54 protein-coding genes and 1 pseudogene (1 of these 55 only partly in view) are annotated in these 56,061 nt (G+C 71.9%); 29 read left to right on the top strand and 26 right to left on the bottom strand.

Annotated features, from left to right (window positions below; genetic code table 11):
- From OJ997_RS17805 to OJ997_RS17735, 15 genes are all read left to right on the top strand, one after another.
- On the top strand, positions 1-1,064 hold the 3' end of the coding sequence (locus OJ997_RS17805; RefSeq protein WP_270026534.1) for an FtsK/SpoIIIE family DNA translocase. 1,444 nt of this gene lie to the left of the window's left edge; only the last 1,064 of its 2,508 coding nucleotides appear in the window; its start codon lies beyond the left edge, outside the window; its stop codon occupies positions 1,062-1,064.
- A gap of 25 nt (positions 1,065-1,089) precedes the next feature.
- On the top strand, positions 1,090-1,881 hold the full coding sequence (locus tag OJ997_RS17800; protein WP_270026533.1) for a helix-turn-helix domain-containing protein: 792 nt from the start codon (positions 1,090-1,092) through the stop codon (positions 1,879-1,881).
- Positions 1,878-3,122, top strand: coding sequence for a competence/damage-inducible protein A (locus OJ997_RS17795; RefSeq protein WP_270026532.1), 1,245 nt, complete (start codon positions 1,878-1,880; stop codon positions 3,120-3,122). Before OJ997_RS17800 ends, OJ997_RS17795 begins: the two co-directional genes overlap by 4 nt.
- Positions 3,119-3,649, top strand: a complete 531-nt coding sequence (gene thpR, locus OJ997_RS17790) for an RNA 2',3'-cyclic phosphodiesterase (protein WP_270026531.1) — start codon at positions 3,119-3,121, stop codon at positions 3,647-3,649. Before OJ997_RS17795 ends, thpR begins: the two co-directional genes overlap by 4 nt.
- A gap of 8 nt (positions 3,650-3,657) precedes the next feature.
- Positions 3,658-5,511, top strand: coding sequence for an alpha/beta fold hydrolase (locus OJ997_RS17785; RefSeq protein ID WP_270026530.1), 1,854 nt, complete (start codon positions 3,658-3,660; stop codon positions 5,509-5,511).
- A gap of 57 nt (positions 5,512-5,568) precedes the next feature.
- Positions 5,569-6,258, top strand: coding sequence for a CheR family methyltransferase (locus tag OJ997_RS17780; RefSeq protein ID WP_270026529.1), 690 nt, complete (start codon positions 5,569-5,571; stop codon positions 6,256-6,258).
- Complete coding sequence (locus tag OJ997_RS17775) at positions 6,255-8,684, top strand: ATP-binding protein (RefSeq protein WP_270026528.1); 2,430 nt, start codon at positions 6,255-6,257, stop codon at positions 8,682-8,684. Before OJ997_RS17780 ends, OJ997_RS17775 begins: the two co-directional genes overlap by 4 nt.
- A gap of 78 nt (positions 8,685-8,762) precedes the next feature.
- On the top strand, positions 8,763-9,830 hold the full coding sequence (recA, locus tag OJ997_RS17770) for a recombinase RecA (protein WP_270026527.1): 1,068 nt from the start codon (positions 8,763-8,765) through the stop codon (positions 9,828-9,830).
- 15 nt (positions 9,831-9,845) lie between these two features.
- Complete coding sequence (locus tag OJ997_RS17765; protein WP_270026526.1) at positions 9,846-10,724, top strand: regulatory protein RecX; 879 nt, start codon at positions 9,846-9,848, stop codon at positions 10,722-10,724.
- Positions 10,725-11,182: 458 nt separating this feature from the next.
- Entirely contained in the window at positions 11,183-12,646 is a 1,464-nt protein-coding gene (gene rny, locus OJ997_RS17760) for a ribonuclease Y (RefSeq protein WP_270026525.1), read from the top strand.
- 5 nt (positions 12,647-12,651) lie between these two features.
- Positions 12,652-13,971 (top strand): tRNA (N6-isopentenyl adenosine(37)-C2)-methylthiotransferase MiaB, encoded by a 1,320-nt coding sequence (gene miaB / locus OJ997_RS17755; RefSeq protein WP_270026524.1) that lies wholly within the window; start codon positions 12,652-12,654, stop codon positions 13,969-13,971.
- A gap of 11 nt (positions 13,972-13,982) precedes the next feature.
- On the top strand, positions 13,983-14,513 hold the full coding sequence (locus tag OJ997_RS17750) for a GNAT family N-acetyltransferase (RefSeq protein WP_270026523.1): 531 nt from the start codon (positions 13,983-13,985) through the stop codon (positions 14,511-14,513).
- 47 nt (positions 14,514-14,560) lie between these two features.
- Positions 14,561-16,528 (top strand): hypothetical protein, encoded by a 1,968-nt coding sequence (locus OJ997_RS17745; protein WP_270026522.1) that lies wholly within the window; start codon positions 14,561-14,563, stop codon positions 16,526-16,528.
- Between the two features lie 98 nt (positions 16,529-16,626).
- Positions 16,627-16,851, top strand: a complete 225-nt coding sequence (locus OJ997_RS17740) for a hypothetical protein (protein ID WP_270026521.1) — start codon at positions 16,627-16,629, stop codon at positions 16,849-16,851.
- A gap of 658 nt (positions 16,852-17,509) precedes the next feature.
- A complete protein-coding gene (locus tag OJ997_RS17735; protein WP_270026520.1) occupies positions 17,510-18,106 on the top strand; it encodes a hypothetical protein in 597 nt (198 codons plus the stop codon).
- Here the strand turns inward: OJ997_RS17735 and OJ997_RS17730 are convergent.
- Entirely contained in the window at positions 18,061-19,863 is a 1,803-nt protein-coding gene (locus OJ997_RS17730; protein ID WP_270026519.1) for an alkaline phosphatase, read from the bottom strand. The genes OJ997_RS17735 and OJ997_RS17730 overlap by 46 nt on opposite strands.
- Before the next feature lie 130 nt (positions 19,864-19,993).
- On the opposite strand from OJ997_RS17730, the gene OJ997_RS17725 reads away from it, so the two are divergent.
- Together OJ997_RS17725 and OJ997_RS17720 are read left to right on the top strand one after the other, a co-directional pair.
- The gene (locus tag OJ997_RS17725; protein WP_270026518.1) at positions 19,994-20,185 is read left to right on the top strand and encodes a hypothetical protein; all 192 of its coding nucleotides are present in this window, start codon (positions 19,994-19,996) and stop codon (positions 20,183-20,185) included.
- A gap of 24 nt (positions 20,186-20,209) precedes the next feature.
- Positions 20,210-20,695: a mechanosensitive ion channel domain-containing protein gene (locus OJ997_RS17720; RefSeq protein ID WP_372517909.1), complete on the top strand. Its 486-nt coding sequence runs from the start codon at positions 20,210-20,212 to the stop codon at positions 20,693-20,695.
- Here the strand turns inward: OJ997_RS17720 and OJ997_RS17715 are convergent.
- Together OJ997_RS17715 and OJ997_RS17710 are read right to left on the bottom strand one after the other, a co-directional pair.
- A complete protein-coding gene (locus OJ997_RS17715) occupies positions 20,692-21,483 on the bottom strand; it encodes an SDR family NAD(P)-dependent oxidoreductase (RefSeq protein WP_270026517.1) in 792 nt (263 codons plus the stop codon). The two genes, OJ997_RS17720 and OJ997_RS17715, sit on opposite strands and share 4 nt — an antisense overlap.
- Positions 21,480-22,646 carry an FIST signal transduction protein gene (locus OJ997_RS17710; protein ID WP_270026516.1) on the bottom strand — a complete coding sequence of 389 codons (1,167 nt, stop codon included), beginning with the start codon at positions 22,644-22,646 and terminating at the stop codon, positions 21,480-21,482. The genes OJ997_RS17715 and OJ997_RS17710 overlap by 4 nt, the downstream gene beginning before the upstream one ends.
- 25 nt (positions 22,647-22,671) lie before the next feature.
- Here OJ997_RS17710 and miaA point away from each other — a divergent pair, with 25 nt between their 5' ends.
- Genes miaA through dapD form a run of 4 tightly spaced genes read left to right on the top strand, consistent with a single transcriptional unit; the run spans position 22,672 to position 26,160 of the window.
- Positions 22,672-23,529, top strand: a complete 858-nt coding sequence (miaA, locus tag OJ997_RS17705; protein ID WP_270026515.1) for a tRNA (adenosine(37)-N6)-dimethylallyltransferase MiaA — start codon at positions 22,672-22,674, stop codon at positions 23,527-23,529.
- A gap of 4 nt (positions 23,530-23,533) precedes the next feature.
- Positions 23,534-24,346, top strand: a complete 813-nt coding sequence (dapF, locus tag OJ997_RS17700) for a diaminopimelate epimerase (RefSeq protein ID WP_270026513.1) — start codon at positions 23,534-23,536, stop codon at positions 24,344-24,346.
- Positions 24,347-25,207 carry an SDR family oxidoreductase gene (locus OJ997_RS17695; RefSeq protein ID WP_270026512.1) on the top strand — a complete coding sequence of 287 codons (861 nt, stop codon included), beginning with the start codon at positions 24,347-24,349 and terminating at the stop codon, positions 25,205-25,207.
- On the top strand, positions 25,204-26,160 hold the full coding sequence (dapD, locus tag OJ997_RS17690; RefSeq protein WP_270026510.1) for a 2,3,4,5-tetrahydropyridine-2,6-dicarboxylate N-succinyltransferase: 957 nt from the start codon (positions 25,204-25,206) through the stop codon (positions 26,158-26,160). Before OJ997_RS17695 ends, dapD begins: the two co-directional genes overlap by 4 nt.
- Here dapD and OJ997_RS17685 read toward each other — a convergent pair.
- Both OJ997_RS17685 and dapE read right to left on the bottom strand, forming a co-directional pair.
- Positions 26,132-27,250, bottom strand: coding sequence for a pyridoxal phosphate-dependent aminotransferase (locus OJ997_RS17685; protein WP_270026509.1), 1,119 nt, complete (start codon positions 27,248-27,250; stop codon positions 26,132-26,134). The genes dapD and OJ997_RS17685 overlap by 29 nt on opposite strands.
- On the bottom strand, positions 27,247-28,305 hold the full coding sequence (gene dapE, locus OJ997_RS17680; RefSeq protein WP_270026508.1) for a succinyl-diaminopimelate desuccinylase: 1,059 nt from the start codon (positions 28,303-28,305) through the stop codon (positions 27,247-27,249). The genes OJ997_RS17685 and dapE overlap by 4 nt, the downstream gene beginning before the upstream one ends.
- 26 nt (positions 28,306-28,331) lie before the next feature.
- On the opposite strand from dapE, the gene hflX reads away from it, so the two are divergent.
- A complete protein-coding gene (gene hflX / locus OJ997_RS17675) occupies positions 28,332-29,651 on the top strand; it encodes a GTPase HflX (RefSeq protein ID WP_270026507.1) in 1,320 nt (439 codons plus the stop codon).
- Here the strand turns inward: hflX and OJ997_RS17670 are convergent.
- The 4 genes from OJ997_RS17670 to trhA are packed head-to-tail and all read right to left on the bottom strand — an operon-like array spanning position 29,636 to position 32,285.
- Positions 29,636-30,430: a hypothetical protein gene (locus tag OJ997_RS17670; RefSeq protein ID WP_270026506.1), complete on the bottom strand. Its 795-nt coding sequence runs from the start codon at positions 30,428-30,430 to the stop codon at positions 29,636-29,638. The genes hflX and OJ997_RS17670 overlap by 16 nt on opposite strands.
- Positions 30,418-31,182, bottom strand: coding sequence for a hypothetical protein (locus tag OJ997_RS17665; protein ID WP_270026505.1), 765 nt, complete (start codon positions 31,180-31,182; stop codon positions 30,418-30,420). Before OJ997_RS17665 ends, OJ997_RS17670 begins: the two co-directional genes overlap by 13 nt.
- A gap of 17 nt (positions 31,183-31,199) precedes the next feature.
- Positions 31,200-31,631 (bottom strand): dUTP diphosphatase, encoded by a 432-nt coding sequence (dut, locus tag OJ997_RS17660; RefSeq protein WP_372517908.1) that lies wholly within the window; start codon positions 31,629-31,631, stop codon positions 31,200-31,202.
- Positions 31,632-32,285 carry a PAQR family membrane homeostasis protein TrhA gene (gene trhA, locus OJ997_RS17655; protein WP_270026504.1) on the bottom strand — a complete coding sequence of 218 codons (654 nt, stop codon included), beginning with the start codon at positions 32,283-32,285 and terminating at the stop codon, positions 31,632-31,634. It abuts the gene before it with no gap.
- On the opposite strand from trhA, the gene OJ997_RS17650 reads away from it, so the two are divergent.
- Positions 32,269-34,404: a putative bifunctional diguanylate cyclase/phosphodiesterase gene (locus OJ997_RS17650; protein WP_308213576.1), complete on the top strand. Its 2,136-nt coding sequence runs from the start codon at positions 32,269-32,271 to the stop codon at positions 34,402-34,404. The two genes, trhA and OJ997_RS17650, sit on opposite strands and share 17 nt — an antisense overlap.
- On the opposite strand, the gene OJ997_RS17645 is transcribed toward OJ997_RS17650, so the two are convergent.
- Genes OJ997_RS17645 through OJ997_RS17610 form a run of 8 tightly spaced genes read right to left on the bottom strand, consistent with a single transcriptional unit; the run spans position 34,397 to position 41,562 of the window.
- Positions 34,397-35,383, bottom strand: coding sequence for an ABC transporter substrate-binding protein (locus OJ997_RS17645; RefSeq protein ID WP_270026501.1), 987 nt, complete (start codon positions 35,381-35,383; stop codon positions 34,397-34,399). The two genes, OJ997_RS17650 and OJ997_RS17645, sit on opposite strands and share 8 nt — an antisense overlap.
- Entirely contained in the window at positions 35,380-36,150 is a 771-nt protein-coding gene (locus OJ997_RS17640; RefSeq protein WP_270026500.1) for an ABC transporter permease, read from the bottom strand. The genes OJ997_RS17645 and OJ997_RS17640 overlap by 4 nt, the downstream gene beginning before the upstream one ends.
- On the bottom strand, positions 36,147-36,857 hold the full coding sequence (locus tag OJ997_RS17635) for an ABC transporter permease (RefSeq protein ID WP_270026499.1): 711 nt from the start codon (positions 36,855-36,857) through the stop codon (positions 36,147-36,149). Before OJ997_RS17635 ends, OJ997_RS17640 begins: the two co-directional genes overlap by 4 nt.
- Positions 36,854-37,855, bottom strand: a complete 1,002-nt coding sequence (locus tag OJ997_RS17630; protein WP_270026498.1) for an ABC transporter ATP-binding protein — start codon at positions 37,853-37,855, stop codon at positions 36,854-36,856. The genes OJ997_RS17635 and OJ997_RS17630 overlap by 4 nt, the downstream gene beginning before the upstream one ends.
- A gap of 45 nt (positions 37,856-37,900) precedes the next feature.
- Complete coding sequence (locus OJ997_RS17625) at positions 37,901-38,641, bottom strand: type 1 glutamine amidotransferase (RefSeq protein ID WP_270026497.1); 741 nt, start codon at positions 38,639-38,641, stop codon at positions 37,901-37,903.
- The gene (locus OJ997_RS17620) at positions 38,634-39,338 is read right to left on the bottom strand and encodes a class I SAM-dependent methyltransferase (protein WP_270026496.1); all 705 of its coding nucleotides are present in this window, start codon (positions 39,336-39,338) and stop codon (positions 38,634-38,636) included. The genes OJ997_RS17625 and OJ997_RS17620 overlap by 8 nt, the downstream gene beginning before the upstream one ends.
- The gene (locus OJ997_RS17615; RefSeq protein WP_270026495.1) at positions 39,335-40,687 is read right to left on the bottom strand and encodes a Mur ligase family protein; all 1,353 of its coding nucleotides are present in this window, start codon (positions 40,685-40,687) and stop codon (positions 39,335-39,337) included. Before OJ997_RS17615 ends, OJ997_RS17620 begins: the two co-directional genes overlap by 4 nt.
- A complete protein-coding gene (locus OJ997_RS17610; protein WP_270026494.1) occupies positions 40,684-41,562 on the bottom strand; it encodes a diacylglycerol/lipid kinase family protein in 879 nt (292 codons plus the stop codon). Before OJ997_RS17610 ends, OJ997_RS17615 begins: the two co-directional genes overlap by 4 nt.
- A 61-nt stretch (positions 41,563-41,623) precedes the next feature.
- On the opposite strand from OJ997_RS17610, the gene OJ997_RS17605 reads away from it, so the two are divergent.
- Positions 41,624-42,892 carry a collagen-like domain-containing protein gene (locus tag OJ997_RS17605; protein ID WP_270026493.1) on the top strand — a complete coding sequence of 423 codons (1,269 nt, stop codon included), beginning with the start codon at positions 41,624-41,626 and terminating at the stop codon, positions 42,890-42,892.
- Here OJ997_RS17605 and OJ997_RS17600 read toward each other — a convergent pair.
- Positions 42,885-43,751, bottom strand: a complete 867-nt coding sequence (locus OJ997_RS17600; RefSeq protein ID WP_270026492.1) for a LysR family transcriptional regulator — start codon at positions 43,749-43,751, stop codon at positions 42,885-42,887. The genes OJ997_RS17605 and OJ997_RS17600 overlap by 8 nt on opposite strands.
- A gap of 69 nt (positions 43,752-43,820) precedes the next feature.
- On the opposite strand from OJ997_RS17600, the gene OJ997_RS17595 reads away from it, so the two are divergent.
- The gene (locus OJ997_RS17595; protein ID WP_270026491.1) at positions 43,821-44,780 is read left to right on the top strand and encodes an aldo/keto reductase; all 960 of its coding nucleotides are present in this window, start codon (positions 43,821-43,823) and stop codon (positions 44,778-44,780) included.
- Here OJ997_RS17595 and OJ997_RS17590 read toward each other — a convergent pair.
- Positions 44,766-45,569 carry an HAD-IIA family hydrolase gene (locus tag OJ997_RS17590; protein WP_270026490.1) on the bottom strand — a complete coding sequence of 268 codons (804 nt, stop codon included), beginning with the start codon at positions 45,567-45,569 and terminating at the stop codon, positions 44,766-44,768. The two genes, OJ997_RS17595 and OJ997_RS17590, sit on opposite strands and share 15 nt — an antisense overlap.
- Positions 45,570-45,592: 23 nt before the next feature.
- Here OJ997_RS17590 and OJ997_RS37645 point away from each other — a divergent pair, with 23 nt between their 5' ends.
- Positions 45,593-46,312, top strand: a complete 720-nt coding sequence (locus OJ997_RS37645; RefSeq protein ID WP_270026489.1) for a peptidylprolyl isomerase — start codon at positions 45,593-45,595, stop codon at positions 46,310-46,312.
- Between the two features lie 72 nt (positions 46,313-46,384).
- On the opposite strand, the gene OJ997_RS17580 is transcribed toward OJ997_RS37645, so the two are convergent.
- From OJ997_RS17580 to OJ997_RS17565, 4 genes are read right to left on the bottom strand one after another with little or no spacing between them, the layout of a single operon-like run.
- The gene (locus tag OJ997_RS17580; protein WP_270026488.1) at positions 46,385-46,951 is read right to left on the bottom strand and encodes a methylated-DNA--[protein]-cysteine S-methyltransferase; all 567 of its coding nucleotides are present in this window, start codon (positions 46,949-46,951) and stop codon (positions 46,385-46,387) included.
- Complete coding sequence (locus OJ997_RS17575; protein WP_270026487.1) at positions 46,948-47,394, bottom strand: RNA polymerase sigma factor; 447 nt, start codon at positions 47,392-47,394, stop codon at positions 46,948-46,950. The genes OJ997_RS17580 and OJ997_RS17575 overlap by 4 nt, the downstream gene beginning before the upstream one ends.
- 35 nt (positions 47,395-47,429) lie before the next feature.
- Positions 47,430-48,062: a hypothetical protein gene (locus tag OJ997_RS17570; RefSeq protein ID WP_270026486.1), complete on the bottom strand. Its 633-nt coding sequence runs from the start codon at positions 48,060-48,062 to the stop codon at positions 47,430-47,432.
- A 41-nt stretch (positions 48,063-48,103) separates the two neighbouring features.
- The gene (locus OJ997_RS17565) at positions 48,104-49,180 is read right to left on the bottom strand and encodes an enolase-like domain-containing protein (RefSeq protein WP_270026485.1); all 1,077 of its coding nucleotides are present in this window, start codon (positions 49,178-49,180) and stop codon (positions 48,104-48,106) included.
- A 29-nt stretch (positions 49,181-49,209) separates the two neighbouring features.
- Between OJ997_RS17565 and OJ997_RS17560 the strand changes: the two genes are divergently transcribed.
- Positions 49,210-51,414 (top strand): DUF2298 domain-containing protein, encoded by a 2,205-nt coding sequence (locus OJ997_RS17560; RefSeq protein WP_270026484.1) that lies wholly within the window; start codon positions 49,210-49,212, stop codon positions 51,412-51,414.
- Here OJ997_RS17560 and OJ997_RS17555 read toward each other — a convergent pair.
- From OJ997_RS17555 to OJ997_RS17545, 3 genes are all read right to left on the bottom strand, one after another.
- On the bottom strand, positions 51,404-53,032 hold the full coding sequence (locus OJ997_RS17555; RefSeq protein WP_270026483.1) for a flippase activity-associated protein Agl23: 1,629 nt from the start codon (positions 53,030-53,032) through the stop codon (positions 51,404-51,406). The two genes, OJ997_RS17560 and OJ997_RS17555, sit on opposite strands and share 11 nt — an antisense overlap.
- A gap of 7 nt (positions 53,033-53,039) precedes the next feature.
- Positions 53,040-54,029 carry a lysylphosphatidylglycerol synthase transmembrane domain-containing protein gene (locus tag OJ997_RS17550; protein WP_270026482.1) on the bottom strand — a complete coding sequence of 330 codons (990 nt, stop codon included), beginning with the start codon at positions 54,027-54,029 and terminating at the stop codon, positions 53,040-53,042.
- Positions 54,030-54,108: 79 nt separating this feature from the next.
- The gene (locus OJ997_RS17545; protein WP_270026481.1) at positions 54,109-54,858 is read right to left on the bottom strand and encodes an MBL fold metallo-hydrolase; all 750 of its coding nucleotides are present in this window, start codon (positions 54,856-54,858) and stop codon (positions 54,109-54,111) included.
- Positions 54,859-54,942: 84 nt separating this feature from the next.
- Here OJ997_RS17545 and OJ997_RS17540 point away from each other — a divergent pair, with 84 nt between their 5' ends.
- Both OJ997_RS17540 and OJ997_RS17535 read left to right on the top strand, forming a co-directional pair.
- Entirely contained in the window at positions 54,943-55,071 is a 129-nt protein-coding gene (locus OJ997_RS17540; RefSeq protein ID WP_270026480.1) for a hypothetical protein, read from the top strand.
- A gap of 51 nt (positions 55,072-55,122) precedes the next feature.
- A pseudogene (locus OJ997_RS17535) lies at positions 55,123-56,061 on the top strand (hypothetical protein); the annotation flags it as partial.

The raw sequence follows: 56,061 nt of genomic DNA, 5'->3' as shown, positions 1-56,061 counted from the left end.
GCGCCGACCTGGCGAAGATGCCGCACCTGCTCGTCGCCGGCACCACCGGCGCGGGCAAGTCCGCGTGCGTGAACGCGATGCTCTCGTCGATCCTGCTGCGCGCAACCCCGCACGAGGTGCGGATGGTGCTCGTGGACCCCAAGCAGGTCGAGCTCACGCACTACGACTCGATCCCGCACCTGCTGACGCCGGTGATCACCTCGCCACGCCAGGCCGCGACCGCGCTGCAGAACCTCGTGCGCGAGATGGAGCAGCGCTACGGCGCGATGGCGCTGGCCCGGACGCGCACGCTGAAGGACCTCAACAAGGTCCGCGCGACCCGCGACCAGCCGCCGCTCCCGTACATCCTGTGCGTGATCGACGAGCTCGCGGACCTGATGATGGTCGCGCCCGCCGACGTCGAGGACTCGATCATCCGCATCGCCCAGAAGGCGCGCGCGGTCGGCATCCACCTCGTGCTGGCCACTCAGTCGCCGCGCGTGGACGTCATCACGGGCATGATCAAGGCCAACGTGCCGTCGCGGATCGCGTTCGCGGTCTCCTCGCAGACGGACTCGCGCGTGATCCTCGACCAGAACGGCGCCGAGGCGCTGCTCGGCATGGGCGACATGCTCTTCTCGCCGGTCGGTTCCTCGCGCCTGCAGCGCATCCAGGGCGCGTTCATCGACGAGCCCCAGATCGAGGCCATCACGGACGCCTGGCGCGACCAGGGCGAGCCGGAGCTGCGCGACGACCTGCTCGAGGAGGTCGCGGAGGAACCGGTCGAGGCCGAGAGCGCTCCGGACGAGTTCGACCCGGACGAGGACCCGCTGCTGGAGGACGCGATCCGACTCGTCGCCGAGATGCAGACCGCCTCGACGTCGATGTTGCAACGTCGCTTGCGTCTCGGGTACACCCGAGCCGGGAGACTGATCGACATGCTCGAGCGGCGTGGTGTGATCTCCGGATATGAAGGTTCTAAGCCACGCCAGGTGCTTGTGACCGAAGCTGACGTGCCCCGCGTGCTCGAGGCGCTCGCCGGAACGCCGGCGAAAGTGCCCGATGACGACGGCTCGCCCGAGTAGGGCGCTTGTAGCCTCGTAGAAGCTGATGCCGGAGATCGGTGAGACGCTTCGCGAGACACGGATGCGCCGCCGCATCGACATGACCGAGGTCGAGGCGGCGACGAAGATCCGTGCCAAATACCTGCGCGCCCTCGAGAACGAGGAGTGGGACCTGCTGCCCGGGCCCACCTTCGTCAAGACGTTCCTGCGCACGTACGCGGAGTACCTGGAACTCGACCCACGCTTGCTCGTGGAGGAATACCGGCAGCGTTTCGAGCGCCCGACGACGCAGGACCTGACGCCGTTCCGGCCCAACCGGGGCGGCGGTCGCCAGCGTCAGCGCCCGCGGCGGCCGATCGGGCCGTTCATCGTCGTCGGGCTGGGGATCCTGATCGTCTGCGCGGCGCTCTACCTGCTCGGGCGTACCGGCGACGACCCCGAGACCGACCTCACCGGGAACGGCACGCCGACGCCCACCGCGACGGCCACGAGCGAGCCGCCCAAGGCCACGGCGACGCCGGCCAAGCGCAAGAAGAAGGCCGCGCCCACCCGCGTGTCCCTGAAGCTGACCGCGACCGACCGCGTGTACGTGTGCCTGGTCGACGCGACGGGCAAGGCGGTCGTCAATGGCGAGTACCTCGAGAAGGGCGCGAGCACCAAGACGTTCCGGTCGAAGTCCTTCCGCGTCAACCTGGGCAACAGCTCGGTGCGCATGACCTACGGCGGCAAGCGCTACCCCGCGGCCAACATCGGCCAGCCGATCGGGTACGAGCTGCGGCCGGGCAAGAAGCCCAAGCGGCTCAAGGAGTCGGTGCGGACGGGGCTCTGCGCCACTTGAGCGTCCGCGCGGGGATCATCGTGACCGGCACCGAGGTGCTCTCGGGCCTCATCCGGGACGCCAATGGGCCGTGGCTGTCCGAGCAGCTGCGCGCGCACGGCGTCTCCTTGCGGGAGATCGTCGTGGTCGGCGACCGTCCCGAGGACCTGCGGCGGGCGCTGGACTTCTTCTCCGACGTCGACCTGGTGCTGACGAGCGGCGGCCTCGGCCCGACCGCCGACGATCTCACGGCCGAGGTGGTCGCCGGGTGGGCGGGGACGCGGATGGAGCTCGACCCGGCGCTCGAGGAGCGGATCTGGGCGATCGTCAACACGCTGCGGCGCCGGATCGGGGGCGAAGAGGCGCCGATGCGGGCGGGGGCGCGCAAGCAGGCGCACGTGCCCGTCGGCGCGGTGGTGCTCGAGCCGCGCGGGACCGCACCCGGCTTCCTGATCGGCTCCGCGCCGCTCGTGGCCGTGCTCCCGGGGCCGCCGCGCGAGCTGCAGGCGATGTGGGGCGACGCGGTGTCGACGGAGCCGCTGCGCTCGTTGCTCGCCTCCGCCGGGTCCTTGGAGCAGCGGATCCTGCGCTTCTTCCCGCTGTCGGAGCCGCAGATCGCCGCGACGCTGCGCGAGCTCGACGCCGACTCGCGCCCGCTGGAGATCACCACTTGCCTGCGGCGCGGCGAGCTCGAGCTGGCGACGGTCTACGAGGAGCCGGCTGCGGCCGCGTACGCGGACTTCGAGGCCGAGATCCGGGCGCGGCACGGCGACGCGCTCTTCTCGGACAGCGGCGCGACCATCGACGAGGTGATCGCGCAGCTGCTCTCGGGTTTGACGATCGCGACGGCGGAGTCGTGCACGGGCGGGCTGATGGCGGGGCGGCTGACCGACCTCGCCGGCTCCTCCGCCTACGTCCTCGGTGGCGTCGTCGTGTACTCGAACGAGGCCAAGACGGCGTTGGCGGGCGTCGACGCGGGCCTGATCGCCGCCCACGGAGCCGTCTCCCCGGAGGTGGCGTCCGCGTTGTCGGCGGGCGCGCGGGAGCGCTTCGGCGCGGACCTGGGCATCGGCATCACGGGCATCGCCGGCCCGGGCGGCGGCACGCCTGAGAAGCCCGTCGGCACGGTCTGCCTGAGCATCGCCGCACCGTGGGGCGTGGAGGAGCGCACCGTGCGCCTCCCGGGCTCCCGCACCGACGTGCGCGACCGCACGACCACCGTCGCGCTGCACATGCTCCGCGCGCTGATCCTGCGGCGATGAGGCTCTTCGTCGCGCTCGACCTCCCGGAGGACGTGCGCGACGCCCTCACCGCGGCGGGCCAGGCGGCGGATCCCGAGGTCTGGCGGCCGGTGAAGCCGGAGTCCCTCCACATCACGCTGGCCTTCCTCGGCGAGCGCCCGGAGGAGGACGTGGAAGCGATCGCGCCGGTCGTGCTGGCGGAGTCGGTCGCCCCGCGGCTGGAGCTCGGCGACGTGCTCCTGCTCCCGCCGCGCCGCGCGCGGGTGCTCACGGTCGAGATCCACGGGCCGCTCGGCGACCTGCAGGCGCGCGTCTCCGCCGGACTGGAGGCCGCCGGCGTCTACACGCCCGAGACGCGTCCGTTCCGCGCCCACGTGACGATCGCCCGGCTGCGACCGCGGGTGCGCCCGCCGCGTGAGGCGCCGCTGGCGCTCGCCCCGATCGCCTTCGCGGGGCCGTCCGTGACGCTCTACGTCTCCCGCCTGCATCAACACGGCGCCACCTATCAACCACTTGTGAAAGCGCCTCTAGCGCAGCGGGTAGCCTGAGGCCTCATATGCGGAGGTTCATGATCGGGGCGCTGCTCGCCCTTGCGGCGCTCGCGGTCCTTCCGAGCGCGTCTCACGCCGCCCTGCAGTGGCGGTCCTGCGTCGACTTCGCCGGCATCCGCTGCGCGACGCTCGACGTGCCCCTCGACCGGGCGAACACGATGCCGGGGACGATCCCGCTGCGGATCGCCCGGATCGGAAAGACCTCCGGCAAGACGATGATGTACCTGTCCGGCGGCCCGGGCGGTGCGGGCGTGAGCGAGATGCTCAGCGTGGTCGGCAGCGCGCTTCCCGAGCTCGCCGAGGACTTCCAGCTGATCGGCTACGACCAGCGCGGCACCGGGCGTTCCGGCCTGCTGCGCTGCCCGCGCCTGGAGAAGGATCCGCACCTGCGCGACACCGGCGCGGCCGAGGAGTGCGCGAACCGGATCGGCCCGGCGCGGCGCTTCTACACCACCCCGGACTCCGTGCAGGACATGGAGGCGATCCGCCAGCAGCTCGGCGTCGAGAAGCTGACGCTGTTCGGCATCTCCTACGGCACCGAGCTCGCCGTCGCCTACGCGCGGGCGTTCCCGGCGCACGTCGAGCGGCTCATCCTGGACTCCGTCGTCGACTACGACGACCCCGATCCGTTCGCGGGCGTGACGTTCCGCGCGATGAGCCCGTCGCTGAAGTCGTTGTGCCCGGCGCGCTGCCGCGAGATCTCGCTGGACCCCGGCGCCGACCTCACCGCGCTCGTCGCCCAGCTGCGCGCCAAGCCGCTCCAGGCCTTCGCCTACGACTCGCTCGGCCGCTCGCAGCGCGTGAACATCACGCCGACGAAGCTGTTCGACCTCATGCTGCTCACGGACTACCTGCCGCCGCTGCGGGCCGCGATCCCGGCCGGCGTGCAGGCCGCGCTCAAGGGCGACGGGGCGCTGCTGGCCCGCCTCATCCGCGAGTCGCGGCGGCTCGAGGGCCTCGGTTCGCCGCGTGATTTCTCCGTCGCGCGCTACTCCACGGTGTGCGAGACGACGCCGCTGCCGTGGCCCGCGGGCACGCCGGTCGAGCAGCGCGCGGGGTGGTCGCAGTCGCTCGTCGCCACGCTCCCGCCGAACGCGTTCGCGCCGTTCGACGCGGCGATGGTCGTCGAGGACGAGATCAACCTGTGCCTGCGCTGGCCGGACGTCCCGCGCGCGCCGACGACGGTCGCGCCGACGCCGTACCCGACCGTGCCGACGCTGATCCTGCAGGGCGGCGAGGATCTGCGCACCGCGCCGGAGTGGTCCGCCAACGTCGCGGCGCGGATCCCGGGCGCGCACCGGATCGTGATCCCCGGCGTCGGCCACTCCACACTCAGCGAGCCGCGTTCCTGTGCGGCTCGCGCGGTCAGCCGCTTCCTGGACGGCAAGACGCCGCCCAAGACCTGCAAGCGCGTGCCGACGGGCGTGCCGGGCGGGCCGTCCGCGCCGAAGTCGTTCGACAAGCTCGCGTCGTACCCCGACTACTCGGGTAAGGTCGGGCGGACGCTGTTCGGGGTCTTCGAGACGCTCAACGACCTCGATGTCGTGTTCTCGACCGCTCTGGCGACAGGCGGAGGCGGACTGCGTGGCGGCTCCTGGCGCATCAGCGGCCGCCGCCTCGTCCTGCATGACTACCAGGCTGTGACCGGCCTGACCGTGAGCGGCGGCGGGGATCTCTCGCGGTCGCTGACGTTCCGCATCTCCGGACCGAAGGCCGCGAAGGGCAGGCTCGTGCTCGGCCGACGCGGCCTGTCCGGAACGCTGGGCGGCAAGCGCATCCGGCTGTCGCTGTCGGACGCCCAGGCGAGCCTGCTGCAACCGAGATTGCGCGTGACACCGTTGTCTGCGTTGGCACGCTGACAGACCGGGATCCGGTCCGAGTGGCGGCGCCGTAGCGCCGCTACGGTCCGCCCCGGAGTGGGCGAACTAGAGCGCGTCAGCGGGCTGCCGCTGGCCAATTTCCGGGACGAGCACGTGGACGAGCAGGTGGCTCGCGCGTGCCGGCGGCTGGAGCTGGACGACCCGGCCTCGCTGGCCCGGGTGCTGCGCGGCGACGCGGGCGAGCGACGCCGCTTCCGGCGCTCGATCGCGATCTCGCACACCGCGATGTCCCGCGACCCGCACCAGTTCGCGCTGCTCGAGCACGACCTGCTGCCACGCCTGCTGGCCGGCGGCGCACGGGTCAGCGCCTGGTCGGCAGGCTGCTCGGACGGCTCGGAGCTGTACTCGCTCGGGATCCTGCTCGAGCGCATCGGCGCGCTCGACCGTGCATTGCTGCTCGGCAGCGATCTACTCGAAGAAAACCTCGCAATAGCGCAAGTCGGCGTCTTCGACGGCGTTTCTGACGCTGTGCGGGCACGCGTGCGCTTCGAGCAGCGGGACCTGGTGGCCGACGGCCCGCCGCCCGGCCGCTGGCGCCTCGTCGTCTGCCGCAACGTCGCGATCTACATGAGTCCGGCGGCCCGCAAACGGCTCTACGGGAACCTCGTCGCGGCGCTCTCACGGCGCGGCGTGCTGCTCCTCGGCCGCAGCGAGCGGCTGATCGACCCCAGCGCGTACGGGCTGCGCGTGATCGGCCCGCACGCGTACGAGCGGGTGGGTGGATGACCAAGCGGACGGTGCTCGGCTCGCTCGGGCTCGTCGTGCTCGTCGCAACCGTCATCGGGCTGCTCACGTGGGCGATCGCCCGCCAGCAGGCGACCGCGCGTCAGGCCCGCGAGTCGCAGGCCGTGATCGCCGCCGGCAACCTCACCCAGCAGCGTCTGCTGGCGGTCCAGACGAACGTCCGCGGCTACCTGATCGCCGGCAACGAAGACCTGCTGCAGGCCTACCGGCAGGCGCGCGCCGCGCTGCCGGACGCCACGCTCGACCTGGCGGCGCTGGTCGACGACGACCCCGCGCAGCTGCGTCGCGCCGAGACGATCCGCGCCGAGGCGCTCTCCTACATCAACGACTACGCGGACGCGGTCATCGCGCGCACGCGCGAGGACGGTGTCGCCGCGGGGCGGGCGTTCGCGAGCGCGGCCGAAGGGACCGCGCGGGCCAACGCCGTCGAGGAGCGCATCGTCGACCTGACCGCGGCCGAGCAGGAGCGGTCCGCGCGCCAGGCGGCGAAGGCCGACCAGGCGACCGACCGTGCCTTCCTGATCTCGTTCGTCGGCCTGCTCGCGTGCATCGGCGCGCTGGTGTGGGTCACGCTGTACGTCGCCCGGCGGATCGTGCGGCCGGTCGGGCAGCTCGCGGCGGCCGCGGAGCGCGTGCGCCAGGGCGAGCTCGACGCGACCGTCGTCACGTCGGGGCGTGGTGAGCTCGGCCGGCTCGGGGCGACCTTCAACGCCATGGCCCGCTCGCTCGAGCAATCGCGGGACGAGCTGGAGAGCCAGAACACGGAGCTCGAGATGCAGGCGATCGAGCTCGAGGAGCACCAGGAAGAGCTGTCGGCGTCGAGCGACGAGCTGCGCGCGCAGCGTGACGAGCTGTCGGCGACCGCGGCGCAGCTGGCCGACCAGAAGCGCCGGGCCGAGGCCTACGCGTCCTTCGCGGACACGCTGGCGACCGAGCGCGAGACCGCCGTGCTGGCGTGGATCGCGCTGTCCGGGCTGGTCGAGGCGGCGGGTGCCGACGTCGGGGTCCTGTACGCGGGCTCCTGGCAGGACCAGGAGCGCTGGGCGCGCGCGGCGGCGGTCGGGCTCGATCCCGCCTCGCTGCCCGAGCGGGTCGCGGCGGGCGGGGAGGGCGCGGCGGCGCGGGCGGTCGCGGGGCGCGACGTCCTGGCCCTCGAGGACTCCTCGTTCCTCGTCCGCGGGCTCGCCGGGGAGGTGCCGGTGCGCTGGGAGCTGCACGTGCCGCTGCAGATCGGCGAGCGCTCGATCGGCGTGGCCTCGCTCGGGGGCGTGACCTCCGACGGCTTCTCGACCGCCGAGGCCGAGAGCGTGCTGCGGCTCGCCGGCCAGGCGGCGACCGCGCTCGCGGAGGCGGACGCGCTCGGGCAGCAGGGTTGGCTCTCGCAGGTCAACGCCGCGGTGCTCGACGGCGTGCGCGAGGGGATCGCGCTGGTCGGCCTCGACCACGAGGTCGTGTTCGCGAACGCGGCGATGGAGCAGCTCTCCGCGCGGCTGGAGATGCCGATCGGGTCGGCGATCGGGGCGGATCGCGGGCCGCTGCCGGTCGCGTTCGACCGCGAGTCGTACTTCGCCGACTGGGAGTCGGTGCTCGCCGACTCCGACGAGCCGACCGCGGACGAGCTGGCGGTGTCCGGGTTCGTGCTCGAGCGCTACACGGCGCCGATCGACGACGCGCACGGCGCGCGGATCGGTCGCCTGGTGGTGCTGCGCGACGTCACGCGCGAGCGCGAGGTCGACCAGCTCAAGTCGACCCTGATGCAGACCGTCTCGCACGAGCTGCGCACGCCGCTCGCGTCCGTGGTCGGCTACACCGACCTGCTGCGCACGCGCCCGCTCGACGAGAGCTCGCGCGCGGAGATCCTGGGCACGGTGCACCGCGAGGCGAAGCGGCTCTCGTCGCTGATCGACGACTTCCTGGACCTGCAGACGATCGAGGAGCAGCGGCTCGTGCTGGCCCTCGCCTCGTTCGACGTGGGCGAGCTGCTGGCCGAGGCCGTGGCCGTGTTCGCGGGGCAGAGCGAGGCGCACCGGCTCGAGCTGCGGCCGTGCCCGACGCCGGTCATGGCGCGCGGCGACCGGGCGCGGGTGGCGCAGGTGGTCGCGAACCTGCTCTCGAACGCGATCAAGTACTCGCCCGATGGCGGCGTGGTGCGGATCGACGCCGAGTGCGCCGAGGGGGTCGTGCGCGTGACCGTGTCCGACGACGGGCTCGGCATCCCGGTCGGCCAGCAGGCGCGGGTGTTCGAGAAGTTCTTCCGGGTCGCGCGCGAGGAAGCGGTGCGGGTGGGCGGGACCGGTCTCGGGCTGGCGCTGGCCCACGACATCGTGATCGCGCACGGCGGGACGATGGGCTTTGAGAGCGTCGAGGACACCGGCTCGACCTTTTGGTTCACGTTGCCTACGAACTGACACAGAAGTGTGCCTTTTGTGTGCCAAAAGCGCACAGATGTTCGTATCCGTCCGACCCGGCCCCTAGCGTGCACGTCCATGAGCAACCAGGAGCCCTCGAAGGCAAGAGATACAGCCCTGCAGGGCGCCCTGTCCCAGATCGAGCGCCAGTTCGGCAAGGGCTCGGTCATGCGGATGGGAGATCCGGGTGCTCAGGTCAAGTGCGAGGCGATTCCCACGGGTGCGCTGTCGCTGGATCTTGCCCTCGGCATCGGCGGCATCCCGCGCGGCCGCATCGTGGAAGTGTTCGGCCCGGAGTCCTCCGGTAAGACGACGCTGGTCTACCACATCATCGCCGAGGCGCAGAAGCTCGGCGGCGTGTGCGCGTTCATCGACGCCGAGCACGCGATGGACCCGCTGTACGCCCAGCGGATCGGCGTGAACATCGACGATCTGCTGGTCTCGCAGCCGGACTACGGCGAGCAGGCGTTGGAGATCGCGGACATGCTCGTGCGCTCCGGCGCGGTGGACGTCGTGGCCGTGGACTCCGTGGCGGCGCTGACGCCGCGGTCGGAGCTCGAGGGCCAGATGGGCGACCAGACCGTCGGCCTGCAGGCGCGCATGATGTCCCAGGCCATGCGCAAGCTCGCCGGCAACCTGAACCGCACGCAGACGCTCTGCCTCTTCACGAACCAGATCCGTGAGAAGGTCGGCGTCATGTTCGGCTCGCCGGAGACCCAGCCGGGCGGCCGCGCGCTGAAGTTCTACGCGTCCCAGCGGCTGGACATCCGCCGCATCGAGACGCTCAAGGACGGCACCGAGGCCGTGGGCAACCGCGTCCGCGTGAAGGTCGTCAAGAACAAGGTCGCCGCCCCGTTCCGCCAGGCGGAGTTCGACATCGAGTTCGGCCAGGGCATCTCGTCCTCGGGCTGCATCCTGGACCTCGGCATCGAGCACTCGGTCGTCACGAAGTCCGGCTCGTTCTTCTCCTACGGCGACGAGCGTCTGGGCCAGGGCCGCAACAACGCCAAGGGCTACCTCGACAGCCACCCCGAGGTGGCCAAGGAGATCGAGAGCAAGGTCTACGAGATCCTCGGCGTCAGCCAGGACCTCGTCGCGCCCATCGAGGGCGACGCCAAGAAGGCCGCGGCCCTCGTCGGGGCCTAGGGGCACGTTCTAGCTATGGGCAGCGCCGCGGAGCCTTCCGGCCCCGCAACCCCGCAGGGCGAGACCTCCGCCGACACGGAGGCCTCGCCCGGCGCCGCCCGTTCGGGCCCGTCCGCCGCGTCCCGCGGCGGCGAGCCCACCTCTTCACCCGCGGCGACCCGGCCCACCGGCCCCGCCGCCGACTCTCCGCCCGGCCCCGCTGGCGTCGCCGCGGACGCACCGCCCGCCGCGACCGGCCCCGCCCCGGACGCTCCGCCTGCCGCCGCTGACGCTCCGGCCGGCCCCGCCACGGACTCGTCGCCGGGCCCCACCGGCCCCGCCACGGACTCGTCGCCCGGCCCCGTCGTGCTGTCGTTCGAGGCCCTCGCGGCCGACTTCGCGCCCGAGTCGCTCGGCAGCCTCTCCGGCGAGCCGCCCGCGGCCTCCGAGGACCAGCTGCGCGAGGAGGCGTTCAACGCCGCCTGGCGCTTTCTCTCGCGGCGTGAGCGCACCGAGGCCGAGGTCCGGGCGCGACTGGAGCGCAACGACGTCGAGGCGCCGCTGATCGACGAGGTCCTCGACGAGCTGAAGTCCTGCGGCTACGTGGACGACGCGGGCTACGCGCAGCGCTTCGCCGAAGATCGGCGCAACCTGGACAACTGGGGCGCGGAGCGCATCGAGCGCCGGCTGCGCGAGCTCGGCGTGGACCGCACGCACATCGCCGCCGCGCTCGCGGCCGGCGACCACGACGAGCTGGCGGCCGCGACGGCCCTGCTCGCCCGGCGCTACCCGGTTCCGCCCGAGGCGCCGCGAGACCGCGAGAAGGCGCTGGGCTTCCTCGTGCGCAAGGGGTTCGACCTCGAGCTCGCGCACGATGCGTTGCGGCGCCACGCCGCCTCCGCCGTCGAGCGCTGACACGTTTCACGTCTCGCAGCCGCGCCGATCCGGCCGTGCGCGGGGTGTTCTCGCCCCGTGAGCGACAACTGCCGGCCCGGTCGCGCCCGAGCGTCGTTGCGTGCGGCACTCTGCAGTACTACGATCCGCCGCAGCGACAGACCGGGTCTACGCGGCCCCTTTGAAACCAGCAGCAAATCAAGCCAATTTCACTTGTGATTCAGCAGCTTCAGTCTTGACGGCCACCACGCATCAACTCGGGCGAGAGCGCCCACCCAGCGGGCTCCGGCGCCCGTTAGGCACCCTTCGAACTCACTTCTGACCGCCGCCACCTGACGCGGCGGCCGTCCTCGGCCGCCTTTCATGCTGATCCCTCGTTCCGGACCTCCGGGTCGACCCGATCTGCCGCCTCTTGAAATCGAAGCATCGGATCTCGCCGCGCCCTAGTAGGGCGGCGTACGGAGAGAGGACACTGGACAATGGAAACTGTGATCGCGGCCACCGTGCTCGCGGTCGGCTTGGTGGTCGCGGCACTCCTGCTGGTCAAGCGGGCCCCTGGGCTCGCGGCCGCGGGGAGCGCCGGATCGTCCGGGTCGAGAGCCCCCGTGGGCCCGGCCGAAGCCGCCGCCAGCGCCGCTGAGACGGACGACGCCCTCAACCGCCGGCAGGAGATCGGGCGCCTCGAAGAGCGCCTGGTCGCTCGCGAGGAGGCCCTGGAGACGCGCGCCGCCGAGCTCGAGGCCCGAGCGGAGACGCTCGCCCAGCACACCCAGCGCGCCGACGAGGCGCACGAGCGCCACGTCAAGGCGCTCGAGCGCACGTCCGGCTACTCCGCATCACAGGCCAAGCAGCTTCTGCTCAAGGAGCTCGAGGACCAGATCCGTCACGACTCCGCCCGCCTCGTCCGCCAGATCGAGGAGGAGACCAAGCGCGACGCCGACCGCCGCGTCCGCAACATCCTCGCCGTGGTCATGCAGCGCCTCGCGGCGGGCCACGCCGCCGAGACCACGGTCTCCGTCGTCCAGCTGCCCGCCGACGACATGAAGGGCCGCATCATCGGCCGCGAGGGCCGCAACATCCGCGCGCTCGAGCACCTCACGGGCGTCGACTTCATCATCGACGACACGCCGAACGCGGTCATCCTCTCCGGCTTCGACGGCGTCCGCCGCGAGATCGCCCGGATGACGCTCGAGAAGCTCCTGCAGGACGGCCGCATCCACCCGGCGCGGATCGAGGAGACCTACTACCAGGCCAAGTCCGAGCTCGAGTCCCACATCGTCGAGTCGGGCGAGCAGGCCGCGCTCGAGTCCAACGTCCAGGGCCTGGACTCCGAGCTCGTCCGCATCCTCGGCCGCCTGAAGTACCGCACGAGCTACGGCCAGAACGTCCTCGCGCACTCGATCGAGTGCGCGCACCTCGCCGCGATGATGGCCGAGGAGCTGGGGGCGAGCCCGAAGACGGCCCGCCGCGCCGCGCTGCTGCACGACATCGGCAAGGCGGTCTCCCACGAGGTCGAGGGCCCGCACGCGCTGGTCGGCGGCGACCTGGCCCGCCGCCACGGCGAGTCCGAGGCCGTTGCGCACGCGATGGAGGCGCACCACAACGAGGTCGAGCCGCAGACCGTCGAGGCCGTGATCGTCCAGGCCGCCGACGCGCTGTCCGGCGCCCGGCCCGGTGCCCGCGGCGAGTCGCTCGAGCAGTACGTCAAGCGCCTGCGCGACCTCGAGCAGATCGCGACCCGCCACGACGGCGTGGACAAGGTCTACGCCATGCAGGCCGGCCGCGAGATCCGCGTCATGGTCGTTCCGGGCGCGCTCGACGACGATGGCGCCGTCCTGCTCAGCCACTCGATCGCCCGCGAGATCGAGCAGGAGCTCGAGTACCCGGGCCAGATCAAGGTCACCGTCATCCGCGAGTCGCGCGCCACCGACTACGCTCGTTAGCCGTCATGAAGCGCTTCCACGTAACCACCTTCGGGTGCCAGATGAACGAGCACGACTCCGAGCGCATGAAGGGCATGCTCGAGTCGCTCGGGTATTCGGAGGCGCCGGCGCGCGAGGAAGCGGACCTGATCCTGTTCAACACGTGCTCGATCCGCGAGAAGGCGGACGAGCGCTTCGTCAGCCACCTCTACGACGCCCGCGCGCTCAAGCGCAAGGATCCCGAGCGCGTGATCGGCGTCGGCGGCTGTTGGGCGCAGTCGGTCAAGGACCAGGTCTTCCGCGACTACCCGTTCGTGGACGTCGCCTTCGGCCCGGGCCAGGTGCACAAGCTCGCCGAGTTCCTGACGAGCGACAGCCTCACCGCCCAGGGCTTCTTCGAGTTCGAGGGCTTCACCGGTCATCTGCCGGGCAAGCGCGCGCGGGACGTCCACGCGTGGGTGCAGATCAGCGCCGGCTGCAACATGAAGTGCTCGTACTGCATCGTGCCGTCCACGCGCGGCCGCGAGGTCTCGCGGCCGTTCGAGGAGCTGGTGGAAGAGGTGCGCGTGCTCGCGTCCGAGGGCGTGCGTGAGGTGACGCTGCTCGGCCAGAACGTGAACTCCTACGGCACACGGCTACGGCCGGAGCCGCGCAAGTTCTCCGAGCTGCTGCACGCCGTGGACGCGATCGACGGCATCGAGCGCATCCGCTACACGAGCCCGCACCCGGCGCACATGACCGAGGACGTCATCCGCGCGCACGCTGAGCTGGAGAGCGTCTGCCAGCACATCCACCTGCCGCTGCAGGCGGGCTCGTCGCGGGTGCTCAAGCGCATGCGCCGCACGTACGGGCGTGAGCGCTTCATGGACCGCGTCGCGCTGATCCGCGAGCACGTGCCGGACTGCGCGATCACGACGGACATCATCGTCGGCTTCCCGGGGGAGACCGAGGCGGAGTTCGCCGAGACGCTCGAGGTGGTCGAGGAGGTCGGCTTCGACGGCGCCTTCACGTTCATCTACTCGCCCCGGCGTGACACCGAGGCCGCTGAGTTCGTGGACGAGTTCGTCCCGCACGAGGTGCAGACCGAGCGGATGGAGCGGCTCGTCGAGGCCGTCCAGCGGCGTGCCCGTGAGCGCGCGCAGCGGTTCGTGGGGCGGACGCTCGACGTGCTCGTCGACGGCCCGTCGCGCTACGACCCGGCGCGCCTGCGCGGGCGCACGACGCACAACAAGGTCGTGAACTTCGACGGTCTCGCCGCGCCCGGCGAGTTCGTCTCGGTCGAGATCGCGACGGCCACGTCGCAGTCGCTGACCGGCAGCGAGTCGCTGCTCTCGCGCGTGGCGTAGCGTTCTCGGCCATGGCCGAGTTGCCGTGGCCGAGCCCTCCGCTCGCCGACGAGCGCGTGACGTTGCGTCCCTGGCGTGAGGCCGACGTGCCGGCGATGGTCGCGGCGTTCCACGATCCGGTGTTCGCGCGCTTCTCCGACTGGGCGCCGCTCACTGAGAGCGCCGCGCGGGAGCACCTGGTCGAGTTGGAGGACGCGCGCCGCTGCGGTCGGCAGATCGCGTTCGCGGCGGTCGGTGACGTCGTCCTGGGAGGCGTGTCTTTGCACGGCTTCTGCGAGGGCCGTGCCGGGATCGGCTACTGGCTGGCGCCGCACGCACGCGGGCGCGGAGTCGCCACGCACGCCGTCCGCCTGCTCGCGCGCTGGGCGTTCGACGAGCTCGACGTCGCGCGCCTGGAGCTCACGTGCGGCCCCGACAACGTCGCCTCCCAGCGGGTCGCCGAGCGCTGTGGGTTCACGCGCGAAGGGCTGCTGCGAGCGCACCTCCCGTTCAAGGGTGGACGCCGGGACACGGTGATCTACAGCCTGCTGCCGTCCGACTGAGAACACGCGTTCGACATTCCGTCCGCAACCCGTGCGAACATGTGTTCGTGCGCTGGTCATCACAGGTCATCGAGCGAGACGACGCCGGGCGGCTCCCCGGCCTGGGGGACACGGTGGTCCGCCGGTTCGACGCGCCGGAGGCGCTGGACATGCGGTTCCACGAGGTCCGCACCAAGTCGGCCCTCAACCGTGTCCCGGCGGCCTCGCGGCTGCCCTTCAACTGGACCGTCAACCCCTACCGCGGCTGCTCGCACGCGTGCGTCTACTGCCTGGCGGGGGACACGCAGATCCTGCTCGCGGACGGCCGCACGCGGGCGCTGGCCGACCTCCGCCAGGGGGATCGCATCTACGGCACGCGCCGGGTCGGCCGCACCCGCCGCTACGTGCACACCGAGGTGCTCGCGCACTGGTCGACGCTCAAGCCCGCGTACCGCGTGTCGTTGGAGGACGGCACGGAGCTGGTCGCGAGCGGCGACCACCGCTTCCTCACCCGCCACGGCTGGCGGTACGTCGCGGAGGGTGAGGGCCGGCGCCGCACGCTCGTGGTGGGAGACCGGTTCGGTGGCGTCGGCCAGTTCGCCGTGGCGCCGGTGGAAGACGCGGACTACCGGCGCGGCTACCTGTGCGGCGCGGTGCACGGCGACGATCACCTGTTCCGGCTCACGCCGGCCGGGCGTGAGGCCTTGGAGCGCGTGGAGCTCTACCTGGCCGAGCTGGGGCTGACGATGAGCGCGGCGGCCGTCGCGGGCTATCGAGAGATGCGCGTGGCGCGCCCGTCGGCGGAGTCGATGCGGCACGTGCTCGCGTGGCCGTGGGACGCGAGCCCCGAGTGGTGCAAGGGGTTCCTGGCGGGCGTGTTCGACGCGGACGGCTCGAGCGGCGAAGCGCTGCGGCTCGCGAACTCCGACCCGGCCGTGCTGCGCCGCGCGGCGGACAGCCTGCGGGTGCTCGGGTTCCATTCCGTCTCGGAGGACGCGCGGACGGTGCGAGTGCTCGGTGACGCTGGGGAGCATCTGCGGTTCTTCCACACGGTCGGTCCGGCGATCCGGCGTCGCTGCACGGTCGAGGGGCGCGCGGTGAAGTTCCCGGGCGCGCTGCGCGTCACATCGGTGGAACGGCTCGGCATCGACATGCCGATGTTCGACATCACGACCGGCACGGGCGACTTCATCGCCAACGGCGTGGTCAGCCACAACTGCTTCGCCCGCCCGACGCACGAGTACCTGGAGCTGGACGCGGGCCGAGACTTCGAGCGTGAGATCGTCGTCAAGGTCAACGTGCCCGAGGTGCTGCGCGCGGAGCTGCGCCGGCCGTCCTGGACGGGGGAGACCGTCGCGCTGGGCACGAACACGGACCCCTACCAGTGGGTCGAGGGCCGCTACAAGCTCATGCGCGGCATCTGGGAAGCGCTGCGCGACGCGGAGAACCCGTGCTCCATCCTCACCAAGTCGCCACTGCTGCTGCGCGATCTAGACCTGATGAAGGAGATCGCCGCGGTCACCGACATCAGCGCCTGCCTGTCCGTGCCGACGCTGGACGAGAAGGCCTGGCGCGCCACCGAGCCGCACACGCCGCACCCACGTGCACGCCTGGAGGCGGTGGCCGAGCTCAACCGCAACGGCATCCCCACCGGCGTCCTGATGGCCCCGCTCATCCCGGGCATCAACGACGCTCCCGAGCAGGTCGAGAAGATCGTCGAGATGGCCACGGAGGCGGGCGCGACCTACATCGGCGGCCAGACCCTGTTCCTGTCCACCGCGGTCCGCCGCATCTTCATGGACTGGCTGCGCGACTACCGCCCAGACCTCGTCCCGCGCTACGAGCGCCTCTACGCGAAGGGCTCCCGCCTCTCACCCCCGGAACGCCACAAGATCGAGCTGGCCGCCGGCGTCCCGTGGCTCAACCCCCGCACGGACATGGACCCGTACCGTCGCCACCGCGGCGGCATCACCCGCCGCCAGCCGCCACCGCTGCTTCCGACCGTCCCCCGCGTGAAGCAGGAGACCCTGTTCTAGAAACGCGAAAACCGCCTCGGCGGGCGGTCTACTTCATGTCATCGGCAGCACGGCCCGAAACCTTGAGCCGAGTTTCGCGAGTTGGCACGTTGCCACTCATGGCGCCGCGCCGCGCCGTCGCCCTGGCGCCTGTCGTCCCGCGCCACCATGTCGTCCCGTACCGCCGCCGCGTGCCGTTCTGCGCCGCCCCGCAGTGGCATGCCGTCCCGCGGCGCCGTGCCGTGCCGTCGTGCCGTCGTGTCGTGCCGTGGCGTCGTGCCGTGGCGCGCGCCGCCGTGGCGCGCCGCGCGCCCCGCACGGGTCACGTCGCCGCACTCGGGTAGCTCCGCGGCGCCGGGCCTGTCAAGGCGATCGCTGCGCGACGGCTTCGCCGCCCTTCGGGTCGGGCTTGACAGGCCCGGCGCCGCTGCGCTGACGTCCCAATGAGCCGGCTGCGCCGGAAAGCGCCCGCGCACACGGGCCAACACGCCATTGCCACCCAGACGCGCGGCATCCGTCACTTTGGGCCCCCACAAGGCCCCAACTGACGGATCGCTCCCGTCATCCGTCACTTGACCCCCTGTGCGGGGGTCAACTGACGGATCGCTCCCGTGATCCGTCACTTAACGCCCCCCACGGGCGTCAACTGACGGATCACGCACGAGCGCGCGGCCCGCGCCCGGGCGCACTCCGGCGCAGCCGCTCACCCGCACAAGAGCGCACCCGCCCCGACGGGTCAAGCCATTCGTGACGACCGCCGCAGAACTCGCGACCGCCGGGGCACGAATTGCTTGACGCGGCGGCCGCGGGTGTGCTCCCCGACGCGCACTCAGCCCGCCGCGCGCCACCTGAGCTGAACGCCACGCCACACGCCAGACGGTTACACGTGTCAGCACACGAACGTTGACTTAGTATGCGTTGAATGGTTCGATGCTCACCGCCGGCATAGCAGTTCTCACTCCTGGTCCAATCAAGAAGGCAAGTGCGCACACGTCGTGCTGGTTGATCGAGTACCCGCCGTCGAATCAGTGCGCAGGCGGCGGCTGGATCGGGGAGGTCGACGCCAACTTCCCGCCGAACACGGTGGGGAACACGACCCAGATCACGATCGCTCGCTTCGACGGGCTCAGCGCGATTCCGTCGAACGCGGTCGTCACCGACGCGACGCTGAGCGTGTATCAGACCAACGAGCTCGGCACCGATCCCAAGGTCGTCTCGATCCTGGACGTCATCACCGACTGGGACAGCAGCGCGGACTGGCTGTGGCCGTGGTCGAACGTCGGCGGCGACTACGGGTCGGAGTGGAACACGTTCGAGGCCCCCGGCAACAACGCCTGGAGCGACCCGGCGGGACGTCACCGCGCTGGTCGCCGCGTGGGTCAGTGGCGCGCTCGACAACTACGGCGTCGGGCTCGCGATCCCCGGAGCGCCCGCGCCGGCCGACCATGCGATCGAGGTCTCGGACATCGTCCTCGACGTGGACTACTACGTGCCGTGATGGCGACCCCGCGCCGCGCCGGCCACCCGCAAGGGCGGCCGGCGCGGCGTCGGTGCTACGGGGTGGTCGTGGAGAGCGTGAGCGTGAGCGTCTTGGCGTAAGTGCCGGTGCGCAGCGGCTCGTTGGCGCCGATCGACTGCTTGAAGTCGATCGACACGCGGTCGTTGGAGACCGGGCCGGTGTAGGTCAGCAGGCCCAGGGGAGTGGCGCCGAGCGACGCGAAGGCGCCGTCCTTCGCACGAGCCTGGAGCGGCTGCTCCAGCGCGAAGGTGCCGTTCACGAGCTTGCCCGGAGCGGTCGTGCCGGCGTCGGCGATCGACAGGTTCGCGACGCCCGCGGTGGAGACGACGTCCGCCAGCATCCCGGCGGTGTAGTCCTTCGCCACGCCCGGCACGAAGGCCGGGAACGACGCGGGAGCGCCGACGGTGAGCGACAGGGTGGCCGGAACGGCACCGCCGACGTCGCCGCCGACCGGGGTCGAGGTGGCCGGACCGTTGCCGGTCTGGGTGTTGGTGAGGACCGGGAACAGCTCGGTCTGGTCGATCGTGCCGGTCACGTCAGCGGCACGCGGGCCCGACGCGAAGACCGGGACGGTGGCGCCCGTGTGGGACTGGGAGCCGGCGATCGCGGCGGTGCCGTAGGAGATGCGGATCGGCGCGCCGTCGACGGTCTGCAGGGTCGTGTACTGGCCGCGCGGAACCGTGGTCGGCCCGATGATCTGGCTCGTGTGCGAGTGATCGGCGCTGACGACGATCAGCGTGTCCGGGTGCGTCTTCTGGAACTGCTGGGCGATGCCGATGGCGTCGTCCATGCCGATGAGCTCGCCGATCTGGCCGCACGCGTCGGACGCGTGATCGCGCTTGTCGATCGAGGCGCCCTCGACCTGGAGCACGAAGCCCTTCTGGTTGCCCTCGAGGAGCTTGATGGCCTTGTCGGTCATCTCGGCCAGCGTGGGCTCGGTGCCGCGGTTGGACGGCTGGCACTTGGTGGTCGCCGAACCGGCGCCGGTGTCAGACGCGATCAGCGGCTGGTACTCGGTCGTCATGTTCGAGTCGTGGAACAGGCCGAGCAGCCGCTCGCCCGCCGCCAGCGACGTCACACTGGCCAGCTCGGCCTCGGTGGCAACGTACTTGTAGCCCTTGGTCTTGGCGTAGTCGATGACGTTCGTCGTGCCACCGGCCTCGAGCGGCTGCGCGTACCGAGCGCGGCCGCCACCCAGGACGACATCGAACTGGTTGTCGGCCTGCTGCTCGGCGATCGAGCCGAGGCCACCGGCCGCCTTGGTCTCCGTCGGGCACGCGCTGCGCGTGTCGTTCGGGCCCTGGCAACCACGCTGGGAGATGTGCGCCGACGGGCCGGCCGGCGTGGCGTCCGTGATCTCCGCGGTGGAGACGTTGCCCGTGGAGAGCCCGCGCTTCTTGGCGATCTCCATGTAGGTCTCGTAGTTCGTGCCCGGGACGGTGACGCCCGAGGACGGGCCCTGGCCCAGACGGCCGTCGAGCGTCTTGATGCCGCTCGACCACGCGGCCGCGGTCGGCGCGGAGTCCGGCACGTAGTTGGGCGGGTACGGCGCAGCGGCCGCCGGCCCGACGTTGTAGGTCGTGACGTCGCCGCGGAAGGGCAGCGCGTCCATGTTCAGGCGGCCAGCGGCGCCCTTGGCGTAGTAGCGGCCCGAGGTGACCTCGGAATCGCCCATGCCGTCACCGATGAACAGGATGATGTTCTTCGGCTTCGAGATGTCCACCGAAGCCTTCAGGGCGGCGCTCTTGTCCGGCCCGGACTGGCCGACGGCGACCCCCGTCGCCCCGGCCGCCGCGACGCCGACAGCGGCCAGCACCGCGATGCGCGTTGCGCGCATGCATTCCTCCTATTGCCTGTAGTTGGGTCCCTCCGGCGAGGACCCTGCCGGGTATGCAGGCACTTCGAGTGAACGATTTGTGATCGCCCTCACGGACTGAAACCGAGACCATCGGGAAGCGGTCATCCCGTTGTTCGCCGTCACGCTCATCGCCTACTTCGAGCGCGAGCGGATCTTCGGCGTCGACGCGCCCGTCCGGATCGCCGCGGCGGTCGTGATGCTCGCCCTCGGCTGGGCGCTCGCCCGCGACCTCCGCCGCTTCACCGCGCCCGCCCTGTTCCGCCGGATGGACCCGGGCACCGCGGGCACCGCCGCTTCCTGATCCGCCCAGCAGACGCTCGGCAACCTGATCGCCGGCCTCGTGCTGATCTCCGTCCGCCCGTTCAAGGTCGGCGACCGCGTGCGACTGCAGGCGGGCGGCCTCGCGGGCCAGGTCGAGGGCGTCGTCTCCAGCCTCGGGCTGCTCTACACGACCTTCGCCCAGAACCAGGACTCGATCATGGTCCCGAACAACGTCGTGCTGAGCGCCGCGGTCGTGCCGCTGCGCGAGCCCGCGGCGGTCGACCTCCGAGCCCGCCTCCGGCCCGACGTGCGTCCGAGCACCATCCAGACCATGCTCGAGGAGGCGATCACGACGCCCACCCGCGGCGAGCCGAACATCTCCCTGGAGGAGGTGGACGCGGACGAGGTCGTCGTCCGCATCCAGGCCACACCGCTGTCTGACGCGGACGGCCCGAAGCTCGCCGACGAGGTTCTCGCCGCTGTCGGCACCGCCACCGAGGTCCAGCCCACGAACGGCGTCACCGACGCCGGGCGGCGCAGCGACGGTTAGCGCTTCTCGGTCTGCCCGCGCCCGATCTCTTCGGACGTCTTGACGGCGCCGAGCCGCCGCTGCACGGAGCCCACCGGGCCGGGCGCCAACGACGCCAGCAGCGTGCCCGCCCGCAGTGCCACCGGCGCCACGTCGAGCTCCGCGCGGTTCTGCTCGATCGCCTTCACGACCGCACGGGCGACGTCGTCCGGGCGCTTGGTGCCGACGAAGGGCGGGAGCTTCGCGCCGGACTCGGCGAACATGCCGGCCTCGCGGATGAACCCGGGCAGCACGACCGACACGCCGACGCCCTTGGCCGCCAGATCCTCGCGCAGCGCGAGCCCGAACCCGCGCAGGCCGAACTTGGTCGCCGCGTAGACCGACGAGCCGGGCGCGCCGGCCTTCCCGGCCAGCGAGGACATGAACACCAGGTGCCCGCGCCCGCGCTCGACCATCAAGGGTGAGAGCGCCTGCGCGAGCAGCATCGGCGCGCGCAGGTTCACGGTCAGTGCCCGGTCGATCTCGTCGACCGAGAACGAGTGCAGCCCGCCGCTGCCCGGCAGCCCGGCGTTGGCGACGAGCACGTCGACCTCGCCGGCCTCCTCCAGCAGGGCGGAGACCGCGGCCGGATCGGCAAGATCGGACGCCACGGCGCGGCCGCCCACTTCCACGGCGAGCGGCTCGAGCACCTCGGCTCGCCGTCCGGTGAGCACCAGCGTCGCGCCCCGGGCCGCCAGCGCCCGCGCGATCGCCTGGCCGAGCCCGCCCGTCGCGCCCGTCAACAACACCCGCGCACCATCGAGCTTCATGCGAACACCGCCACCGTCGCCGTAAAGGAATGCAAGAAGTAGCCACCGCCGACCGGGCCGATCTCGCCCGCGGCGAAGAACCCGGCGGCCGGGGCGCCGCCCAGCGCGTCGAGCACGACTTCGGCGTCGTGGTCGGAGCGGCCGAACATGCTGCGGCCCCGCCCGTTGCAGGCGAACACCAAGGCTCCCGCCGGCGGCCGGCCGCCCAGCGCCGTCATGCGGATGCTCAAAGCCTCGCGCAGGTCGCGATCCGCGCTCTCCGCGTCCCGCGCGTGCAGCCGCACGACCTGCCCGGGGTGCACGTCCGCGGCGACCGCGACCTGGCCGGTCTCCGGATCGGCGCCGACGAGCCCGCGGACGAGGAAGTCGCCCTGCAGGTAGTCGGGCTTGTTGGCGTCCACGACGATCCCGACGAGCAGCCCGCCCTGCACGAGCCGCAGCTCCTCGGGCGGGAGCTCCTCGATCGTGTCGCGGAGCTTCTCCAGCGCCGGCTTGCCCGCCAGCTCGCCGATCACGTGGCCTTCGCCGGCGGTGATCGTCAGCTCGGGCCCGATCGGCGCGGCGCCCTGCGACACGGCCGGCAGCATCTCCACGCCGTCGAGCCGGATGCCGACCGCGCCCTCGCCGACCACGCGCTCGTCGATGAACAGCACCGTCTCGTCCTCTTCCAGGCGCTGCCCGGACGCGAGCCCGCCGATCAGCGGCAGCATCGGCGTCGACTCGCTCAGGAAGCGCAGCACCGCGTCGGTGGGGAAGGTCACTGGGTCGCTGAGCAACACCGCGCCGTCCGCGCCCGTCAGGTCCGCCATGCCGGTCAGCGCGCCCGTGCCCTGCTCGATCTCCTCGACCGCGGCGTGGAACGACGTGGCGTGGCCCTCACCGAGCGAAGCGGCCCAGACCGACACCGCGGTGCCGTTCTCGATCTCCCGCCCGTGGCCGATCACGCCGCCGGCGCCGCAGCCGATCAACGCTTCCGGGGCGAGGATCTCGTGGACGGCCTCGAGCACCAGCTCCGGCGCGCCCAGCACACCGCCGGACGCGAACAGGACGACGAGGTCACAGCGCGCGTCGCCGAGCTCGGCGGCGGCCGCGGAGGCCGCGTCCAAAGCGGCGGCTCGCGGCTCGGCGAGCGTCGACAAACCGGTTCCCACGCGGACGGACATGCCTGGGTGACGATACTGCCCACCCGTGCGCGTCATCGCCGTATTCGGGCCGACAGGAGTCGGCAAGACCGCCGTGGCCATCGCGGTCGCGGAGCAGCTCCGCCAGCGCGGGGAGGACCCAGTGGCGGTCTCCGCCGACGCGATGCAGGTCTATGCGGGCCTGCCGATCCTCACCGGCGCCGCCGACGCGCACGAGCAGACGCAGCTCGAGCACCGGCTGCTGGGCTTCGTGCCGATCGACCAGACCTACTCGGCCGGCGCCTTCGCGCACGAGGCGCACGCCACCATCGACGGGCTGATCGCAACAGGCAGGCGACCGATCGTCGTCGGCGGCACCGGCCTGTACCTGCGCGCCGCGCTCGCGGACCTCGACCTGCGCCCGCCCGTCGACCCGGCGATCCGCGAAGCACTCGCCGCCCGCGACCTCGCCGAGCTGCACGCCGAGCTCCCGCCGCACCTCGACATCAAGCCCACCGACACGCACCGCATCCTCCGCGCGCACGAGCTGCTCGCGGTCGGGCAGGAGCCCCCGAGCGGCGACCAGCTGTGGACCGAGCACACCCGCCACCCGACGCTCCTCGCCGCGCTCGTGATGGACCGCGAGGCGCTGTACGAACGCATCAACGCCCGTGTAGACGCGATGGTCGCGGCGGGCGCGGCCGAGGAGGTGCGGCGCGTCCAGCACACCGCCGGCGCCACCGCCCGCCGCGCCGTCGGGTTCGACGAGCTGCTCCGAGGCGACGTCGAGGCGATGAAGACCAACACCCGCCGCTACGCCAAGCGCCAGCTCACGTGGCTGCGCAAGCTGCCCGGCGCGCACCTCGTCGACATGACGGATCGCGCCCCGGAGGACGTGGCCGCCGAGCTTGTCGCCATGATCTAGGCCGGTGCGCTTCGAAAAATGGCAGGCGCTGGGCAACGACTACCTCATCTTCGAGGAGGTCGAGCTGTCCGCGCGGACGATCAAGACGCTGTGCGATCCCCACTTCGGGCCGGGTGCGGACGGCGTGCTCGTGCTCACCAAACCGGATGAGCCGGGCTACGTCGCGCGGCTGCGGATCTACAACCCCGACGGCAGCGAGGCCGAGCTCTCCGGCAACGGGGCGCGCGAGGCGATCCTGTACCTGCGTCGCCACTGGACGGACGCGGACACGTTCTCGATCCAGACGCTCGCCGGGGAGATCCGCCCGACGATCACGTCGCCGACGACGTGCAGCGTGGACATGGGCCGCGCGAGCCTGAGCTCGCCCAACTTCCCGAGCGGCGGCCCGGACGGCACGGGCGAAGTGGCCGGCTTCCGCTTCCAGCACGTCGCGATCGGCAACCCGCAGTGCGCGATCCGCGTCGAGGATCCCGACGCGCTGGACCTGGCGAAGATCGGGCCGGGGATCGAGCACAGCGAGCTGTTCCCCAACCGCACGAACGTGTCCTTCTGGACCGAGATCGCCCCGGACGCGATCCGCGCGCGCATCTTCGAGCGCGGTGTGGGGGAGACGCTGTCGAGCGGAACCGGCGCGAGCGGCGCGGCCGTGGCCCACGTGGTCCGCGGCGGCGACTCGCCCGTGACCGTCCACCTGGACGGTGGCGAGCTGGTCGTGGACGTCGACGAGTCGCTGCACGTGGACCTGACCGGATGGGCCAAGCCGATCTACCGCGCCGAGCTGAGCGAGGAGTTCTTGAAAGACATGGAGGCCGAATAGATGCTGCTGGTGACCGGTGCGACCGGGACGACCGGGATGGAGGTCATCAAGGCGCTCAAGGCCCGCGGCGCCGAGGCCCACGCGCTGGTGCGCGACGAGACCAAGGCCCACCATCTGCGCGATCTCGGCTTCGAGCCGGTCACGGGCGACCTCGGTGACCCGCGCACGCTCGGCCCGGCGCTCGAGGGCGTCACCCGGGCGTACCTGTGCTCGCCGATCGGCCCGATGCAGTCCGAGTTCGAGCAGGCCTTCCTGGAGACCGCGAAGGAAGCGGGCGTCCAGCACGTCGTCAAGCTCAGCGTGATCGGCGCGAACCCCGAGGCGCCGCTGCGCTTCGCCCGCACGCACGCCCGCGTCGAGCAGGCGCTCAAGGACTCCGGCATGGGCTGGACGCTGCTGCGCCCGACGAGCTTCATGCAGAACACGCTCGCGTGGGGCTCGCGCGTGCTCGACGGCACGTTCTACTCGCCGGTCCCCGACGCCGCGTTCAGCCTCGTCGACGCCCGCGACGTGGCCGAGGTCGCCGCGGTCGCGCTCACCGAGGAAGGCCACGAGGGCAAGGCCTACGGCCTGTCCGGGCCCGAGGCCGTCTCCTATCGTGACCAGGCGAAGCGGGTGTTCGCGGCCGCCGGGCGGGAGATCGAGGTGCAGGAGATCTCGGTCGAGGCGCTCAAGCGCGAGCTCGTGCGCGCCGGGGTCCCGCCGTGGAACGCGGAGGGCCTGAGCGAGCAGTTCGAGCTCTACTCGGCCGGCGCGCTGCAGATGGTGACGTCCGGCGTCAAGGACGCGCTGGGCCGCGAGCCCCGCAGCATCGACGACTTCGCGAAGGACCACGTGGACGCATTCAAGGAGCAGGCATGATCGAAGGTGGGGCCTGGGGTGCCGGGCTGGCGACGTACTCGGGCGACCGGATCCTGGAGGTGTTCTATCCCGCGCCGCAGCTCGGCGGCGAGGGCGTGTCGGTCCTCACCGAGCTGAGCGCGGAGGCGGCGGCCGAGCACGGCCTGCCGACCGGCCAGCGCTCCGACGACCTGCGCGACGTGCGCCAGGCGTCCGTGATGACCCGGATCGCCGACTTGAGCACGCCGCCGCGCAACACCGCCGACGCCTACCTGCGCCTGCACCTGCTCAGCCACCGGCTCGTCAAGCCGCACACGATCAACCTCGAGGGCCTCTTCGGCGTGCTGCCGAACGTGGCCTGGACGAGCGTCGGCCCCGTCGATCCCGCGAACCTGACCGCGGTGCAGCTCAAGGCCCGGGCGAACGGCATCGCGGTGCAGGTCTTCAGCGTCGACAAGTTCCCGCGCATGACCGACTACGTCGCGCCGGCCGGCGTGCGCGTCGCCGACGCCGACCGCGTCCGCCTCGGCGCCCACCTCGCCGAGGGCACGACCGTCATGCACGAGGGCTTCGTGAACTTCAACGCCGGCACGCTCGGCACGAGCATGGTCGAGGGCCGCATCAGCGCGGGCGTCCTCGTCGGCGACGGCTCCGACGTCGGCGGCGGCGCATCGATCATGGGCACCCTCTCGGGCGGCGGCGCCGAGGTCATCTCGATCGGCGAGCGCTGCCTGCTCGGCGCGAACGCGGGCATCGGCATCTCGCTCGGCGACGAATGCACGGTCGAGGCCGGCCTCTACGTCACCGCGGGCACGATCATCACCCTCCCGGACGGCGAGACCGTCAAGGGCCGCGACCTCAGCGGCGCGAACGGCCTGCTCTTCCGCCGCAACTCCAAGACCGGCACGGTCGAGGCGCTGCCCCGCTCAGGCAACTGGCAGGGCCTCAACGCGGCGCTGCACGCAAACGACTGATCGCGGCTTCGATGACCTCGAGCGGTGGGACGAAGGCGATGCGCAGGTAGCCCTCGCCCGCCGGGCCGAAGAACGAGCCCGGGGCGACGATCACGCCCTTTTCGAGCCACTCGGCCGCGAGCGCGTCGGAGCCCTCCATCCAGAGGAAGAACGACGCGTCGCCGCCGGCCGAGCGCAGGCCGAGCGACTCGAGGGCCGGGAGGAGGAGGTCGCGCTTGGCGCGGTAGCGGGCGCGGACCTCGGTGACGTGGTCCTCCTCGTTCCAGGCCGCGATGGCCGCGCGCTGGAGGATCTCGGGCGGCGCGACGCCGACGTTGGGCCGGTACTTCTTGAGCGCGGCGACGATGGCGGGGTCGCCGGCGACGAAGCCGGCGCGGTAGCCGGGCATCGAGGAGCGCTTGGAGAGGGTGTTGAAGACGGCGACGTTGGTCAGGTCGTCGAGCTGGAGCGCGGACTGCGGCGCGGCAGAGCCGAAGTAGAGCTCGGAGTAGGCCTCGTCGCTCGCGAGCACGAACCCGTGGCGGCGAGCCAGGGCGGCGGCCTCCGCGTAGAACTCGACCGGTGCGGTGGCGCCCGTCGGGTTGTTCGGGTAGTTGAGCCAGAGGATCGCGACGCGCGACCAGTCGACACTGCCGAGGTCCGGCAGCCAGCCGTCCGCCTCGCGCAGCGGCAGCTCGACGACCTCCTTGCCGGCGAAGCGCGCGCCGCGGTCGTAGACCGGGTAGGCGGGCTGGGGCACGACCACCTGGTCGCCCGCGAACACGTGGGCGAGGGAGAACACGGCCTCCTTGGAGCCCATGGTCGGGATCACCTGCGTGTCGGGATCGAGCGCGGCGCCGAAGCGACGGCCCGCCCACGCCGCGATCGCCTCGCGCAGCTCGGGGAGCCCGACCGCGGTCGGGTACGGGGCGAGCGGCGTGATCGCGGCCGCGAGCGCCTCGCGGATGAACGCGGGCGTCTCCTCGCGCGGCTCGCCCATGCCGAAGTCGATGATCTCGATCCCGGCCGCGCGCAGCTGGGCGCGAGCGGCGTCCAACTTCACGAACGGGTACGTGCCGAGGCCCTCGAGGACCGGGGAGAGCTTGATCACGTGCCGAAGGCCTCCAGGACGCGGTGGGCGTGCAGCAGGCCGTCGATCGTGATCGACTCGGTCCGCTGGTGGGCCTGCGCGGTCTGGCCCGGCCCGAAGTTGACGGCCGCGTAGCCCGCGGCGGCGAACTCGGCCACCGGCGTCCACGCCTGCTTGGGCGCGACGGTCAGATCGCCGGCCTTGATCAGCTTCTGCGCGAGCGGATGGTCCAGCGCGGCGGGCGCGGCGCCGGAGTTCCCGGTGACCTCCAGCTCGCCGAGCCCGGCCGTCATCGCGTGCAGGCGCTTCTCGGCCTCCTCGGGCGTCTTGCCCGGGCCGTAGCGGTAGTTGACGTGCGCGACGCAGCGGTCGGGGATCACGTTGGCGGCGATCCCGCCCTCCACCCGCGTGACCGACGCCACCTCGTGGTAGGTCAACCCGTTCGACACCACCGGGATCGAGGGCGCCGAGGCGAGCGCGGCGATCCCGATCGCGGCGCGGTGGATCGCGTTGTCGGCCTGCCACGGCCGCGCGGAGTGCCCGGAACGCCCGCTGAACGTCCACGCCGCGTTGATGTTGCCGAGGCAGCCCGCGTGCAGCTGGCCGTCCGTCGGCTCCATCACGACCACGAACTCGTGATCCAGAGTGTGCCGCGAGAGCAGTGGCGTCAACGCGCTGTCGACCGACGGCAGCTCCTCGCGCGGGAAGAACAGCGCCGCGTACGGCGCCCGCGCGAGCACCAGCTCGATCATCACCGCGAGCGCGCCCTGCATGTCCGACGCGCCGAGCCCGTGCACATGCCCGCGCTCGATCCGGCCCGGCAGGTTGCCCTGCGCCGGCACCGTGTCCAGGTGCCCTGCGAGCAGCACGGACGGGCGCGTCTCGGCGGGGTAGGCGAGCACGCAGTCGTCGCCCAGATCCTCGACGACCGCACCGCCCTCACGCAGCACATTCGCGACGTGCGCAGCGAGCGCGGACTCCTCCCGCGACTCGGAGGGGATGTCGATCAGCTCCAGCGTCCGCGCCGCCAGACGCTCAGCCAGCTCGGACTCGCCTGGGGCGGGGGTTACGGGCATGCGCGGGGACTCTAGAATGGAAGACCTTGGAACGCTCTCGCAATGGCCGCACAACTGAGTCCAGCTACGCCCCGAAGGCCGAGCCTCGGGCACGCCAGCGCGCCTTCTGCATCGCCGCGTCGGAGGAGACGCCGGATCTGGAGGAGCTCAAGGAGCTCCTGCGCACCGCCGGTGTCGCCACCGTGGGCGAGCTGACGCAGAAGCGCGACACCGTCCACCCGAACACCTACCTCGGCTCCGGCAAGGTCGCCGAGCTCAAGTCGCTGCTCAAGCAGGCGGACGCGAACGTCGTCGTCGCCGACGACGAGCTCACGCCGCGCCAGCAGCGCAACCTGGAGACCGAGCTCGACACGCCGGTGCTCGACCGCACCTCGGTGATCCTCGACATCTTCGCCTCGCACGCGCACACCGCGGAGGGCAAGATGCAGGTCGAGCTGGCCCAGCTCGAATACAACATGGCCCGCATGCGCGGCCTGTGGACGCACCTCGAACGGCTCGGCGCCGGTCGTGGCGTCGGCGGCATCGGCACCCGCGGCCCGGGCGAGTCGCAGATCGAGACGGACCGCCGCCTCGCGCGCGACCGGATCACCGTCCTGCGCCGCCGCCTAGACCAGGTCAAGCTCACCCGCGCGACCCAGCGCGCCGAACGTGAGCGAGCGCACCTGCCCAACGTCGCGCTCGCGGGCTACACGAACGCCGGCAAGTCGACGCTGCTCAACGCGCTCACCGGCTCCGAGGTCGGCGTCCGCGACCGGCTGTTCCACACGCTGGACCCGACGACGCGCACGCTCAAGCTGCACGGCCGCACGTTCCTCGTGACGGACACCGTCGGCTTCATCCGCAAGCTCCCGCATCAGCTCGTGAACGCGTTCGCGGCCACGCTGGAGGAGACCGTGCTGGCCGACATGGTCCTGCACGTCGTCGACGCCGGCGCGCCCGAGGAGGAGCTCGACGCGATGACCCGCGCCGTCGAGGACGTGCTCGAGGAGATCGAGGCCGGCGGCTCGCCGCGCATGCTCGTCCTCAACAAGGCCGACATCCTCGACGACGAGCGCCGCCGCGAGCTCTCTTTCCGCCACCCGGAAGGCGTGCTCGTGTCCGCGCAGACCGGCGAGGGCCTCGAGGAGCTGCAGGAGCGCATCCACGTCGAGTTCGAGAAGACGCTCAAGGACGTGGAGCTGCTCGTGCCCTACCGCGAGGGCGGCCTGCTCTCGGAGCTGCACGACATCGCGGGCGAGATGGGCCGCGAAGACACGGCCGAGGGCGTTGTCGTGACCGCGCGCCTGCCGAAGGTCGTCGCGGAGCGCTACGGCCGCTACTCGCGCAACGGTCAGTCGTCCGACTGACTCAGCGAGACCGAACGCACACGCTTGTCGTCGCCGTAGCCGACGACAAGCGTGCGGTAGATCGGCCAGCCCAGCGCGTTCTCGGAGACCCTGAGCGTGTAACCGCGCTGCCGCGAATTGACGAACTGGCCGCCGAGCAGCTCGTCGACGTCGTCGCGATGCATGCCGTGCAGCGTGCGGCAGCGAACCAGGGCCTCGCCGACGCGCTCGCGGGTGTCCTTGGCGCGCCACGCCGCCCGGTCGAAGCGGAACCCGTCGCACGGGTCGCCGCTCGCGGCGATCGCGACCGCCGCGCCCGTACCGAGCAGCACCGAGGCGGCCAGCAAGCCGATCACACCCATCCGCAGGCGCCGTGTGAGCTCGACCGGCAGCGCGACGAGGACGACCACCGTCGCCACGACCCCGAACAGCGCCAGGACCGTCCAGAACCCCAGCTCGTCCGACGGCGTGGCGTGCACGTCACGCTGCATCAGCCCGGCACGGACCTGCTCGGCCGAGAACAGCCCCAGGACGGCGTACCCGCCCACCGCGACGGCCACTGCCAGGCGCTGCAGCGCGACCAGCGCCCCACGCGCCCAACGGCCGGACAGCATCGGCCAGGCCGCCAAGGCCAAGAGCGACGCTACCCCGCAGGCGAGGAGGGAAGCGACCAGCGAACCCAAGCCCAGCGAGCCCAGGACCAGCAACCAGAAGCTCGCCAGGGCCGCGACGAAGGACGCCGCCAGGACGAGCGCTGCGGCGACCAGCCGCAGCCACAGGGGCGGTCTCAATCCATCCATGGCTCAGCGACCGGCGTGTACAACTTCGCGGAGCGCACGCGGCCGTCGTCGCCGAACTCCACCGCCAACCGGTCTCCGAGCCAGAGGGTGTCGCGCGTGTGGCCGCGCCACGACCGCTCGCCCGGCCACTCGACCAGGAGCGCTCGCAGCTGGCCTTCCGTCAGCCCTTCGAGCGTGCCGCAGCGGGCCAGCGCGTCAGCGACGGCTACAGGATCGCGTTGCCAGGCGGCACGGTCGAACTGGAACCGCCCGCACGAGTCAGACCCGGCGGTCGCCGCCGCGGCACCGGCGGTCCCGAACCCGAGCACGGCGAGCACGCCCACGACACGGACCAGCACACGTCGCGAGACGCGTACCGGCACCGTGGCCACGACCAGCGCGCCCAGGATCACGGCTTCCGCGCACAGCGCCAGCCAGGCAGCGCACTGCGCGGCGGTGGTCGCGTGCGTAGCCCGCGACGCAAACGCCTCCCGTGCCTCGTTCGCGGCGACCACCGCGACCACGGCGTAAGCGAGCAGCAGAAGCACGACGAAGAAGCCCTGCACGGCGAACGCGTCGCGGTCCCAGCGGCCGCGGCCCAGGGGCGAGACGGCCACCGCGGACGCGGCGAGGACGACCAGCGCCATGATCCCGGCAAACGGCGACGGCAGCCAGAAGAACGTCCAGAAGGCCGCGAACACCGTGACCGGCGCGGCGCCGAACACGATCAAGGCCGCAGTGACACGCAGCCACAGTGGACGGGTCGCACTCATTGCGCCACTTTACTGCGTCAGCGGCCGGATGAGCCGAACCCGCCGGCGCCGCGTTCGCTGTCCGGCAGCGTGTCCACGACGGTCAGCTCCGGCGCGGCGAACGCCACCAGCAGCAGCTGGGCGATCCGGTCACCCGCTGCGGCGCTCCACGGCTCCTCGCCGTGGTTGATGAGGATCACCTTCACCTCGCCGCGGTAGTTCGGGTCGATCAGGCCCGGCGCGTTCACGCACGCGATGCCGTGCTTGATCGCCAGGCCGGAGCGCGGGAGCACGAGGCCGCACAGGCCCGCCGGGATCGCGACGGCGACGCCCGTGCCCACGAGGGCGCGCTCACCCGGGGCGAGCGTGACCGGCTCGACGCAGGCGAGGTCGTAGGCGGCGTCGCCCACGCGGCCGCGCGCCGGGACGCGCGCTTCAGGATGCAGCAGCTGGACTTCGATGCGGGTGATCTAAGCGTCGAGCCCGGACGGCACGATCCACCCGGCCATGGCGACGAAGTGCGTCACCGCGGCGAGGATCACGAACACGTGGAAGATCTCGTGGAAGCCGAACACCTTCGGCCACGGGTTCGGGCGCCCGAGCGCGAAGATGACCGCGCCGATCGTGTAGAGCACGCCGCCGAGCGCGACGAGGACCAGCGCGATCGTCGGCAGCTCCGCGTGCAGCTGCGGGAACGCCAGCACGGCGACCCAGCCGAGCGCCACGTAGCAGAGCGCGCACAGCGCCCGCGGCGCGTTGATCCAGGCGACCGAGAGCGTCACGCCCGCGATCGCGCCCGCCCAGACGGTGATCAGCACGATCCACTGGGTCGCACCGCTGAGCACCAGCCACCCGACCGGCGTGTAGGAGGCGGCGATGAAGAGGTAGATCGTCGAGTGGTCGATCCGCCGCAGCCATGGCCGCCAGCTCGGATTCCAGCGCCAGCGGTGGTAGAGGCCACTGCCGCCGAAGAGCGCGCACAGGCCAACTCCGTACACCGTGGCGGCCATCCGCGGCTCGCCACCGGGCGTGAAGACGATGAGCAGCGCAGCCGCGACGACCGCGAAGAAGAACGCGTAGGCATGCGTGACCCCGCGCAGACGGGGGATGTCGAAGGCGTCCATGACGACGTTGTTCCCAGATCTCACTCCATCGAATATGACGGACCAGGTCACCACCCGGACGTCTAGATCCGATCTGGACGGGTACTCATTGGTTTCGTCAGTGTCCAGGGAAAGCGATCTCATGCAGGCACAGTTCGACGGAATTCCGGTGCCTTGCTACGTGTGGCACTGCAGCGACGGCACGTTCACGCTCGAACGCGCCAACCGCGCCGCGTTCGAGATGACGGGCGAGCGCCTGAGCGCGTTCATCGGGCGTCCGGTCACCGACGTCTTCCCCGATCGGCCGGAGATCGCGGGCGACCTCGAACGCGTGCGCACGACCGGCGAGGCGGTGCAGCGCGAGCTCGGCTATGCCACCGGCGCCGACGGCGTCCAGCGGCGGCTGCACGTGAGCTTCGTCTCGATCGGCGACGACCGGATCCTCGCCCACACCGAGGACGTGACCGCGCTGCGCGTCAGCGAGGAACGGCTGCGCGCCGTGCTCGCCACCGTCGAGTCCGGGCTGATGGCGATCGACGACACCGGCCGTGTCGTCGACGTCAACCCCGCCGCGCTCGAGATCCTCGGCATCCCGCGCGAGCGCCTGGTCGGCGACGCGGGCTGGTGGGAGCTGATCTCCCTGCGCGACATGAACGGCGATCCGCTCGCGCAGGACGAGACCAGCCCCGGAGCGCGGGCCATGATGCGCGGCGAGACCACCCGCGACGTCCAGCAGCAGATCACGCGTCCCGACGGCGCGATGGTCGCGATCTCCGCGAACTACTCACCGTTGCGCACCGGGGCGAACGGCGAGGTCGGCGGCGTCGTCGTCTCGCTCACCGACATCACCGAGGCCCGGCGCCTGCAGGACCGGCTCGCCCACCTGGCCCTGCACGACCCGCTCACCGGGCTCCCGAACCGGCTGCTCTTCCAAGAACGGCTCCAGCAGGCGCTCCAGCGGCCCCAGCGTGACCGCGTCGCCGTCTTCCTGCTCGGCCTGGACCGCTTCCGCGCCGTCAACGACACGCACGGCCACGAAGCGGGCGACAACGTGCTGATCGAGGTCTCGACCCGGCTGCACCAGGTGCTCGACGTCGCCGAGCCGCTCGCCCGCATGGGTGGCGACGAGTTCGCGGTGCTCGCCGAGTGCGCCGACGAGCGCGAGGCCGCCGACCTCGCCGCGCGGCTGTCGCGCACGTTCCGCGCGCCGCTGCAGACCGGAAGCCAGATCACCGCGTCGATCGGGATTGCGATCGAGGAGCCCGGCCACGACGCCGCCGACCTGATCCAGGGCGCGGACGCGGCCGTCGAGCGCGTCAAGGCGCGCGGCGGCAACACGTTCGAGATCTTCGACCGCGCGATGGAAGGCCGCCTGCGCGACCGCCTGCGCACCGAGGACGGCCTGCGCCGCGCGATCCTCAAGGACGAGCTGCGGCTCGTCTACCAGCCGATCGTGCAGCTCGACCCGCAGCGCACGGTCGCGCTCGAGGCGCTCGTGCGCTGGCAGCACCCGGAGGAGGGCCTGCTCGCCCCGGGCCGGTTCCTGCCGGTCGCCGAGCAGGACGCGCAGCTCATCTCCGACATCGGCCGCTGGGTGCTGCGCCGCGCCTGCATCGAGTCGCGTCTGTTCCCGGAGGGCATCCGGATCAGCGTCAACGTCGCGGCCCGTGAGCTGGGGGAGGAGGGCTTCCCGGAGCGGATCGCCGACACGCTCGCGAGCACCGGCACCTCCCCCGAGCGGATCGGGCTGGAGATCACCGAGACGACCCTGATGGAGGGCGGCGACGCCGCGATCGGCGGCCTCGAACAGCTCTCCCAGCACGGCATGTACATCTCGCTCGACGACTTCGGCACGGGCTACTCGAGCCTCACGCGGCTCGCGCGGCTGCCGCTGAACGCGATCAAGCTCGACCGCGGCTTCGTCGCCCGCTACACCGGCGAGCGCGACCGCCGGATCATCGAGGCGGCGGTGTCGATCGGCCGCGCGGCGGACCTGAACGTCGTCGCCGAGGGCGTCGAGACCGAGGATCAGCTCGAGCTGCTGCGCGCCTCGGGGTGCGGGTTCGTGCAGGGCTACCTGCTCGGACGGCCCTCGCCGCCCGAGCAGGTGCTGCAGCAGCTGGCTTCGGCGCCTACTTGACCAGGCCGGTCTCGGCCAGGTACTCCTTGGCGACCTCGGCCGGGTCCTTCTTGTCGAGGTCGACGCGCGCGTCGAGCTCCTGCATCGCGTCGTCGGTCAACGGCTTCTGGATCAGGTCGATCGTCTTCGCCAGGTCCGGGCCGGCCTGCTCGGCCGTCTCGGCCTTCATAACCAGCACCGGGTTGTACGGCGGGAACATGCCCTTGTCGTCCTCGAGCAGGACCTCGCCGTTGCGCTTGATCTGCGGGTCGGTCGTGTAGACGATCGACACGTCGGCGCGGCCCGAGGACAGCACCTCGTGACGCTGGTCGGGGGAGACCGGCGTGAACTTCTTGAACTTCAGCCCGTAGATCTCCTCGAGCCCGAGCAGGCAGTCCATGCGCTTGCGGCACTCGGACGTGCCGTAGAGCGTCAGGTCGCCGGCCACCGCGGACAGGTCGGAGATGTTCGTGAGGTTGTACTTCTCGGCCGTCTCCTTGGTCACCGCGACCTCGTTGGACGAGGTGAACGGCGTCGGCGGGAACGCCGTGAGGCCTTCCTTCTCGAAGTCGGCCTTGACCTCCTCGTAGGCGGCCTGCGGATCCTTCGGCAGGTCCCCGGCGTCCTTCTTGAAGAACACCGTCAGCGCCGTGCCGGTGTACTCCGGGTAGGCGGAGATCTCGCCGCCCTTCAGCGCCGCGAGCGCGGCGTCCTGGTCGCCCAGGTTCAGGTCGGTCTTGGTGGTGTAGCCCGCGGCCGCGAGGCCCTGGGCGTAGATCTCGCCGAGCACCTTCTGCTCGGTGAAGTTCTTGGACCCGATCGTCAGCGTGATCTTCGCGTTGTCGGGGTTGCTCGTGATCTGGCCACTGGCCTCCGCGGTGGCCGACGGGGTGGCCTCCGTCTCGGTGGCGGGCGCCGGCTCCTCCTCGTCGCCACAGGCGGCGAGGCCGAGGGCGAGCGAGGCGAAAGCGGTCGCGAGTAGGTAGGGGGCACGTCTCATGGTGCGGTCTGAATCCTCCTCTTAGAAAGACCGAAGCGGGTGCGTGCGCGGTCTTCTGGACCGCGCGCAAGCTTGATGCCGTCGGGCGTCACCGCGCGCTGGACGGCCGACAGGCCGACCTCCGCGAGGATCGCCAGCACGGCGACGATGATCGAGGCGCCGATCTGGCCCTCGCGCCCGTACACGGACGCGGCGACCAGCGGGTCGCCGAGCGTGACCACGCCGACCAGCGGCGCGATCGTGGCGGTCGCGATCACGTTGACCGTCGACGTCTTGATGCCGCCGAAGATCAGCGGCAACGCGAGCGGGAGCTCGATCTGACGGATGATCTGCGCGCCGCTCAGCCCCATCCCGCGGGCGGCGTCCACCGCGTCGCGGTCGGTCTGGCGCACGCCGACGTAGGCGTTGGTCAGGATCGGCGGGATCGCCAGCAGCGCCAGCGCGAGCGTGACGTTCAGGAACTCGGGGCTGCGCGGGAAGAACGCGATGAACAGCGCGATCAGCGCGACGCTGGGCACGGCGCGGCCGACGTTCGAGGTGCTGATGGCCAGGAACGAGAAGCGGCCCGTGTGGCCCAGGACGAGCCCGAGCGGCAGCGCGATGACGAGCGCGAGCGCCATGGCCGCGGCGGTGAGCTTCAGGTGCTCCCACAGCAGCGGCAGGTTCTCCGCGCCGCCGACCGGCGAGCCGCGCTGGTTCTCGCGCTCGGTGAAGATGAACGAGATCGCGTCGCCGAACTCGCCCAGGGCGGCGAAGGTCGCACTCATGTCGCCACCCCGCGCGTCCACGGCGTGATCAGCTTCTGGACGCCGAGCACGGTCAGGTCGAGCACGACCGCGAGCACCACGCACAGCCCGCCCGCGACGACGACGTTCGAGCGGAACTGGGTGTCGGCGAAGATCGCCTCCCCGAGCCCGCCGGCGCCGGCCAGGAACACGAGCGCGGTCAGGCCGACGGTCGTCGTGACCGCGATCCGCAGCCCGGCCATGATCGCCGGCAGCGCGAGCGGCAGCTCCACGCGCCACAGCAGCTGGCGCGGCGTCAGGCCCATGCCGCGGCCGGCGTCACGCGCCTCCTCCGGCACCTCGTCCAGCCCCGTGATGACGTTGCGGAAGATGATCAGCAGGCTGTAGGCGACGAGCGCGATGATCGCCGTCGTCTTGCCGCGCCCGGTGAGCGGCAGCAGCAGGAAGAACAGGGCGACGCTCGGCAGCGTGTAGAGGATCCCGGTGATCTGGGTGATCGGCGGGATCAGCCAGCGCCGGCGGTGCGCGATCAGCGCCAGGCTGAACGCGATCACGAACCCGATCGCGACGCTGATCAACGTCAACTCGATGTGCTCGATCAGCGGCGTCTTGTACCGCTCCCAGTTGTCCGCGATCCAGTCCGGGCAGAACCCGTTGCGCTCCACGCACGACGGCGGTTGGTTCTCGCGGTCGCGGAGCTCGAGCTGGGCGAACAGGGCCAGGCTCACGCCTTCGCCAACCTCGCGAGCGTCTCGACGGTGAGCGACCCGATCGCGGTGCCGTGCTCGTCCACGACGCGGCCGTGGAGCTCGCCGTGCTGGAGCAGGTCCGAGAGCGCGTCGCGCAGGATCGTGTCGTGCGCGATCTCCGGGCCGCCGTTGGCGGTGCCGAGCTGGTCGCGCGGGATGTCGCTCACGCGCAGCAACGCCAGCCGCTTGAGCGCGCGGTCGGCGCCCACGAAGTCCTCCACGAAGGCGTTCGCCGGGTGCAGCAGGATCTCGGACGGGCTCGCGTACTGGGCGAGCTTGCCGCCGACCTGCAGGATCGCGATCTTGTCGCCCATCCGGATCGCCTCGTCGATGTCGTGGGTGACGAAGACGATCGTCTTACGGATCTCGGCCTGCAGGCGCAGGAACTCGCTCTGGAGGCGCTCGCGGTTGATCGGGTCGATCGCGCCGAACGGCTCGTCCATCAGCATCAGCGGCGGGTCCGCGGCGAGCGCGCGGGCCACGCCGACGCGCTGGCGCTGGCCGCCGGAGAGCTGCGTCGGGTAGCGGGTGGCCATCTCCGAGGGGAGCCCGATCAGCTCCAGCAGCTCGTGCACGCGGTCGTTGATCTTGGCCTTGCTCCAGCCGAGCAGCCGCGGGACGGTGGCGATGTTGTCGGCGATCGTCCGGTGCGGGAACAGGCCGATCTGCTGGATCACGTAGCCGATCTCGCGCCGCAGCTCGTCCGCGTTGCGGTGCTTGACGCTCTTCCCGCCGACGAGGATGTCGCCATCGGAGATGTCGATCATCCGGTTGACCATCCGCATCGCTGTGGTCTTGCCGCAGCCGGACGGGCCGACGAGGACGCAGATCTCGCCGGCGGGGACCGTGAGGCTCAGGCCGTCGACGGCGGCGCTGTCGGTGCCCGGATACCGCTTGGTCGCCTCGGCGAACTCCAGCTCGACGGCTTGGCGGTAGCCGGACGGCCCCTCGGATTGGGCGGAGTTGATCGATGACAAGAGGAAATCCCGAAAAGGGGAAGGGGAATGCGGGACTCTACCCGGTCAGATACCGGCGGCACGCCGGGCCGCGGCGTGCGCGGCGTCCTCCAGGCGATCGTCGAGTACTCCGAGCTCACTTACCGTCCGGTGCAGGGCCGTTGCCGTCAGCCAGTCCGCGAACCACGCGTTCTTGGGCAGCAGCGGGCCGTGCAGGTAGGTGCCCACGACGGTGCCGCGCGCGCCGCCGCGAGCGCCCTCGAAGCCGCTGCGGCCGTCGTTGCCGTGGCCCTTCAGGACGCGGCCGAGCGGGCGCGTGTCCGCTCCCAGACGGGTCCGGCCGCCGTGGTTCTCGAAGCCGGCGAGCACCTGGGGCGTGTCGTCCAGCGTCACCTCGATCGCGACGTTGCCGATCAGGCGCGGGCCTTCCTCGCGCACGGTCTCCAGGTCGACCAGGCCGACGCCCGGGAGCTTGGTGCCGTCGAGGTCGTAGCTGTGGCCGAGCAGCTGGTAGCCGCCGCACACGGCGAAGATGACCTTGCCGTCGTCGGCCGCCTTGTGCAGCGCGTCGCGCTTGTTCGTCGCCATGTCCTCGGCGCACAGGGCCTGGTCGCGGTCCTGACCGCCGCCCACGTAAAACAGGTCGTGCGCGTCGGGATCGAGCGGGTCGTCGAGGCCGACGCCGCTCAGCTCGAAGCCGAGCCCGCGCCACTCGCAGCGCTTGCGCAGCAGCTGCAGGTTGCCGCGGTCGGCGTAGATGTTCATCAGGTCGGGATAGAGCGCGCAGACGCGCAACACGTCAGCCACGGAACAGCACCACCTGACTGGCGACGTGCTCGAGCGTCTCGGGGATGTGGCGCAGCTCCTCGGCCTCCAGGCCGTGCTCGGCGGCCTCTTCGGCGAGCTCGCCCGGGGTGACGACGTGCAGCTCGATCAGGTCCTCGGTCGTGATCCGCTCCTGCTCGGGACTGACGCGCTGGCGCACGCGCTCGATCGACGCGCGCTCCTCGTCGACGCGGATCGCGACGGGCTGGGAGATGTAGGTCCAGCCGTCGTCGTGGCCGATGTCCGGCGCGGGCAGCGGCGGCGAGCCGTCGTAGGGCTCGAGCTCGGTGGCGATGGCGATCGCGAGGCGTCCGCCGGGGGCGAGCGCGCGGCGGACGGACGCGAAGAAGCCGTCGCGGTCCGTGAGCAGCTGGACGGTCTGCATCGGGACGGCGATCAGGTCGAACTGGCCGTCGGTGGTGAAGTCGGACGCGTCCGCGGTGATGGTCGCGACCGGCGTCTTCGCCCGGCGCTGCAGCTCGGCGAGCAACCCGGCGTCGATGTCGAGCGCGGTCACGTCGTGGCCGGCCGCAACGAGCCGGAGCGTCACGCGGCCCGTTCCCGCGCCGATGTCGAGCGTGCGCTCGGCCTCGCTCGCCAGCTCCTCCCACAGCGCCATGTCGGCCAGGTAGCGGCCGCACTCGACGTCGTGCCAGACGGCGTGCTCCGGGGTGCTCATCGCCAGTACGCCTCCGCCTGGCCGCGGCGCGTGAGGATCTCGCGCAGCTCGAGCAGCGCCGTGTAGGTGGGAACGACGTACAGCGGTCCCTCGCCGTCCTTGAGCGCGGCGTCGAGGCCCTGCTCGACGTCGTCGACGATCGTGATCCGGTCTCCGGCCAGGCCCGCGTACTTCATCCGCAGCGCCAGCTCGGCCGCGCGGGAGCCGGACGCCGTGAAGTGGCGGACGCTGCCGACCAGCAGCTCCCAGTCGGCGTCCCAGACCCAGCTGACGTCGCGCCCGTCGGCGATGCGGTCGTTGAGCACGCCGAGCAGGTCCAGCTGCTGGCCCTCGAGCGCGAGCGTCCTGAGGACCTCGTTCGCGCCGGCCGGGTTCTTGACGAGCAGCAGGGAGGTGGGGCGGCCGAGGTCCAGCGTCTCGGCGCGGCCGAAGGCGGGGGCGACGGCCTCCAGGCCCGCGATCACGTCTTCGAGCTCCACGCCCAGCGAGAGCGTGAGCGCGGCGGCCCCGAGCGCGTTGTAGACGTTGTAGAGGCCCGGGAGCGGCAGCTCGACGCGGTGGCCGTTGAGGTCGAAGGCCGCGTTGCGGATGCCGTTGAGCTGCACGTTCGTGCCGACGACGGTGGGCTCCGGGCGCTCCTGGCCGCAGTTCGGGCACTTGTAGTGGCCGAGGTGGGCGAGGTAGACGGCGCTGTAGGTGTACGCGTGCCCGCAGCGGCGGCAGTGCTTGGAGTCGCTCGCGTGCTGGAGCTCGGGGAGCGCGAGGCGGTCGTCGTCGACGCCGAAGTAGACCGGCTCGGGCGCGTGCCGGCCGAGGTCGGCGACGAGCGGGTCGTCGGCGTTGAGCACGAGCCCGGCGCGGTTTCTGACGATCGTCGCCCAGCGGTCGGCGATGATCTCCAGCTCGCCGAAGCGGTCCAGCTGGTCGCGGAAGAGGTTGCCGAGCAGCGTCGCGCGCGGCTCCAGCTGGTCGGAGACCTGACCGAGCCAGAACTCGTCGACCTCGAACAGGCCGAAGTTGCCGGTCAGGCGCCGGCCGCCGCCGCGGGAGGCGTCGGCGAGCGCGGAGGCGATCCCGCCCGCCATGTTCGCCCCGGCCCGGTTGTGGACGAGTTCCGCGCCCGTGCGCTGGAGGATCGACGCGACCATCGCGGCGGTGGTCGTCTTGCCGTTGGTGGCGGAGATGACGACGTTGCCGCGCTCCAGCCGGGCGGCGAGCCGCTTGATGGCGTCGGGCTCGACGCGCGTGAGCACCTTGCCGGGCAGGCTCGTCCCGCCGCCACGGCCCGCGGTACGCGCGAGCGTGCCGACCGCCTTCGCGGCGGCCACCCCTGCGGCGAGCCGGATCACTGCGGCGCCACCACCCGCAGGGCACCGGGCAGCGCGCGCACCGTCAGCGGGAGGTCGCCGATCGGGTCGCCGTCGGCGTAGGCGGTGAACGGGCGGTCGGCGGAGAAGGTGATCTCGCTGCCCTGCGTGAGCGTGATCGCGGGGTCCTTGAGGTGGCTGCCGTTGAACACGCGCGGGAGGCCTCGCAGGTAGCGGAGCTTGGACTGCTGGGCGATCAGCACGACGTCCAGCTTGCCGTCCTCGAGCGACGCGTCGGGCGCCAGGTACATCCCGCCGCCGAACACGCCGGAGTTCGCGACCGCCACCGAATACCCAGGGAAGTCGAGCGGCTCGCCGTCGACGCTGACGGTCCAGGTCGCGGGCTTCCAGCGGGCGATCGCGCGCAGCACCCCGTAGGTGTAGACGAACGTGCCGAGCTTCAGGCGCGTCTCCAGCGCGACCCGGTTGACCTCGGAGTCGATCCCCGCGCTGAGGATGCCCAGGTAGACGGTGCCGTTGGCCTCGGCCAGGTCGACCCGTCGCTCGACGCCGCTGATCAGCAGCTTCGACGCCTCGACCGGGTCGAACGGGATGCCGAGCTTGCGGGCGAAGTCGTTGCCGCGTCCGCCCGGCAGCACGACCAGCAGGCCGTCCCCGTGGCGGACCTCGCCCGCGACCGCGCCGACGATCCCGTCGCCGCCCATCGCCGCCACGATGTCGCCGCTGTCACAGGCCTCACGCGCGAGCTCGCGGGCGTGTTGCATCGACATCGTCTCCACGACCCGGAACGGCCGTCCCTGGCTGCGCAGCGCAGCCTCGACGGCGGGAAGGAGGCGCAGCGCGCGCCCACCACCGGCGTGCGGGTTGACGATCAAGCAGACAGGCCCGTCGATCACGGCCCGGGAGGCTAGACGACTGGGGAGGACGGACACACACACTTCGATCTAGCGTCGCAGAATGCTCAGGAGGCTCTCGTCCGCTCACGTCATCTCGATGATCGCGTTGTTCGTCGCCCTCGGCGGCGGGGCGTACGCGGCGTCGCTGCCACGCAACAGCGTCGGCACCGCCCAGCTCCGCAACAACGTGGTGACGTCCGCGAAGGTCAAGGACGGGTCGCTCAAGCGCGGCGACTTCGCGACGGGGGAGATCCCGTCCGTGCGGGGCACCGTGCGCACCGAGCCCGGCCCGGCGGGCGCGACCGGCCCCGCCGGACCGCAGGGCGAGCGCGGGCCGGCGGGCAGGGACGGCGCCGCGGCGGCCAAGGGCGACACGGGCGCGGCCGGGCCGCAGGGCGTGAAGGGCGACACCGGCGAGGTCGGCGCGAAGGGCGCCACGGGCTCGGCCGGCCCGAAGGGGGACACCGGCGCGCAGGGGCCGCAGGGCCTCAAGGGCGACACGGGCGCGGCCGGCGCCAAGGGCGACACCGGCGCGGCCGGCAAGGACGGCGCGACGGGGGCCACGGGCGCGGCCGGCGCCAACGGGATCGGGCTTGCCGGCTTCTTCGGCACGGGCGCCGACGGCGACGAGCTCGTGCCCGCCAACGGCTCGCTCCCGCGCGACATGTACTACGAGGACCTGACCGTCGGCCAGGGCGTCCAGATCAACGCGAACGGCTACCGGATCTTCGTCTCGGGCACGCTCGTGCTCAACCAGGGCTCGCGCATCCACCGCAACGGCAACCCCGGCAACGCGAACTTCCCGGGCGGCGCCCTTCCCGCACGGACGCTCGGGGCCGGCTCGCAGGGTTTCGGCGGCTCGCCCGTCGCCTGCAACGCAGGCAGCGCGTTCCAGAACGCGCTCGGCGGCGCCGGCGGTCTGGGCAACTGCGGCGGCGGTGGCACCGTCGCTCGGCCGGCGGACGAGGTCGGCGGGCCGCAGATCATCAACAGCGCGACCGCGGCGATCACGGGCCGCACCCTCGACGGCGCCGTGTTCAACGGCGGCGCGGGCGGGCGCGGGAACACCACCACCACGACGGGGGCCGGCGGTGGTGGCGGCGGCGTGGTTGTCGTCGTGGCGCGGGAGATCGTCGTGAATGGCAACGCGACGATCAGCGCGAACGGCGGCGCGGCCGGCAGCAGCGGCGCGGGCGGCGGTGGCGGCGGCGTCGCCATCGTCGTGTCCACCACGCCGAAGCCCGCCGGGCTCACGCTCAGCGCCACGGGCGGCACCAGCCCACTCGCCGCCTTCAACGGCAGCGACGGAACGGTGCGCTACTTCAACTGAGCTCGCGCACGATCGCCGCGAACGCGGCGACCAGCGGGTTGGCATCGCGCTCGCGCCAGGCGAGCGCGATGCGCAGCGGGTCGATATCGACGATCGGCACCCAGACGAGGTCCGGGCGCGCGTAGAACTCGGTCATCGAGGCGGGCACGATGCAGTACGCGGAGCCGTCCGCGACCTGCTCGAGCATCTCCTCCACGTTCTCGTTCTCCGGGCCCCAGCGCGGCTCGGAGCCGTCCGGGCGCGGGTTCACGGCCCACCAGTCGACCCAGTAACGGGGCGCGCGGCGCGTCCACATGATCGGCTCGGCGTTGAGCTCGTCGATCTCGATCCCGTCGCGCCCGGACAGCGGGTGCTCGTACGCGAGGGCCGCGTAGCGCGGCTCGGTCGCGACGATCTCCGACTGCAGGCCCGTGAGGTCCGCGGGGAGCCAGACGAAGGCGACGTCGCACTCGCCGTCGCGCAGCCCGGCGACCTCGCCGCCCCAGTCGTACCGGCGCGGCTCGACGCGCACGTGCGGGAAGCGGGCGATCAGTCGTGCCCGGGCCTGAGTGGAAAGCCGCCCGGCACCCGCGGCCTCGAAGCCCACGCGCAGCCGCCCGGTCTGCCCGCGCGCCGCGGCCAGGGCGGCGTCGAAGGACCGGACGGCCTCCTCGCCCGCCGTGATCAACGCGTCGCCGGCCGCGGTCGGCGTCACCCCGCGGCCGCCGCGGGTGAGCAGCTCGACGCCGAGCTCGACCTCCAGCTTGCGCAGCGCCTCGCTCAGCGCCGACTGGCTCAGGTGCAGCTCGACCGCGGCCCGCGACACACTGCCGTGCTCGACGACCGCGAGGAAGTACCGGAGCTGGCGGATCTCGGCCATCGGGAAAACCGATACCACGCGGCGGTGAGTCCTGTGGAGCCGCCGCCCCGCGCCGGGGACGATCGGAGCATGCGCACCCTCGGCACCCTGACCACGTCGGACATCGGCTACGGGGCGATGGCCCTCGTGCCCGGCATGTACGGCGACGCCTCCGACGAGCAGGCGCTCACGACGCTCCGGCACGCGGTCGACGCCGGCGCCACCTTCATCGACACCGCCGACGCCTACGGCGCGGGTGACAACGAGCGGCTCGTCGGCCGCGCGCTCGCCGGCCGCCGCGAGGAGGTCCAGCTCGCGACCAAGTGGGGCATCGTCTTCCAGGGCGGCCGCGCGCTCACCCACCACCACGCGCAGGAGATCCGCGTCGACGCCCGCCCCGAGCGCGCCCGCGCGGCGCTGGAGGCGAGCCTGAGGCGGCTCGGGACCGACCACGTGGACCTCTGGTACCTGCACTTCCCGGACCCGGACGTCCCGGTGGAGGAGACCGTCGGCGCGATGGCCGAGCTCGTGGGGGAGGGCAAGGCCCGCGACCTCGGGCTCTGCAACGCCGGAGCCGAGCAGGTGCTCGCCGCCCATCAGGTCCATCCGCTGGCCGCCGTCCAGTCCGAGTACTCGCTCTGGACCCGCGACCCCGAGCGCGAGCTGCTGCCCGTCTTGGCCGAACTGGGGATCGGCTTCGTGCCCTGGTCGCCGCTCGGCGCGGGCTTCTTCGCCGGCCGCGTCGCGAACGTCGAGCAGGACTTCCGCGCCAACCACCCGCGCTTCTCCCGCGAGAACCTCGACGCCAACCGCGACCGCTTCGCGCCCCTGCGCGGCCTGGCCGAGGAGCTTCAGATCACGCCCGCCCAGCTCGCCCTCGCCTGGCTCCTCCACCAGCGCGAGGACCTCGTCCCGATCCCGAGCACCCGCACCCCGTCGCACCTGGACGAGAACCTGCGCGCCGCCGACGTCACCCTCGACGCAACGACGCTGGCCCGGATCGACGCGATCGCGCCGGCGGGTGCCGCGAGCGGCTCAGCCCTCCTGTAGGACGAGCGCGGCGAGCGAGTCGGCGATGTGCGTGGGGCGGGGGTTCGCGGCCTCCGCCTCCTCGCGGGACGTGCCGCCCGTGAGGACGAGCGCCTGGTCCAGGCCCGCGCGGCGCGCGCCGGCGATGTCGTAGTCGAGCTTGTCGCCGATGCCGACGGTGCGGCCCTCGCCGAGCCGGTCGCGGGCCGCCTGGTACATCGTCAGCTCGGGCTTGCCGATGATCGTCGACGCCTTGCGGCCGACCGCGGCCTCGACCGCCGCGAGGATCGCACCGGTCCCTGGCCACGGGCCGTCCGGCATCGGGAACGTCGCGTCACGGGTGGCGCCGATCAGGTCCGCGCCGCGCAGCACGGCCTGGGTGGCGACCTTGAGCTCCTCGAACACGAAGTCGTCGTGGCCGCCGACGACCACGACGTCGGCACGGGTCGCGAACTGCGTGCCGTTGACGATCCGCAGGCCGGCCTCGGCGACGTGGTCGACGAGCGCCTGGGAGCCGATCACGTAGGCCGTGCCGCCGGTCACGCGCTCGGCCAGCGCGAACTGCACGGCGGCGCCGACGCTAAGGATCTCCGGCAGCGACGCCTGGAAGCCCAGCCGCCAGAGCTTGCGGACGAACCCCTCGGGCGGGTGACGGACGTCGTTGGTGAGGAACAGGACCGTCTTTCCCGCTTCACGCAGGGCAGCAACGGCGTCGACGGCGCCCGGGAGAGCCTCGTCGCCGACCCAGAGGGTCCCGTCGAGGTCGAGGAGGAAGTGGTCGTACGGACGAACCGCGGCGGAAAGAGGCAAGAACCGCATTATCCTTGCCCGCCGTGTCCCGACTCCTTGCACTCCTCACCGCCGCTCTCGTCGCCCTCGTGTTCGCCGCCTGCGGCGACGACTCCAGCTCGGAGTCCGAGGCCACGCCGGAGCCCACCGCCACCGAAGAGGCCGCCACCACGCCGGCCGCCGCCAACGAGTTCCTGCCCGAGGGCTGCGAGAACGTCGAGGCGCCCGCGCCCAAGGAGGACGGGACGCTGAAGGCCCCGACCGAGAAGCTCGACGAGTCGAAGACCTACGTGGCGACGATGTCGACCACGTGCGGCGACATCCAGATCACGCTCGACGCCAAGGACAACCCGATCACCGCGGGCTCGTTCAAGTACCTGGCGGACCAGAAGTTCTACGACGGCCTGACGTTCCACCGCATCGTCGCCGACTTCGTGATCCAGGGCGGAGACCCGCTCGGCCAGGGCACGGGCGGCGCGGGCTACTCGGTCGAGGAAGCCCCGCCGAGCGACTACAAGTACGCCCCCGGCGACCTCGCCATGGCCAAGACCGGCGACGAGCCCGCCGGCACCTCCGGCTCGCAGTTCTTCATCGTCACCAGCGAGAACGGTGCCGCGCAGCTGACGCCCGACTACGCAGTCGCGGGCAAGGTCACCGAGGGCATGGACGTCGTCGAGAAGATCGGCGGCATCCAGGCGGACCCGAACACGGGCATGCCCGCCGCCCAGGTGATCATCAAGTCGGTCACCGTCGAGGAGAAGTAGGCGGCCGAGCGGGGCAGCCGACTTCGTCGGCGCCATCCGCGGCCGCTTGCGCCTGGGTGATCGCTTCGCGGATCACCGGGACGCGACGCCCTCGAGCTCCAGCAGGGTGGCCTTGCGCTCAGGGCCACCCCGGTAGCTGCCGAGCCGCCCCGTGCCCGGCAGCACGCGGTGGCACGGCACGACGATCGGCACGGGGTTGCGCGCGCAGGCGGTTCCGACCGCCCGCGCCGCCTTCGGGTTGCCGGCGCGCGCGGCCAGCTCGCCGTAGGACACGGTCGCGCCGCGCGGCACCTCCCGCAGCTCCTCCAGCACGGCCCGCCGGAACGGCGCGGCGGCGAGCCGCAGGTCCACCGGCAGGTCGAGCGGCGCCCCGTCGAAGTAGTCGCTGAGCGCTTCACGCGGCGCGCGCATCTCCGCGTCCGACCCGATCAGGCGCGGGCCCAGCGCCGCCGCGACCTCACGCAGCGCCACGTCCTCGGCCTCGGTCTCGAACGCGATCCGGATGAGGCCGTTCGGCCCCGACACGACCAGCAGCCGGCCGATCGGGGTGTTCAGCCGCGTGTAGAGCGCGTCGGCGAGGCCTTCGCGGACGGCGGCGGCCGCGACGGACTCCAGCAGGGATTCAGGTAGCGGGCTCATGCGTAGCTCTCCCGGAGAGTGCGGACGGCGGACGAGACGCGCTGGCGCGCGGCCTCGACGGAGCAGTCGAGCCGCTCCGCGATCCCGTCGTAGTCGAGGTCGTCGACGAAGCGCAGCCGCAGCGCGGCCTGCGCCGTCTCGTTCAGGGGCGCGATCAGGCCCTCGAAGTCGTCGCCGTGCGTGTCATAGGCGGCCACCACGGGCGGCTCGTCGACGAGCACCTCACGCCGCGTGCGGCGATGGTGGTCGATCGCGGTCGTGGTGGTGACGCGGTACAGCCACGCGCGCAGGTGGTCGGCGTGGCGCAGCTTCGGATACGCCCGCAGCGCGCGCAGGAGCGCGTCCTGCAGCACATCCTCGGCGGAGTCGCCGGCGAGGCGACGAGCGTGCACGAGCAGCTCGTCGCCGTGAGCTTCGACGAGGGTCCAGAACGGTGGCAGCACAACCGGTGTAACGGCCGTGCTGCCCGATCTGTGAGCTACCGCTTGCCGCCGTACATGGACGCGCGCTGCTCGGCCACCTTGGCCCGCGCGGTCCGCTGCCGGCGCCGGCCGAGGACGGCCAGCACGCCGAGGACCACGAGCACGAGCAGGAAGCCGTAGAACCACCGCGCGCTGCCGAGACCGCCGCCGAACGGCAGCGAGATCAGCGTGACGATGCCCGTGCCGAGCGCGATCACGCCGATGATGAACAGCAGCACGAGCACGATGCCGCCGATTCGGCGCGGCAGACCGGCGCTCTTGGGCGGCGCGATGATGCCCATGACCCGCAGCATCAGCAGCTGACGGTTGGTCGGCGGCGTGCCGCCGAGCTTCTCCGTCGCGGCCTTCAGATCACCCGGGCGGCGCTCGGCGAGCGCGAGCGACGCCTCGGCCATGCGCCGCAGCTGCAGGCGCTCCTGGGGGCGGGCGGCGGCGATCGCGGCCCGGAAGTGCACGCGGGCCTGCTCCGCGTCCATCCGCTCGGCCGCGCGGGTGCCGAGGATGGCCTGCGCGGCGGCCTTGAAGCGCGTTTCCTTCTGCAGCTCCTCGTCGGAGCGCTGCTCCAACTGCTGCATGGCGTTCATCGCCGATTTGGATTCGATGCGGACCTGGCGGGGCTTGGGCGGCATGGGTCTCTCAGTCTACGGTCAATCGCTTCGCGGATTGACTCTCATGCCGCTGGCGCGTCATCACTGTTCCTCCGGAATCCCACGGGCGCCGGATCGACGTCCAGCGGCGAGTGCGGGAGCCCCGGCTCGGGATCGAGGTCGTCGTAGCCGCCCGGCGCGATGTCGTTCGGCGCGTGCGGGTGGAAGATCGCGGCGAGCAGCTGCACGTGCCCGCGACCCACGCCGAGCTCGTACTGGCCGCCGCCGTACGCGCCCATCCCGCGCTGCTCGCAGAACTCGTAGGCCTCGAACAGGGCCTTGACGCTGCCGAACCGCGACGGCTTCAGATTCACCGTTCGGGGGATCACCTTGCGGGCCAGGATGTCCTCGACGGAGTGGATCGGCGCGTCCCACGTGATCCGGTCCTGGAACGGGGCGAGCGCCTTCAGCGCGGCCTCGTCGTCGAGGTCGGGGTCCTCGAGCCACGCGTCCGGGAACGTCTCGGCGATCTTGCGGTAGAAGGCCGGGTCGGTGTCCACGTCGACGACCGTGCCCTTGTAGGCGCCCTTGAAGTCGATCGAGTCGACGGCGCCGGTCTTGACCAGGCCCTCGATCAGCTCGTCGCTCCAGTCCGGCGTGCCGTCGAGCTTGAAGCGGATGTCCGGGTAGCGCGCGAGCCGGCGCGTGACCGGGTCGAGCGTCGGCGGCTCGCCCATACGGCTCGACACGACGAACGTCACCGGCTGCACCTCGCGGCCCAGCACCTCGTGCAGCGACTTCCCCGCCTGGCGCAGCGCGAGGTCCAGCGCCGCGGACTCCAGGCCCCAGCGCCGGTAGGAGCGGTAGACGGGCTGCTCGGGCGTGTAGCCCGGGAACGTGTCCAACCCACCGAGGTGCTCGGAGAACGAGTCGAAGGTCCACTCGCCCGCCAGCTCGAGCACCGGGCCGGCCGCGAGCTGCGCCTCCTGGGCCGGCGCCTCGTAGGTCACGTCCTCGCCCTTGCCGGTCTCGCCGCCGCCCTCCAGCGCGTAGACGGTGGAGACCCGCTCGAACCCGGAGGAGACCATCCGGGCCAGCCGCTCCAGGGAGTAGGAGTCGACTTTCAGCGGCAGTTCGGCAATCGCGTCATAGAGCGCCATGCCTGAGGACGGTACCCTCCGCGACCGCGATGCTGGACGCACTCGGGCTCTTCGCCGTCGTTGAAGTGGTGGGCCTTGCGGCCACACCGCTGACCGCGCTCGTCCTCGGCCGCCTCCCGGGCGCCGGGCTCGGCTTCTCCAAGATCCTCGGGCTGCTGCTGGTCACGTGGCTGATCTGGATCGCGGGCGCCCTGGGCATCGCGCCCTACGGCACGCCGCTGATCGTCGGCGTGCTCGTCCTGTTCGGCATCACCAGCGTGCTCGTCGGCCTGCGGCTGCGCTCGCTGGACCCCGAGTCGCGCTCAAAGCGCCTACGCCGGCTCGCGCTGCCCGAGGACCCGGTGCGCCGGCGGCTGTTCTGGGGCGCGGAGCTCGTCTTCGCCGCCACCTTCGCGCTCGGCGCCGTCTTCGCGGGCTTCGCGCCCGACGTCTGGAACACCGAGAAGCCGATGGACATGGCGTTCATCACCGCGATCAACGCGAGCGACAGCTTCCCGCCGCACGACCCGTGGATGAGCGGCGAGACGCTCAACTACTACTACCTCGGGCACGTCGTCCTCGCGTGGCCGCTGCAGCTGCTCGGGCTGCGGCCGGACGCGGGCTACCTGCTCGCCTGGGGCCTCGTGCTGGCGCTGACGGCGACCGCCGTCTACACGTTCTCCGGCACGCTCTGGGCCGCCGCGCGCGCCGCCCTGGGCGACCGCGCGCCGCGTGGTGGACCGGTGCTCGCGGGCCTCGTCGCCGCCGCGCTGGTGGCGATCCTCGGCAACCTCGCGGGCGTCCGCGCCTGGATTCGCGCCGAGGACCCGCCGAAGGACTTCGCGTGGTTCGACCCCTCGCGCGTGATCCCCGACACGATCAACGAGTTCCCGTCGTTCTCGTTCATCCTCGGCGACCTGCACGCGCACGTGATCGCGCTGCCGTTCACGGTCCTCGCGATCGCCTTCGCGATGCAGATCGCGCTCGCCGGCCCGCGTGGGGACGCGCTCTGGCGCTCGGTCAGCGAGGCGCTGGCGGCCGCGCTCGCGATCGGGATGCTGTACGCGATCAACTCGTGGTCGTACCCGGTCGCCGCGGGGCTGCTGGCCGCGTCCGTGGTGATCTGGCTGCGGACGCCGGAGGCCAAGGGGCGGACGGCGTACGCGGTCGTCTGGCTCGGCATCGTGCTCGTGGCGAGCATCGCGCTGATCCTCCCGTTCGTGCTCGACTTCAAGCCCGAGTCGCGCGACGGCATCATCGGCGTCGTCGAGACCCGCCGCGACTTCAAGCACTGGCTCGGGGACATGGCGCTGATCTACGGGATCCTGCTGTGGCCGCTCTTCGGCCTGTTCCTGCGCCGGCTGATCGATGCCCGCCACACGTGGCGCTGGGTGGGCTGGGGGCTCGCCGCGGCGCTGCTCTTCGGCGTCCTGCTCGCGGGGGAGCACCTGACGGGTGCGGCACTCGTCGCCGTCGGGATGCTGGTCGGCGTCTTCGCGGCGCTGGACCGCGGCCTCTCGCAGCCCGCGCGCTTTCTGTGGCTGCTCGTGGCGGGCGGCATGGCGCTGCTGGTGATCCCCGAGCTGCTGTACCTGCGCGACGCGTTCGACAACAGCGCGCTCGAGCGCATGAACACCGTCTTCAAGTCGGGCTATCAGGCGTACCTCGTGCTCGGCCTCGCGGCCGGCGTGGCGCTGCCGTGGGCGGCGGCGTGGCTCCCGCGCTGGACCTGGCCGGTGTGGGCCAGCGCGATGGCCGTGCTCCTCGTGCTCGGGCTCGTCTACCCGTACGCGGGCGGCTACGCGCGCACCGGCGGCTACGCGAACGGCCCGACGCTCGACGGCCTGCGCTGGCTGAAGGCCAACTCCCCGGGTGACCCGGCCGCGATCGCGTGGATCCGCGACAACACGGACGGCGACGCGGTCGTGCTCGAGGCGGTCGGCGACGACTACAGCGCGTTCGGCCACGCCCGCATCTCCACCTTCAGCGGCCGCCAGACCGTGATGGGCTGGGAGGGCCACGAGGTGCAGTGGCAGCACGACCCCGGTCCACGCAAGACCGACGTCCAGACGCTCTACCAGACCGCCGACCCCGCGCAGGCCCGGGAGTTGCTGGGCCGCTACGGGGTCGACTACGTCGTGGTCGGACCGATCGAGCAGACCACCTACGGCGACGCGGGCACGCCGAAGTGGGACCAGCTCGGCGAGCGCGTGTTCTCCGCCGACGGCACGACCGTCTGGCGGATCACCGCTTGATGTAGAGCCACTCCTTCATCCCGCCCGTCTCGTTCCACGTCTTGCGCTCGGTGACGTAGCGGAAGTAGTTGCCGACGCTCAGGTACTTGTCGCGCTCACGGACCCACCAGACGCGGAAGTCGAACTGGCGGCCGTTGTACGTGGCGAGCTGGCCCGCCTGCTCCATCCGCGCCTTGCTCGCGTCGGTGAGCACGAGCACGTCGGCGGTCGGGGGCTGGGCGTTGGCCTGCTGGTAGTCGATGTAGCCGGCCTGCAGGTGGCGGAAGTACCACGCGTACGGGAACGTCGCGCCCTCGGCGGAGTCCACCGTCACGGTCAGCGGCGGGGCGCCCGGCCCGCGGCTCTCGGCGAGCGCGTGCACCTGGTCGGCGACCTGCTTGACCTGCTCGGAGGACTGCGTGGAGACGAGGAACTCGCGCGGGTCGGCGCCACGGTCGTGGTTGACCCACCACGAGCTGAGCGCCACGTACACGATCGCGACGGCGGCGACCGCGCCGCCGACCACGCGCCAGGCACCACGCGCCTGCCAGATCGCCTGCAGGCCGACGCCGGCGAGCAGGATCACCGGCAGCAGCGGGTGCAGCACGAGCCACGCGAACTTCTCGCCCGCCCACGAGTAGACGCCGAAGCTGACGACGAAGTACCAGACCAGGAACGCGGCGAACATCGAGTTGCGCTTCCACAGCGGCACCGCCCCGATCGCGCCGAGGATCAGCATCGGCCACTCGATCGTGGTCAGGATCCACGTGTAGAACTCGAACGGCTCGTTGCCGCGCTTGACGCCGTGCTGGCCGAGCCAGTAGTCCAGGCCGTCGTAGATGCCGCTGATCCCACTCGGGTGGGTCAGGAAGGTCGTGAACGTGAGCGTGTAGACGATCGCGAACGCCGCCACGAACCAGCCCCAGCCGTCCCAGCCCGGGATGGTGAGCGCGCGGATGAGCGCACGCCGCCACTCCGGGATCACGAAGGCGAAGATGAAGAACGTGCCCATCGCGAAGAGCGTGATGAACGTGGACTCCTTGGTCGCGAACAGCAGCGCGAGCAGGATGCCGATCAGCGCCGGGTGGTACCGCCGCGGATGGTCGATCCCGCGCCAGATCACAACGATCAGCGCAAGCGTGAGCGACGCGAAGTAGATGTCCTCGCGGGCGAAGCGGCTGAAGTACAGGAAGCTCGGGCCGAAGGCGAGGAAGACGGCGGCGACGGCCGCGGCGACGCGGCCGAGCTGGTTGCGCAGGCCCCAGCACATCGGGATCATCGCCGCGCCCATCAGGGCGGGGGCGAGGCGGGCGGTGAAGTCCGTGTCGCCGAACACGACGTACATCAGCGCCGTCAGGTAGAACCGGAACGGGCCGTGCAGGAGCGGGTTGTACTCGTAGTCGCCGGTCTGGCGGAACAGGTACGAGAAGTACGCGTCCTGGCTCTCGTCGTGGTGGAACGCGCGCTCGCCGAGGGCGATGAAGCGCACGATCAGGCCGAGGACGAGGATCACGGCCCAGACGCTGAGCTCGCGCTTGTCCTGGTCCGCGAACCACTGCTTCACGCTGCGACGGCGCGTCCGCGCGGGCGGGTCCTCGGCCGTGGTGGTGAACGGGCGATCGGCGGCGATGTCGGTCATCGTCTGGTTAGCTCCGGGCCTCGGCGCGCGCGGCGCGCAGGTTCTTGATCCCGCCGTAGCGGGCGACCAGCAAGATCAGACCCAGGATCGTGATCGGGACGACGATCACGAAGCGCAACATCAGCATGTAGGAGACGGCGGTGCCGCCCGTCCCGCCCAGCGCCTTGACGCCGGTGGCGACGGCGGCGTCCTGCGTTCCGGCGTACCCCGGCCCGCTCGGGATCATGGAGAACACGCTGGCGAGCGCGACCATGTACATGCCTTCGATCGGGTCCATGTTGAAGCCGACGGCGGCGCCGGTGGACATCCACACGCCCGTCTCGATCGCCCAGATCAGGATCGTCAAGGCCAGCAGCTCCAGGCCGTGACGGCCGCGACGGAGGCCGAGCGTGGCCGACGCGAGCGGGGCGAGCAGGCCGTGCACCCGCTCGTTGCGGCGGATGAAGCGCCAGCCGACCGCGGCGGCGGCGATCGCGGCGACGGCGATGATCGCGATCAGCTCGACCGAGTTCCCGCCGACCTCGCCGAGCAGGCCGTAGCCGACCGCGACGAACAGGACGAGCAGGACCGCGACGTCGAGCAGGCGCTCGGCGACCAGCGTCCCGACGACGGTGCGCTTGGACGTGTTCGCGCGCGGCGCGGCGAGGAAGACGCGGATCGCGTCGCCGGCGCGCGCCGGCAGGACGTTGTTGCCCATGTAGCCGATCACGGTGAGCATGTACATGTCCGAGCGCTTGGGTGTCGCGCCTTCGTCCTTCATCAGGCGCTCCCAGCGTTCGGCTCTGACGACCGTGGCGAGCGCGTAGAGGGCGATCGCCCCGATCAGCGCCGTGATCTGGCCGGGCGTGCTCGGGAAGGTCGGGGCCTCCTGCTTGGTCGCCCACCAGACGACCCCGGCGAGCGACAGGACCGAGACGAGGATGCCGAGGATCGGAAGCAGGTTCCGGCGGCCGCGGCCCTGTGGGGCTGCGGGTTCGGCCGGGTCCGGGACCGCCATGAGGGCGGGCTCTGAGGTGGGCGTGTCCGTGCTCACGTGCGCGGGCGCGACCTCGCGCCGGGTGTCCAGGATAGGCGGGTCAAGTGAGGCCTCGCTCACGGGCCTGCTCGACCGCGACCTTCGGAGAGTCCGTCCACGGCTCGCCGTGGCCGAACAGCGTGAGCGTGGCGTCGATGCGCTCGAGCGCCTCGAGGCTGGCCGTGGCCTGGCGCGCGTCGGCGGCGAACGCCTTCGGCATCAGCTGCGGGCCGCGCTTGCCGGTCAGCGGGTTGTACGTGCACAGCGCGTCGCCGGCGATCAGCACGCCGTGCTCGGGCAGGTGGAAGGCGACGTGGCCGGGGGAGTGGCCGGGCGTGGGGATCACGCGCGGGCGGCCGGGGACGTCGAGGTCGATTTCGCCGTCAAAGGTGGTCACGGCTTCGATGTCGGGCGTGCGGGCGCCGCCGCTCTTGCCCGCGACCAGGAAGAGCTTGTAGAGCGCGGGGTAGCGCAGGTAGGGCAGGATCGAGCCTTCGCGGGGGTGCGACTTGCCCGTCTTGGCCATCTCCGCGTCGTCGGCGTGCACGTGCACGGTGGCGGGCGCGTCACGGCGAACGCCCTCGACCATCCCGACGTGGTCGCTGTGCGCGTGCGTCAAGATCACGGCGGTGATGTCGCTGGTCCTGCGTCCGCGTGACTGCAGGTAGTCCTCCAGCTGGTGCCGGAACGCGGGGAAGCCCCCGTCGACGAGGGTGAGCTCGTTGCCCTCTTCGAGCAGGTAGCAGTTGACGTACTCGTTCCCGAGGCGGTGGACCCCAGGAGCGAGCTGCGTGGGCTCGGCTTCCGGCATGGCGATGAGGGTGGCAGGGTTCGAACCTTTTTGGCCGTGCAGGCTGGACGGATCGGTCCGGGAGCGGTACTTTGCTTCGTACCGATGCGTTGCACCGCCTACACCCACGCCTTCCAGCGGCCCGTGTCCACGGGTACGTCGACGTGGGCGAGCGCGGCCGGCATGCGTGTCGAGGCGGCTCTGCTCAATATCGACCTGCCGCCCGGCTACTAGCGGAACGGAGCGCACATGCCCCCGTCCGCGAATTCCGCGGGCGGGCGTCGAGTGACGCGCTGGACCCGCGAGACCATCATCGAGAAGATCACCGAGTGGAACGAGCTCTACGGCGAACCGCCGTGCTCGGCCGACTGGAACCCGTCGCTGGCCCGCTGGCGCGCGCAGGAATGGCGCGCCGACCGGTACCGCGACGGAATCTGGCCGTCCACCAACGCCGCGAAGCGCCCGTTCGACGGGTCGTTCGACGCCGCCGTGCGTGCCGCCGGCCTGGAGCCTCACCGCTCCGGCCCACGCCGCCGTCCGGCCCGTTCGGCTCGCCCGGCGGTTGAGCAGCGCGCACCCCAGGCCGTGCCCCGCGCCGTCAACGACGCGCTGGTCGAGGCCGAGGGGCGCGAGCTCGCTCTGGAGCGCCAGGTGGCCGCGTTGGAGCGTGCCGTGTCGGCGGCCGAGCGCCGTGCTTCGAAGGCCGAAGAGCTGCTCGACGACGCGCGTACCCGCGCCCGTCGTGCCGGCGACCGCGAGCGTCGCGCCCGTGTGGCGCGCGACCGCGTGCGCTCGGCCGGTGAGCAGGCAACGGAGCAGGCCGAGAACGCCGCAGCCGACGCGAACGCCCGCATCCGTGCGGCGTACGACCAGGCGGCGGCGGCCGTGGCGGAGGGTCGCGAGGCCCGCCGCGCGGCGGTCGACGCCGAGGCCCGCGCCGCGGACGCCGAAGCCCGCGCGGACCGCGCCGAGCACCTGCTCGACGCGGCCACGGCAGTGACGACCGGTGGTGGCACCACGACATACGCCCGCGCGAACGGGCGGAACGAGGCGAACGGCAACGGCGCGAGCAACGGCTCGGCGGCGACCACGGGCGGCGCGGCGACGCGCGGCACGGGGCCGGCCGGCGGCAGCGGCTCGTCGGCGGCGGCTAACGGTGGCGGCGCGGACGAGGTCATCGACCACACCACCAGCGCGCTGACCACGGCCGAGCCGATCGACGTC

The organism is Solirubrobacter phytolaccae, from assembly GCF_027587195.1.
GTDB lineage: Bacteria > Actinomycetota > Thermoleophilia > Solirubrobacterales > Solirubrobacteraceae > Solirubrobacter > Solirubrobacter phytolaccae.
The sequence above is the reverse complement of the archived record's forward strand: the minus strand, read 5'-3'. Positions and strand labels throughout refer to the sequence as shown.

Bases quoted from the DNA above. Each gene is read 5' to 3' on its own strand.
- OJ997_RS17800 (WP_270026533.1), top strand. From the start codon at position 1,090: ATGCCGGAGATCGGTGAGACGCTTCGCGAGACACGGATGCGCCGCCGC.
- thpR (WP_270026531.1), top strand. From the start codon at position 3,119: ATGAGGCTCTTCGTCGCGCTCGACCTCCCGGAGGACGTGCGCGACGCC.
- OJ997_RS17785 (WP_270026530.1), top strand. From the start codon at position 3,658: ATGCGGAGGTTCATGATCGGGGCGCTGCTCGCCCTTGCGGCGCTCGCG.
- OJ997_RS17775 (WP_270026528.1), top strand. From the start codon at position 6,255: ATGACCAAGCGGACGGTGCTCGGCTCGCTCGGGCTCGTCGTGCTCGTC.
- recA (WP_270026527.1), top strand. From the start codon at position 8,763: ATGAGCAACCAGGAGCCCTCGAAGGCAAGAGATACAGCCCTGCAGGGC.
- OJ997_RS17765 (WP_270026526.1), top strand. From the start codon at position 9,846: ATGGGCAGCGCCGCGGAGCCTTCCGGCCCCGCAACCCCGCAGGGCGAG.
- rny (WP_270026525.1), top strand. From the start codon at position 11,183: ATGGAAACTGTGATCGCGGCCACCGTGCTCGCGGTCGGCTTGGTGGTC.
- miaB (WP_270026524.1), top strand. From the start codon at position 12,652: ATGAAGCGCTTCCACGTAACCACCTTCGGGTGCCAGATGAACGAGCAC.
- OJ997_RS17750 (WP_270026523.1), top strand. From the start codon at position 13,983: ATGGCCGAGTTGCCGTGGCCGAGCCCTCCGCTCGCCGACGAGCGCGTG.
- OJ997_RS17740 (WP_270026521.1), top strand. From the start codon at position 16,627: ATGGCGCCGCGCCGCGCCGTCGCCCTGGCGCCTGTCGTCCCGCGCCAC.
- OJ997_RS17730 (WP_270026519.1), bottom strand. From the start codon at position 19,863: ATGCGCGCAACGCGCATCGCGGTGCTGGCCGCTGTCGGCGTCGCGGCG.
- OJ997_RS17715 (WP_270026517.1), bottom strand. From the start codon at position 21,483: ATGAAGCTCGATGGTGCGCGGGTGTTGTTGACGGGCGCGACGGGCGGG.
- OJ997_RS17710 (WP_270026516.1), bottom strand. From the start codon at position 22,646: ATGTCCGTCCGCGTGGGAACCGGTTTGTCGACGCTCGCCGAGCCGCGA.
- OJ997_RS17695 (WP_270026512.1), top strand. From the start codon at position 24,347: ATGCTGCTGGTGACCGGTGCGACCGGGACGACCGGGATGGAGGTCATC.
- dapD (WP_270026510.1), top strand. From the start codon at position 25,204: ATGATCGAAGGTGGGGCCTGGGGTGCCGGGCTGGCGACGTACTCGGGC.
- dapE (WP_270026508.1), bottom strand. From the start codon at position 28,305: ATGCCCGTAACCCCCGCCCCAGGCGAGTCCGAGCTGGCTGAGCGTCTG.
- OJ997_RS17670 (WP_270026506.1), bottom strand. From the start codon at position 30,430: ATGGATGGATTGAGACCGCCCCTGTGGCTGCGGCTGGTCGCCGCAGCG.
- OJ997_RS17665 (WP_270026505.1), bottom strand. From the start codon at position 31,182: ATGAGTGCGACCCGTCCACTGTGGCTGCGTGTCACTGCGGCCTTGATC.
- OJ997_RS17650 (WP_308213576.1), top strand. From the start codon at position 32,269: ATGTCGAAGGCGTCCATGACGACGTTGTTCCCAGATCTCACTCCATCG.
- trhA (WP_270026504.1), bottom strand. From the start codon at position 32,285: ATGGACGCCTTCGACATCCCCCGTCTGCGCGGGGTCACGCATGCCTAC.
- OJ997_RS17645 (WP_270026501.1), bottom strand. From the start codon at position 35,383: ATGAGACGTGCCCCCTACCTACTCGCGACCGCTTTCGCCTCGCTCGCC.
- OJ997_RS17640 (WP_270026500.1), bottom strand. From the start codon at position 36,150: ATGAGTGCGACCTTCGCCGCCCTGGGCGAGTTCGGCGACGCGATCTCG.
- OJ997_RS17620 (WP_270026496.1), bottom strand. From the start codon at position 39,338: ATGAGCACCCCGGAGCACGCCGTCTGGCACGACGTCGAGTGCGGCCGC.
- OJ997_RS17605 (WP_270026493.1), top strand. From the start codon at position 41,624: ATGCTCAGGAGGCTCTCGTCCGCTCACGTCATCTCGATGATCGCGTTG.
- OJ997_RS17600 (WP_270026492.1), bottom strand. From the start codon at position 43,751: ATGGCCGAGATCCGCCAGCTCCGGTACTTCCTCGCGGTCGTCGAGCAC.
- OJ997_RS17595 (WP_270026491.1), top strand. From the start codon at position 43,821: ATGCGCACCCTCGGCACCCTGACCACGTCGGACATCGGCTACGGGGCG.
- OJ997_RS17580 (WP_270026488.1), bottom strand. From the start codon at position 46,951: ATGAGCCCGCTACCTGAATCCCTGCTGGAGTCCGTCGCGGCCGCCGCC.
- OJ997_RS17570 (WP_270026486.1), bottom strand. From the start codon at position 48,062: ATGCCGCCCAAGCCCCGCCAGGTCCGCATCGAATCCAAATCGGCGATG.
- OJ997_RS17565 (WP_270026485.1), bottom strand. From the start codon at position 49,180: ATGGCGCTCTATGACGCGATTGCCGAACTGCCGCTGAAAGTCGACTCC.
- OJ997_RS17560 (WP_270026484.1), top strand. From the start codon at position 49,210: ATGCTGGACGCACTCGGGCTCTTCGCCGTCGTTGAAGTGGTGGGCCTT.
- OJ997_RS17555 (WP_270026483.1), bottom strand. From the start codon at position 53,032: ATGACCGACATCGCCGCCGATCGCCCGTTCACCACCACGGCCGAGGAC.
- OJ997_RS17550 (WP_270026482.1), bottom strand. From the start codon at position 54,029: ATGGCGGTCCCGGACCCGGCCGAACCCGCAGCCCCACAGGGCCGCGGC.
- OJ997_RS17545 (WP_270026481.1), bottom strand. From the start codon at position 54,858: ATGCCGGAAGCCGAGCCCACGCAGCTCGCTCCTGGGGTCCACCGCCTC.
- OJ997_RS17540 (WP_270026480.1), top strand. From the start codon at position 54,943: ATGCGTTGCACCGCCTACACCCACGCCTTCCAGCGGCCCGTGTCCACG.